The 57671-nt window shown below is 74.1% G+C and carries 44 protein-coding genes, 1 tRNA gene and 2 pseudogenes (1 of these 47 running past the window's edge); 19 read left to right on the top strand and 28 right to left on the bottom strand.

The features are described 5' to 3' along the window. From ACWCYO_RS25175 to ACWCYO_RS25165, 3 genes are all read left to right on the top strand, one after another. Window positions 1-696, top strand: partial view of a VC0807 family protein gene (locus ACWCYO_RS25175; RefSeq protein WP_270146085.1) — the 3' portion only. The gene continues 30 nt to the left of window position 1, outside the view; 696 of the gene's 726 nt are visible here — the last part of the coding sequence; its start codon lies off the left edge, out of view; its stop codon occupies window positions 694-696. Window positions 697-825: 129 nt separating this feature from the next. Beyond that, window positions 826-1563, top strand: a complete 738-nt coding sequence (locus ACWCYO_RS25170; protein WP_449785465.1) for a tyrosine-protein phosphatase — start codon at window positions 826-828, stop codon at window positions 1561-1563. A gap of 107 nt (window positions 1564-1670) precedes the next feature. Next, window positions 1671-2432, top strand: coding sequence for a Clp protease N-terminal domain-containing protein (locus tag ACWCYO_RS25165; protein WP_449785464.1), 762 nt, complete (start codon window positions 1671-1673; stop codon window positions 2430-2432). A 66-nt stretch (window positions 2433-2498) separates the two neighbouring features. Here ACWCYO_RS25165 and ACWCYO_RS25160 read toward each other — a convergent pair whose 3' ends face one another. The 5 genes from ACWCYO_RS25160 to ACWCYO_RS25140 all read right to left on the bottom strand — a co-directional run bounded on the left by ACWCYO_RS25160 (window position 2499) and on the right by ACWCYO_RS25140 (window position 5495). Beyond that, the gene (locus tag ACWCYO_RS25160) at window positions 2499-2990 is read right to left on the bottom strand and encodes an NUDIX domain-containing protein (protein ID WP_270146082.1); all 492 of its coding nucleotides are present in this window, start codon (window positions 2988-2990) and stop codon (window positions 2499-2501) included. Between the two features lie 102 nt (window positions 2991-3092). Then, the gene (locus tag ACWCYO_RS25155) at window positions 3093-4070 is read right to left on the bottom strand and encodes a sigma-70 family RNA polymerase sigma factor (RefSeq protein WP_449785463.1); all 978 of its coding nucleotides are present in this window, start codon (window positions 4068-4070) and stop codon (window positions 3093-3095) included. Window positions 4071-4290: 220 nt separating this feature from the next. Next, window positions 4291-4560, bottom strand: a complete 270-nt coding sequence (locus ACWCYO_RS25150; protein ID WP_270146080.1) for a hypothetical protein — start codon at window positions 4558-4560, stop codon at window positions 4291-4293. 135 nt (window positions 4561-4695) lie between these two features. Beyond that, the gene (locus ACWCYO_RS25145) at window positions 4696-4962 is read right to left on the bottom strand and encodes a UBP-type zinc finger domain-containing protein (RefSeq protein WP_270146079.1); all 267 of its coding nucleotides are present in this window, start codon (window positions 4960-4962) and stop codon (window positions 4696-4698) included. Then, entirely contained in the window at window positions 4959-5495 is a 537-nt protein-coding gene (locus ACWCYO_RS25140; protein WP_449785462.1) for an MmyB family transcriptional regulator, read from the bottom strand. The genes ACWCYO_RS25145 and ACWCYO_RS25140 overlap by 4 nt, the downstream gene beginning before the upstream one ends. Between ACWCYO_RS25140 and ACWCYO_RS25135 the strand changes: the two genes are divergently transcribed. Further along, window positions 5476-5775 (top strand): SDR family oxidoreductase, encoded by a 300-nt coding sequence (locus ACWCYO_RS25135; protein ID WP_449785461.1) that lies wholly within the window; start codon window positions 5476-5478, stop codon window positions 5773-5775. The two genes, ACWCYO_RS25140 and ACWCYO_RS25135, sit on opposite strands and share 20 nt — an antisense overlap. Before the next feature lie 66 nt (window positions 5776-5841). After that, window positions 5842-8778 carry a lysylphosphatidylglycerol synthase domain-containing protein gene (locus tag ACWCYO_RS25130; protein ID WP_449785460.1) on the top strand — a complete coding sequence of 979 codons (2937 nt, stop codon included), beginning with the start codon at window positions 5842-5844 and terminating at the stop codon, window positions 8776-8778. A 20-nt stretch (window positions 8779-8798) separates the two neighbouring features. Here the strand turns inward: ACWCYO_RS25130 and ACWCYO_RS25125 are convergent, their stop codons facing one another. After that, window positions 8799-8996, bottom strand: a complete 198-nt coding sequence (locus ACWCYO_RS25125; protein WP_270146076.1) for a hypothetical protein — start codon at window positions 8994-8996, stop codon at window positions 8799-8801. Between the two features lie 197 nt (window positions 8997-9193). Between ACWCYO_RS25125 and ACWCYO_RS25120 the strand changes: the two genes are divergently transcribed. The 8 genes and pseudogenes from ACWCYO_RS25120 (at window position 9194) to ACWCYO_RS25085 (ending at window position 16549) form a co-directional block, all read left to right on the top strand. Beyond that, entirely contained in the window at window positions 9194-9661 is a 468-nt protein-coding gene (locus ACWCYO_RS25120) for a carboxymuconolactone decarboxylase family protein (protein ID WP_270146075.1), read from the top strand. Between the two features lie 183 nt (window positions 9662-9844). Continuing rightward, window positions 9845-10489 (top strand): class I SAM-dependent methyltransferase, encoded by a 645-nt coding sequence (locus ACWCYO_RS25115; protein ID WP_449785459.1) that lies wholly within the window; start codon window positions 9845-9847, stop codon window positions 10487-10489. Continuing rightward, window positions 10486-11061: a TrmH family RNA methyltransferase gene (locus tag ACWCYO_RS25110; RefSeq protein WP_270146073.1), complete on the top strand. Its 576-nt coding sequence runs from the start codon at window positions 10486-10488 to the stop codon at window positions 11059-11061. Before ACWCYO_RS25115 ends, ACWCYO_RS25110 begins: the two co-directional genes overlap by 4 nt. Window positions 11062-11239: 178 nt before the next feature. Next, on the top strand, window positions 11240-12136 hold the full coding sequence (locus ACWCYO_RS25105) for an ABC transporter ATP-binding protein (RefSeq protein ID WP_449785458.1): 897 nt from the start codon (window positions 11240-11242) through the stop codon (window positions 12134-12136). After that, window positions 12130-13716, top strand: a complete 1587-nt coding sequence (locus ACWCYO_RS25100; RefSeq protein ID WP_449785457.1) for an ABC transporter permease — start codon at window positions 12130-12132, stop codon at window positions 13714-13716. The genes ACWCYO_RS25105 and ACWCYO_RS25100 overlap by 7 nt, the downstream gene beginning before the upstream one ends. Window positions 13717-13870: 154 nt before the next feature. Then, complete coding sequence (locus tag ACWCYO_RS25095) at window positions 13871-14419, top strand: hypothetical protein (RefSeq protein ID WP_270146070.1); 549 nt, start codon at window positions 13871-13873, stop codon at window positions 14417-14419. 31 nt (window positions 14420-14450) lie between these two features. Beyond that, a pseudogene (locus tag ACWCYO_RS25090) lies at window positions 14451-14591 on the top strand (beta-ketoacyl-ACP reductase); the annotation flags it as partial. Between the two features lie 236 nt (window positions 14592-14827). Then, window positions 14828-16549 carry a phytoene desaturase family protein gene (locus ACWCYO_RS25085; protein ID WP_449785456.1) on the top strand — a complete coding sequence of 574 codons (1722 nt, stop codon included), beginning with the start codon at window positions 14828-14830 and terminating at the stop codon, window positions 16547-16549. Between the two features lie 329 nt (window positions 16550-16878). Here ACWCYO_RS25085 and ACWCYO_RS25080 read toward each other — a convergent pair. Continuing rightward, window positions 16879-16952: transfer RNA gene (locus ACWCYO_RS25080), tRNA-Thr, on the bottom strand. A 183-nt stretch (window positions 16953-17135) separates the two neighbouring features. On the opposite strand from ACWCYO_RS25080, the gene leuE reads away from it, so the two are divergent. After that, window positions 17136-17789, top strand: a complete 654-nt coding sequence (gene leuE, locus ACWCYO_RS25075) for a leucine efflux protein LeuE (RefSeq protein ID WP_270146059.1) — start codon at window positions 17136-17138, stop codon at window positions 17787-17789. A 16-nt stretch (window positions 17790-17805) separates the two neighbouring features. Here the strand turns inward: leuE and ACWCYO_RS25070 are convergent, their stop codons facing one another. The 11 genes from ACWCYO_RS25070 to bldG form a co-directional block, all read right to left on the bottom strand. Next, window positions 17806-19476 (bottom strand): alpha/beta hydrolase, encoded by a 1671-nt coding sequence (locus tag ACWCYO_RS25070; protein WP_270146058.1) that lies wholly within the window; start codon window positions 19474-19476, stop codon window positions 17806-17808. Between the two features lie 126 nt (window positions 19477-19602). Continuing rightward, entirely contained in the window at window positions 19603-20781 is a 1179-nt protein-coding gene (locus ACWCYO_RS25065) for a hypothetical protein (RefSeq protein WP_270146057.1), read from the bottom strand. Window positions 20782-21103: 322 nt separating this feature from the next. Continuing rightward, window positions 21104-22315, bottom strand: a complete 1212-nt coding sequence (locus tag ACWCYO_RS25060) for a DNA polymerase III subunit delta' (RefSeq protein WP_449785468.1) — start codon at window positions 22313-22315, stop codon at window positions 21104-21106. 212 nt (window positions 22316-22527) lie between these two features. Beyond that, window positions 22528-26031 carry a dTMP kinase gene (gene tmk / locus ACWCYO_RS25055; RefSeq protein WP_449785455.1) on the bottom strand — a complete coding sequence of 1168 codons (3504 nt, stop codon included), beginning with the start codon at window positions 26029-26031 and terminating at the stop codon, window positions 22528-22530. A gap of 237 nt (window positions 26032-26268) precedes the next feature. Beyond that, window positions 26269-29145, bottom strand: a complete 2877-nt coding sequence (gene topA / locus ACWCYO_RS25050) for a type I DNA topoisomerase (protein ID WP_449785454.1) — start codon at window positions 29143-29145, stop codon at window positions 26269-26271. A gap of 443 nt (window positions 29146-29588) precedes the next feature. After that, window positions 29589-30068: a hypothetical protein gene (locus tag ACWCYO_RS25045; protein ID WP_449785453.1), complete on the bottom strand. Its 480-nt coding sequence runs from the start codon at window positions 30066-30068 to the stop codon at window positions 29589-29591. 171 nt (window positions 30069-30239) lie between these two features. Further along, entirely contained in the window at window positions 30240-31772 is a 1533-nt protein-coding gene (locus tag ACWCYO_RS25040; protein ID WP_270146053.1) for a DUF7059 domain-containing protein, read from the bottom strand. Window positions 31773-32123: 351 nt separating this feature from the next. Continuing rightward, window positions 32124-32900 carry a small secreted protein gene (locus tag ACWCYO_RS25035; protein ID WP_449785452.1) on the bottom strand — a complete coding sequence of 259 codons (777 nt, stop codon included), beginning with the start codon at window positions 32898-32900 and terminating at the stop codon, window positions 32124-32126. Window positions 32901-33067: 167 nt separating this feature from the next. Beyond that, window positions 33068-33436 carry a cyclophilin-like fold protein gene (locus ACWCYO_RS25030; protein ID WP_449785451.1) on the bottom strand — a complete coding sequence of 123 codons (369 nt, stop codon included), beginning with the start codon at window positions 33434-33436 and terminating at the stop codon, window positions 33068-33070. Between the two features lie 276 nt (window positions 33437-33712). After that, window positions 33713-34132, bottom strand: a complete 420-nt coding sequence (locus ACWCYO_RS25025) for an ATP-binding protein (RefSeq protein WP_270146051.1) — start codon at window positions 34130-34132, stop codon at window positions 33713-33715. 159 nt (window positions 34133-34291) lie between these two features. After that, window positions 34292-34633 (bottom strand): anti-sigma factor antagonist BldG, encoded by a 342-nt coding sequence (gene bldG, locus ACWCYO_RS25020; RefSeq protein WP_188305076.1) that lies wholly within the window; start codon window positions 34631-34633, stop codon window positions 34292-34294. A gap of 222 nt (window positions 34634-34855) precedes the next feature. Here bldG and ACWCYO_RS25015 point away from each other — a divergent pair, with 222 nt between their 5' ends. Beyond that, window positions 34856-37219, top strand: a complete 2364-nt coding sequence (locus ACWCYO_RS25015; RefSeq protein ID WP_449785450.1) for a DEAD/DEAH box helicase — start codon at window positions 34856-34858, stop codon at window positions 37217-37219. On the opposite strand, the gene ACWCYO_RS25010 is transcribed toward ACWCYO_RS25015, so the two are convergent. From ACWCYO_RS25010 to ssd, 8 genes are all read right to left on the bottom strand, one after another. Then, window positions 37214-37798: an Rv3654c family TadE-like protein gene (locus ACWCYO_RS25010; RefSeq protein WP_449785449.1), complete on the bottom strand. Its 585-nt coding sequence runs from the start codon at window positions 37796-37798 to the stop codon at window positions 37214-37216. The genes ACWCYO_RS25015 and ACWCYO_RS25010 overlap by 6 nt on opposite strands. Continuing rightward, window positions 37786-38172: a TadE family type IV pilus minor pilin gene (locus ACWCYO_RS25005; RefSeq protein WP_449785448.1), complete on the bottom strand. Its 387-nt coding sequence runs from the start codon at window positions 38170-38172 to the stop codon at window positions 37786-37788. Before ACWCYO_RS25005 ends, ACWCYO_RS25010 begins: the two co-directional genes overlap by 13 nt. A 130-nt stretch (window positions 38173-38302) precedes the next feature. Then, window positions 38303-38560, bottom strand: a complete 258-nt coding sequence (locus ACWCYO_RS25000) for a DUF4244 domain-containing protein (protein ID WP_449785467.1) — start codon at window positions 38558-38560, stop codon at window positions 38303-38305. Window positions 38561-38653: 93 nt separating this feature from the next. Next, a complete protein-coding gene (locus tag ACWCYO_RS24995; RefSeq protein WP_270146047.1) occupies window positions 38654-39223 on the bottom strand; it encodes a type II secretion system F family protein in 570 nt (189 codons plus the stop codon). A 224-nt stretch (window positions 39224-39447) separates the two neighbouring features. Beyond that, a complete protein-coding gene (locus tag ACWCYO_RS24990; protein ID WP_449785447.1) occupies window positions 39448-40470 on the bottom strand; it encodes a type II secretion system F family protein in 1023 nt (340 codons plus the stop codon). A 16-nt stretch (window positions 40471-40486) separates the two neighbouring features. After that, the gene (locus ACWCYO_RS24985; protein WP_449785446.1) at window positions 40487-40693 is read right to left on the bottom strand and encodes a hypothetical protein; all 207 of its coding nucleotides are present in this window, start codon (window positions 40691-40693) and stop codon (window positions 40487-40489) included. After that, on the bottom strand, window positions 40690-41943 hold the full coding sequence (locus ACWCYO_RS24980) for a TadA family conjugal transfer-associated ATPase (RefSeq protein WP_449785445.1): 1254 nt from the start codon (window positions 41941-41943) through the stop codon (window positions 40690-40692). Before ACWCYO_RS24980 ends, ACWCYO_RS24985 begins: the two co-directional genes overlap by 4 nt. 83 nt (window positions 41944-42026) lie before the next feature. Beyond that, window positions 42027-43151, bottom strand: a complete 1125-nt coding sequence (gene ssd / locus ACWCYO_RS24975) for a septum site-determining protein Ssd (protein WP_449785444.1) — start codon at window positions 43149-43151, stop codon at window positions 42027-42029. Between the two features lie 826 nt (window positions 43152-43977). Between ssd and ACWCYO_RS24970 the strand changes: the two genes are divergently transcribed. Beyond that, on the top strand, window positions 43978-44796 hold the full coding sequence (locus ACWCYO_RS24970) for an HAD family hydrolase (protein ID WP_270151143.1): 819 nt from the start codon (window positions 43978-43980) through the stop codon (window positions 44794-44796). 417 nt (window positions 44797-45213) lie between these two features. Here ACWCYO_RS24970 and ACWCYO_RS24965 read toward each other — a convergent pair whose 3' ends face one another. Beyond that, window positions 45214-46104 (bottom strand): oxidoreductase, encoded by an 891-nt coding sequence (locus ACWCYO_RS24965; RefSeq protein ID WP_449785443.1) that lies wholly within the window; start codon window positions 46102-46104, stop codon window positions 45214-45216. A gap of 219 nt (window positions 46105-46323) precedes the next feature. On the opposite strand from ACWCYO_RS24965, the gene ACWCYO_RS24960 reads away from it, so the two are divergent. From ACWCYO_RS24960 to acs, 3 genes are all read left to right on the top strand, one after another. Further along, window positions 46324-47343, top strand: a complete 1020-nt coding sequence (locus ACWCYO_RS24960; protein ID WP_449785442.1) for an ATP-binding protein — start codon at window positions 46324-46326, stop codon at window positions 47341-47343. 565 nt (window positions 47344-47908) lie between these two features. Then, window positions 47909-50335 carry a SulP family inorganic anion transporter gene (locus ACWCYO_RS24955; protein WP_449785441.1) on the top strand — a complete coding sequence of 809 codons (2427 nt, stop codon included), beginning with the start codon at window positions 47909-47911 and terminating at the stop codon, window positions 50333-50335. Between the two features lie 242 nt (window positions 50336-50577). Then, window positions 50578-52533 (top strand): acetate--CoA ligase, encoded by a 1956-nt coding sequence (gene acs, locus ACWCYO_RS24950; protein ID WP_449785440.1) that lies wholly within the window; start codon window positions 50578-50580, stop codon window positions 52531-52533. A gap of 55 nt (window positions 52534-52588) precedes the next feature. On the opposite strand, the pseudogene ACWCYO_RS24945 reads toward acs, so the two are convergent. Next, window positions 52589-56188, bottom strand: a pseudogene (locus tag ACWCYO_RS24945) (Pls/PosA family non-ribosomal peptide synthetase); the annotation flags it as partial. Window positions 56189-57671 lie beyond the last annotated feature (1483 nt).

The raw sequence follows: 57671 nt of genomic DNA, 5'->3' as shown, positions 1-57671 counted from the left end.
GCCGCTCCCGCCCAGGCCGCCGAAGCGCCGAACCCGCTGGTCTCCGGGCTGCGCCCGATCGTCCTCGACGTGGTCGCGCCACTGGCCGGCTACTACCTGCTGCACTCGGCCTGCGGCCTGAGCGAGTTCGCCGCGCTGGCCTGGAGCAGCGCCTTCTCGGCCGGCCGGACCGTCCTCGGCCTGCTGGGCGAGCGCAAGGTCAACCTGTGGGCCTCGCTGATGCTGGTGGTCAACCTGGCCGGCCTGGCGCTCACCTTCGTCACCGGCGACGCCCGGATGATGATCGCCAAGGACGGCTTGCTGAGCGGCACCGTTGCGCTGGCGATCCTGGTCTCGGCGCTGGTCGGCCGTCCGGTGATGACCCCGATGCTGATGCCCTTCGTCACCAAGGGCAACCGGGATCGCGCCGCCGCCTGGCAGCGGCTGGTCGAGGGCCGGGCGGCCGCCTCGCGGGCCTTCCACCGCCACGAGCGGGTGTTCGCCGGCATCTGGGGCACCGCGCTGCTGGCCGAGTGCGCGGCCCGGGTGGTCGGCGCCTTCACCCTGCCGGTGTCGACCATGGCCTGGCTGTCCACCGTGTTCCTGATCGGCGCGATCGTGGGCGGTTCGCTGCTCGGCCAGATCGCGGTCGAGCCGATCGAGAAGCTGGTCGAGGCCGAGGTCGAGGCCGAGGTCGAGGCCCCCGTCGCCGCCTGAGCCCCGCTCGGGCCACCGCCTGAACTGCGGGTTCCGACCGTTTGAACAGTCAGGAACCATCGGGATCTCCCGGGAGTCCTTATAACGAGGGGGTAACGGGCCCCCGACCGAGGAAACGGGGAGCCCACCATGCGGACCGACGCGCTGACCACCACCGAGGACCGCACCCTCGTCTGGGACGGCTGCCTGAACGTCCGCGACCTGGGCGGACTGCCCACCACCTCCGGCCGACCGACCGTCCGTGGCGCGATAGTCCGGGCGGACAACCTGGACCGCCTCACCCGCGAGGGCTGGGACGCCCTCCTCGACCACGGTGTCCGCACCGTGGTCGACCTGCGCGACGCCGAGGAGTACAAGCCGCTCCTCCCGCTCCCCGAGGACGTCGAACTGGTCCGCGTCCCGCTGGACGAGCTGGCCGGCCCCGCCTGGTGGGAGACCCACGGCCGACTGGACGGCACCCCACTGGCCTTCCGTCCGTACCTGGAGCACTGCCCGCACGCCGCCGCCGCGCTGGTCACCGCGATCGCCGACGCCCGCCCCGGCGGACTGGTGGTGCACTGCGGCGCCGGCCGTGACCGCACCGGCCTGGCCGCCCTGCTGCTGCTCGCCCTGGCCGGGGTCGACCGGGCCGCGATCGCCGAGGACTACCTGCTGAGCGCCCCCAACGTCCGTCCGCTGTACGCGATGCTCGGTCTGCCGGACCCGTACCGCCGGATCGACGCGGCGCTGGCCGAGGCCGGGACCACCGCCGAGGCCGCTCTGACGGCCGCCCTCGAGGGGCTCGATCCGGTGGGCTACCTGCTCGCGGCGGGGGTCACGCCCGCCCGGATCGCCGCCGTCCGGGAGCGGCTGCTGCCCGGCGCGTAGGGCGCGTAGCACGTCGGGGGCGTTCGACGGGACACGAAAACAAGCTACCCACAGGTAGCGTCAACTCATGGTTGACGATCCTCGGATCGACAACCTACGGTTGACGCATGGAGAATCCCGTTGTTCCCAACACCACTCCGCTGCGCCTCGACGACCTGATCGCCGCGATCAAGAAGGTCCACACCGACGCGCTCGACCAGCTCTCCGACGCGGTCATCGCCGCCGACCACCTCGGCGACCTCGCCGATCACCTGATCGGCCACTTCGTGGACCAGGCCCGCCGCTCCGGCGCCTCCTGGACCGACATCGGCCGCAGCATGGGCGTCAGCAAGCAGGCCGCCCAGAAGCGCTTCGTCCCCAAGGGCCCGGGCACCCCGGCCGACCTAGACCCCGAGCAGGGCTTCGCCCGGTTCACGCCCCGGGCCCGCAAGGTCATCGTGGCCTCGCAGGAGGAGGCCAGGAAGGCGAGCAACCCCGAGATCACCGCCGAGCACATCCTGCTCGGGCTGCTCGCCGAGCCCGAGGGCATCGGGCTCAAGGCGCTCGCCGCCCAGGGCGTCACCCCGGAGGCCGTCCGGGCGGCGGCCACCGCCGTCCTGCCGACCGCGGTCGAGCAGGCGATCCCCGCGCTGATCCCGTACGACGCGCAGGGCAAGAAGGTGATCGAGCTGACCTTCCGCGAGGCGCTCAAGCTCGGCCACAACTACGTCGGCACCGAGCACATCCTGCTCGCGCTGCTGGAGTTCGAGAACGGCGAGGGCGTGCTCGCCGGACTGAAGGTGGACAAGTCCGAGGCGGAGACCTTCATCGCCGAGGCCGTCGCCGCCATCATCGCCGCCCGGAACGCGGAGTCCGGACAGCAGCGGTGAGACCTCCGTCGGCCCGCCGTGCCCGGGTGGAACTCCCGCCCGGGGCACGGCACTTCCGCGTTCCGCTCAGAATCCCGAGACGTGGGTGGTGACGATCCGGACCCGGCCGTCGGCGGCCGCCGCCAACGCCGCCCGCAGCCGGGCCGAACGGGCCGGACCGAGCAGTTCCAGTGCCTCCTCGACCGGGGCCCAGCGGTGGGTGTCCAGCTCGCCGGCCGGCACGGTCACCGGGGTGCCGTCCGGGACGGTACCGAAGTCGAACAGGAAGTGCTGGGCGGGGTGGTCGAGTTCACCCGAGGGGTGGGTCCAGGAGATGGCCAGCAGATCGCCCGCCTCCTGGACGATGCCGGTCTCCTCAGCCAACTCCCGCTCGGCGCACTCGACCGGGCCCTCGCCGAGGTCGATCGTCCCGCCCGGGAACTGCCAGTGCTCGCGGTACCCGGCCTTCACGATCAGGATCCGGCCGGACTCGTCGCGCAGCAGGCAGCCCGCCGCCGCGTAGATCCGGGGCAGGGAGGCCAGCCACTCCTCGCGGGATCTCAAGGGCTCAGCCGTCACGGTGTTCCTCCTGGGGCAGGGCGGTTCGGTCGCCCCCCACTCTGCCACCGCCGCCCTGACCGGCCCGACCGTCCTGCTCGGCGGGGAGCCGGGCCGGGAGGCCTACTCGGCGGGTAGCCGGGCCGGGAGACCGAACAGCGGGAAGAGCACGTCGGTGTCCAGGAAGTTGGTGAGCCCGGTGATCCGGCCCTCCGACACCTCCGGCACGATCAGCGCCCACGGCTCGTGCCCGCCGGCCGGGCTCGGCCGGTACTGGGCGAGGGCCGGGCCGCCGTTGGCCGTCACCGGCAGCAGCCGGGAGCCCCGGCAGCCGTGCCCCGGGCCCAGCATCCAGGCCCGGATCTCCTCCGGCCCCCGCAGCCACATCGCGAACGGCGGCATGTTGAGCGTGACGTCCTCGTGCAGCAGCGCCGCCAGGCCGTCCATGTCGTACGCCTCGAAGGCGCGGACGTAGCGGTCCAGCAGCGCCCGCTGCGCCTCGTCCATCGCGGGGGCCGGGCGGGCGGCCGAGGAGTCGGCGGCGAGCACCGCGCGCGCCCGCTGCAACGCGCTGTTGACCGAGGCGACCGTGACGCCGAGCAGTTCGGCCACCTCGGCGGCCTTCCAGCCGAGCACCTCGCGCAGGATCAGCACCGCCCGCTGCCGGGGCGCGAGGCGCTGCAGCACGGCGACGAAGGCCAGCTTCACCGACTCGCGCTGGGCGGCCACGTCGGCCGGATCCCCCGTCCCGGCCAGGACCCGGTCGTCCGGCGCGGGGCCGATCCACGTCACCCCGGGCAGCCGGGCGTCGCTCGCGGTGGCCACCGTCACCGGACCGGCGAGATCCATCGGACGGGCGCGGCCCTTGCGGCCGTTCAGCGCGTCCAGGCAGACGTTGGTGGCTATTCGGTACACCCAGGAGCGCAGCGCGGCCCGCCCCTCGAAGCCCCGGTGCCCGCGCCAGGCGCGGACCATGGTCTCCTGCACCGCGTCCTCGGCCTCGAAGACCGAACCGAGCATCCGGTAGCAGTAGCCGGTGAGTTCGGTGCGGTACCGCTCCAACTGGAGCTCGACCGGCTCCTCCGTGATCACATCGGCCATGGCGCGCCCCCGTCCTATTGCCGCGTGCCGCTGAACGGGACGAACGTAGCGCACCGTACCGACAACCCGGCGGGGCGGAGCGGCAAGCGCCCTGAGCGTGCGTCAGGGGCGGACGCCGGACCGGTGGCGTCCGCCCCCGCGGGACCTTCGACCTCCGGCAGGGGGCCGTCGGCCGGCCGGGCCGGTCGTCAGCCGGGCCGTCGTTCTGTGGGGCCGTCGTTCAGTGGACGGAGTGCTTCTCCGCGCCGCGGTGCCGGTGCCCCTTGAGCTCCGCGTGCATCGCCGGGGCGGAGGGCACCACCGAGGACGCCGCGTCGCGCCCACCGTGGCGGAAGGCGTCTCCGGAGGGGTTCGCGGCGGCGGAGGACACCACGCCGGCCAGCGGCTTCGGTCCGAGCCGGCTGGGCGTGCTCACCATGCCCCGGCGTTCCAGTAGGTCCTGGGTGCCCTGGCGGAACTTGGCGGTGCTGCCCGCTGTGCGCTTGGTCATCGTCGGCCTCCCTTCGGCGGCCACGGCCGGACGGATGCCGACCGGAGGGGCCGCACGGGCGTTATGTCCGGATTTTATCCGGCCAGCGGGCCGGTGCCACCGGGGAGGCCGGGGTCCGGGCGGCCGGGGGCGTGCTCAGCCCATGACCTCGTGGACGAAGCACCACCGCCAGTCCTCCCCCGGCTCGTACGAGCGGATCACCGGGTGGGAGGAGTTGTGGAAGTGCGCGGTGGCGTGCCGCTGCGGCGAGTTGTCGCAGCAGCCGATGTGGCCGCAGTCCAGGCAGATCCGCAGGTGCACCCAGTCCCGACGGCCCTGGGCCAGGCAGTCGGCGCAGCCGTCGGTGGGCGGGAGGGGCTCGATGTCCCGGGGGGCCATGGCGAGGTCTTCGCAGGCGCTCATGGTCGAAGGCTATGACGGCCGGGGCCGGGCCGCCGCTTCAGGACGCCCCCGGGAGTGGGTGGCGTGCCGGGCTCCGCCGCCCCGGGTGCCGCCGTACCGGCCCCGGCCGGGCCCGGCGAGGTGGCGGGCGCGGCATCCGGGGCCGTCCAACTGGCCAGCAGGGCCGGCTTCTGGGCGGTGGGCGAGTCCGGTGGGGCGGTGTAGACGACCAGCATCTGGTCCGGCACGCCGTTGACGGTCAGGATCTCGTAGCCGAACTCGAGCCCGCCGACCAGCGGGTGCCGGAGCAGCTTCACGCCGCTGGTCTTCTCCCGCACCAGGTGGTCCGCCCAGAGCCGGCGGAACTCCTCGCTGCACAGCGACAGTTCGCCGACCAGGGCGGCCAGGGCCGGGTCGTCGGGGTGCGGTCCGGCGTCCCGGCGCAGCTGGGCGACGGGCTCCGCGACGACCGCCTCCCACTGGGGGTGGAAGTCGCGGGCGGCGGCGGGGTCGAGGAAGGCGTCCCGGGCCTGGTTGGGCGGCGAACCCGCCATGGCGGCGGCGGGTTCGGAGAAACCCCAGCTGTCCGCCGCCCTGCGCGCCGAACTCGGCCCGCGCGACGTCCGGGTCAGCGCGATCGCGCCCGGCCTGACCGACACCGAACTCGGCGGACACATCGACAACCCGGCGCTGCGGGAGCAACTCGGCGGCATGTTCGCCGCCATCCCGGCGCTCCACGCGGAGGACGTCGCCGACCTGATCGCCTACACCGTCAGCCGCCCCCGGCACGTCAACCCGCGCCACCAGGTGGTGCTGCCGACCCGGCAGACCTGACCATCGGGCCTGACGAGGGCCGGATCCCCGCTCCGGACCCACGGGTGGCATGGGAGCATGCCACCCGTGGCGATCGTGACGGGGAGAACGGACGGCGACACCGGCGGGGGCGGCAGTACGGCCCCGGCCGGGCGGCCGGACACCAGCGGGGGCATACCCGGGCAACCGGGCAACGGCGCAGGCGCGGGCACAGACGCGGGCGCGGGCGCGGGCGCAGCGGGACGGCCGGGCGCCGAGCAGCGGCGGGCCCGACCGCTGTCCGACGCCGGCCGGATCCGGCAGCCCGTCGCCCTGATCCGGCTGCTCACCGGCCTGCTCGCGATGGCGCTCACCCTGCTGCTCGCCGACTACGCCCGCGCCACCACCGTGGGCATCGCCTCCGACGTCGCCGAGGCCGCCGCACTGGTGCCGCAGACCCTGGCCGGCCTGGCCGGCGGGCTCACCACCGCCGCCGTCCTGCTGCTGCCGGTCGGACTCGCCGTCCGCCGCCTGCTCGGCCCGGACCGGCGGCGCGCCCTCCAACAGGTCTCCGACGGCCTGCTCGCCGCCGTCACCGCGTACGGCGCCACCCTCGCCCTGGACCTGTGGGCCGACGACCTCGCCCCGCCCTCACTGCTCACCGCACTCACCCAGCCGCTCCCCGGCAACCTGCTCGGGCACACCGAACCGGTCTACGGCTACCTCGCCCCCGTCCTCGCCTTCATGACCGCCTCCGGCAGTCGCGAACGGCGCCTGCCCTGGGCCGTCCTCGCGCTCTCCGGCCTCGCCGGACTGGCCGGCGGGTACGCCACCCCCACCGCGCTGCTGCTCGGCCTGTTGATCGGCTGGACCGGCGCCCACGGCACCCTGTACGCCGTCGGCACCCCGGACCCGCGGCCCAGGCCCGGGGAGGTCCTGCGCGCCCTGCGGGACAGCGGGCTGCGGCCCGTCGAGGCCCTCCCCGCCGGACCGGACCACTACCGGATCCGGCAGGCCGAGGAGCGGTCCGAACTCGACGTCCAACTCCTCGACCGGCAGGCCGTCACGGCTGCCGCCGTCCAGCGCGCCTGGCGTCGACTGCGGCTGCGCACCGCGCCCCACCCCCGCGCACTGCGCTCACCGCGCACCGGGCTGGAACACGAGGCCCTGGTCACCTACGCGGCCCTCGCCGCCGGAGTGCGCACCCGCCGGATCGCCGCCACCGCGGGCCTCGGCCACGACACCGCCCTGATCGCCTACGAGCACCTGGTCGGCCGCACCCTGGACCAGCTCGACGACTCGGAGATCACCGACGAGCTCCTCACCGACGCCTGGAGCCAGCTCGCCCTGCTCCAGCGCCGCGAGATCGCCCACCGCGCCCTCGTCCCCTCCTCCCTGCTGGTCGACGACACCGGCGCGGTCCACCTGGTCGACTTCGCCGACGGCGACATCGCGGCGAGCGAACTCGTCCTGCGCTGCGACATCGCCCAGCTCCTCACCACCCTCGCCCTCCGGGCCGGCGCCGCCCGCTCCGTCCGCGCCGCCACCACCGTCCTCGGACCCGACGCCCTGGGCGCCGCCCTCCCCCTCCTCCAGCCGATAGCCCTCGCCCGCACTACCCGCCAGTCGCTCAAGCGCCACCCGGACGGGAAGGAGGCGGCGGCCGCGGACCCGCAGGCGCTGGAGGGCTGCCCGGCGGAAGCGGCCGGCGGCGCGCGCCCGACCGGGCGGCACGCGGCCCCGCCCCTGCTCACCCGCGAGGTCGGCACGGCCGTGCCGGCAGGCGAGGCGCGGCCGGGGCACGGCGACAGCGGCGAGCCCGCGACGATCGGCATGGCCACCGATGGGGCCGGCGCCGCGGTCGCCGGGCCGACCACGGGAGGGGACGGCGGCTCGGGCAGCGCTGCCGCCCCCACCGGGTCGTACGCCGCAGCGCCGACCGGCCCGGTCCGCCCGGTCGGGGCAGACCGTCGCGGCGCCGACGAGCCCTCCGCCGAGCAGCAGGACTCCGGCGGCGGCGAGCCGGGCCCGACCGGCGGCCTGCTCGAGGAGATCCGGGCGGAGGTGCTGCGCGGTCGACCGGAGGTGGTGGGGCGGCCGGTGCGGCTGGAACGGCTGCGGCCGCGGACGCTGCTGGCGGTGGTGGGCGGGGTGGTGGCCGGGTGGCTGCTGATCCCGCAGTTCTTCGCGGCCGAGGACAACCCGATCGCGGCCCTCGCGGACGCCGATCCGTGGTGGCTGGCGCTGGCGGTGGTGGCGGCGGGGCTGAGCCACGTGGCGGCGGGGATGGGGTTCGTCGGGTTCGTTCCGGAGCGGCTGGACTTCCGCAACGTCGTGCTGGCGCAGCTGGCCGGGGCGTTCGTGAAGCTGGTGTCCCCCGGGGGCGTCGGCGGGATCGCGCTGAACACCCGGCTGCTGCAGCAGGCGAACATCCCGACCGCGCAGGCGCTGTCCAGCGTCGGGGTGGGGCAGTTGATCGGGCTGGTGCTGCACCTGCTGCAGCTGGGGGCCTTCGTCTACCTGGTGGACGCGCAGCCGGGCGGTTCGGAACTGGAGGCACTGCCCGCCGTGGTCGTCGGGCTGGTGGTGGCCGCGGTGCTGCTGGCGGTGGTGTGGTCGATCCCGCCGGCCCGGCGGTGGCTGGGGGCGCGGCTGCGGCCGTTGACGGCTCAGGTGCTGCCGCGCCTGCTGGACCTGCTGCGCAATCCGGGCCGGCTGGCGGTGGGGGTGTCCGGGCAGCTGCTGGTGTCGCTCTGCCTGATCTCCTGCCTGTACTGCTGCGCCCTGGCGATCGGCCGGGTGCCGTCCTTCGCCTCGGTGGCCGTGGTGTTCCTGGTCGGCAATGCGGCGGGCAACGCCGCGCCGACTCCGGGCGGGGCCGGCGCGGTGGACATGGCGCTGGTCATCGGGCTGCAACAGACCGCGTCGATGGAGGAGGGCGGTGCGCTGGCGGCGGTGGCGCTGTTCCGGCTGCTGACGCTGATCCTGCCGGTGCTGCCGGGCTGGGCGGCGATGACCTGGCTGCAGCGCCGCAAGGCGCTGTAGGGGTGGTGGGGCCGGACGGCCTACTCGCGGTAGTCGTCCTCGTCGAGCTGGACGATCCGGCTCTGCTCGGCGGCGTCGGCGACGTCGGTGGCCGGGTCCGCGCCGAGAGCCCGGCGCTCGGCGACCTCGTCGTACTCGTCGCCGGTGGGCTCCTCCTCGTCGGGTTCGACGGTTTCGGTGGTCTCGTCGATCAGGTAGTCCTCGTGGTCCTGCGGCATGGCGTCCGTCCTCACTGTCGGGAGACTCCCAGGGCCCGGATGGCGTACTGGCAGTATCCGCCGCCGGGCGCGCGGACGCGACGCGCCGGGGCCGCTCCGGCGTGTTGTCCGGTCGCGCCACCGGGCCGAATTGACCCATGGATTCCGCACCGGAATGACCCATGGCACGGGTGCATTCCGCTCCTAGGGTCGTAGCCATGACGACGAACGAGATCACCTCCGCCCCCGCCCGCCTCGACTACGCCCGCACCGTCCCCAAGGTGTTCCGCGCGATGATCGCCCTGGACGCGGCCGCCCGCGAGGGCCTCGACCCGGCGCTGGTCGAGCTGGTGCAGATGCGCACCTCGCAGCTGAACAACTGCGCGTACTGCCTGGACATGCACGCCAAGGACGCCCGCAAGGCCGGCGAGACCGACGAGCGGATCTACCTGCTGCCGGTCTGGCACGAGGCCCCGGCCGGGGTGTACAGCGAGCGCGAGCGGGCCGCGCTCGCGCTGGCCGAGGAGATCGTGCGGATCGGCGCCGGGGTCTCGGACGCGGTGTACGCCCGGGCCGCCGATCACTTCGCCGAGGCGGAGCTGGCACAGCTGATCTCGGTGTGCTTCACCATCAACGCCTGGAACCGGATCAACATCACCACCCGCAAGACCCCGGGCACGCTGTAACGCCGACGGCCGGCCCGCCCTCGCTCCGCCCCCGTCGGGGTCCCCGGCGGGCCTCCGGCGGGCCCGCACCGCGGGGCCGCGCGGAACGCGCCGCAGGCCACCGGGGGTACGATCGGTGCCGTACCCAGGGCTTACCCACACCCACCCGGTGGCCCCGAGGCCCATACGAACGACGGGGAAATCATGTCCGGCTCGCACTACTTCTCCAGTGCACCCGAGGTCGCCAGCGAGCGCCGGCCGATCACGGTCTCGCTGCCGGACCTGACCCTCGAACTGACCACCGACACCGGGGTGTTCTCGCACGGTCGGCTCGACCAGGGCACCCGGATCCTGCTGGAGCACGCCCCGCAGCCGCGGGTGCGCGGGCCGATCCTGGACATCGGCTGCGGCTACGGCCCGATCGCGCTGACCTGGGCGACCCGGCGCAAGCGGCTGCCGGTCTGGGCGGTGGACGTCAACGAGCGCGCGCTGGAGCTGGTCCGGCTGAACGCCGAGGCGCTGCGGCTGGGCAACGTCCAGGCCGCGCTGCCGGACGACGTCCCCGAGGACCTCCGGTTCGCCACCATCTACTCCAATCCGCCGATCCGGATCGGCAAGGCCGAGCTGCGCAGGCTGCTGACGCACTGGCTCGGCCGACTGACCCCGGACGGTTCGGCGTTCCTCGTGGTGCAGAAGCACCTGGGCTCGGACTCGCTGCAGAAGTGGCTCAACGACCAGGGCTACCCGACGTCCCGGGTCACGTCGGTCAACGGGTTCCGGATTCTGGAAGCACGGCCCCGCCCGGATGCGGGCGAGGGCTCGGAGAGTGGACGGGGAACGACGTCGTGAAGCAGCTGCGCGGGACCGAACTGAAGCGACTGCACCGCTCGTGGCGGCGCAGCAACGAGTTCCGGCTCGCGATGATCCTGGAGAACCTGCAGTCGCCGTTCAACGTCGGCTCGGTGGTCCGGACCGGGGCGGCGATGGGCGCCGAGAAGCTGTACCTGACCGGGGACACCCCGTCGGTGCGCTCGACCGGTGCGCAGAAGGCCGCGATGGGCACGGACAAGTACCTGAAGGTGGAGCACTTCCCGACCGTCGCCGAGGCGGTCGCGGCCGCGAAGGCGGACGGCTTCAAGGTGGTCGGGCTGGAGCTGGCGGACGAGGCGGTGCCGATGTTCGCCGCCGAGCTGACCCCGGCGGTGGCCTTCGTGCTCGGGCACGAGGACCGCGGGATCACGCCCGAGGCGCTGGCGCTCTGCGACCAGGTGGTGTTCGTGCCGCAGCTGGGCCGGGTCGGCTCGCTGAACGTCTCGGCGGCCGCCACGGTGGCCTGCTACGAGGCGCGCCGCCAGGGGTTCGCGCTCAGCGGCACCCCGGACGGGAGCGACGCCGGCGGCGACTTCGGCGACGAGGACTGACCAGGACTGACCAGGACCGGCGAGAACTGACCGCGACCAACCAGGCCTGACATCGGATCAGATGACCGGAGGGGTGTGCCGAAAGGCCCACCCCTCCGGCGTTCTCCGCGCCGGAAGCCCTCGGATATCTGCCGAAAGGCAGATGTGCGGAAGCGGCCCGGACGGAAGCATTTCGGGCGTGACCGAACTCCAGATCCTCGACCTCACCAAGGAGTACCGGGGCGGCAAACGCGCCGTCGACTCCTTCTCGCTGACGCTCCGGCCCGGCGTGCTCGGCCTGCTCGGTGCCAACGGCGCCGGCAAGTCGAGTCTGATGCGCATCCTGGCCACGGTCACCCGGCCCACCTCGGGGCGGGTGCTGTGGCAGGGGATGGACATCGCCCGCCACCCCGGGCCGCTGCGCCGCGCCGTCGGCTACCTGCCGCAGGACTTCGGCGTCTACCCGCAGCTCACCGCCCGCGAGTTCCTCGCCTACCTGGCCGCCGCCAAGGGGCTGCGGCGGCGCTCCGCCAAGGCCCGGATCGAGGAACTGCTCGAACTGGTCAACCTCTCGGGCGCGGCCGGGCAGCGCCTGGGGGCGATGTCCGGCGGAATGCGCCAGCGGGTCGGCATCGCCCAGGCACTGCTCAACGACCCGGCGCTGCTGATCGTGGACGAGCCGACGGTCGGGCTCGATCCCGAGGAGCGGCTGCGCTTCGGCAGTCTGCTGAGCGGGCTCGGCGCCGAACGGATCGTCGTGCTCTCCACCCACATCGTCCCGGACGTGGCGGCCACCGCCGACCGGATCGCGGTGATGGGCGGCGGTCGGCTGCTGCACCACGGCAGCGCGGAGGACCTGCTGCGCGGCGCCGAGGGCTCGGTCTGGGAGCTGACCGTCCCGGCCGACCAACTCCCGCCGCTGCGCTCGCGGTTCCTGCTCGGCGGCACCACCCGCACCCCGCAGGGCGTCCGGGCACGGGTGCTGTCCCGGCACGCGCCCACCCCCGAGGCGCGGCCGGTACCGCCCCGGCTGGAGGACGCGTACCTGCTGCTCACCGCCGACCGGGCCGCTGCGGAGCAGGTGGCGGCATGGTGACGCGGATCGGGGCACTGGCCCTGGCCGACTTCCGGGAGCGCCGACGGCGCCCTGGCTACCTGGTCGTGCTGCTCGGCACCCTCGCGCTCGGGCTGCTGGCCGCACCACTGGGCGACTCCCGCTGGGAGGTGTTCCAGGTGACCGACCTGCGCGGCCGCTACACCAGCGGCTACTTGGGGACGGTGACGGCGCTCGGCGGCGCCGTCTGGCTCTCGCTGGTGGGCTTCGCGATCGCCCGGGGCGCCATCGGGCGGGACGAGCAGAGCGGCGTCGGCCGGCTCCTCGCCGCCACCCCGCTGAGCCGGATCGGGTACCTGGCGGGCAAGTTCGTCAGCAACCTGCTGCTGTTCGGCTCGATGCTGCTCGCACTGGCCGGAACGGCGCTCGCGGTGCAACTGATCAAGGGCGACTCGGACCAGGTGGACGTGGTGCGGCTGCTGCTGCCGTACGTCCTGATCACGCTGCCGCTGCTGGCGGCGGTGGCCGGGTGCGCGGTGCTCTTCGACACCGTGCCCGGGCTGCGCGGCGGGCTGGGGGCGGCGGTCTGGCTCGCGGTCTGGCTGGTCTGCGTGGTGGGCGCCCAGGCCGGCGGCGGACCGGACCTACTGGGCATGCGGCGGATCACCACCTCGATCCGGGAGGTGCTCGCGGCCGGCGGGCGGCCGGTCGACGGGGTTGAGTTCGGCGTGGGCCTGACGGCGGACAACCGGGTGCTCGGCACCTTCGACTGGCCCGGTCTCGGGCCGGGCGAGGCGCTCGGGCCGGCGGCCACGGGGGTGCTGCTGGCCGGTGCGGCGGTGGGGACCGCGCTGCTCGGGGCGCTGTGGCTCCGGAGCTTCGACGGGCCGCACGTCCGCCCGGGCGCCGGGTCGGCCGGGCGGACCAGCGCGGGCGCTCCGGGCGCTCCGACCGGGGGCGCGGCGGCGTCCTCGGCCGGCCCGGCGGGCTTCGCCCTGGACCTGACCCGGCTGACCGTTCCCCGGCAGGGGCCCATCGGATTCGACGCGCTGCTCGGGGAGTTGCGGGTCCTGGTGCGGGGGCAGCGGCTGTGGTGGGCCGGCGTGGCCGTGCTCGCCATGGTCGCGGCGGCCGTCACCCCGGACGGACCGAGCCACCCGGCGCTGCCGTTCGCGATGCTCTGGCCGATGCTGCTCTGGTCCCGGATGGGCCACCGAGTCGACGGCGGCAGCATCGACCAGCTGCTCGCCTCCTGTCCGTCCCCGCTGCGCCGGGGGCTGGCCGGTCTGCTCGCCGGGATCGTCCCCGCGCTGGCGGTGGTGGCCGTACCCGCTCTGCGACTGGCCGGTGCCGGGCAGTCCAGGGCAGCGGCGGGCGCCATCGCGGGCGCCCTGCTGGTCCCCGCCCTGGCGCTGCTCTGCGGCAGCCTCACCCACGGGCCCCGGCTGTTCCAGACCGTCTACCCGATGCTCTGGTACGGGATGGTCACCCACGTCTCCGGGCTGGACTTCCTCGGCGTCTCCGGGGACCGGGCCCCGGCCCCGCCGGCGGTCGCGGGCCTGGCCGCCGCGCTGGCCGCGGCCGCGCTCGCCCTGGACGCGATACGCCACGCCGCCCGGTGACACGCCACTCGGTGAGCCGGGCGGAGGAGGGGCGGTTCCCCCACCGGGGGGAGCCGGTCCCTCCCTGCGGCGGAGGCCGCGGGGCGGAATGGACTGGGAGCTTGGAGGCAGTCGGAAAACGACCCGACTCCCTTCTCCTGATCGAGGATTGACCATGCGCAAGCTCACCACCGCCATCGCGCTGACCACCGCGGCCGTGGCTCTCGCCGCCGGAACCGCCGGCACCGCCACAGCCGCGCCCGCGTCCGCGTCCGCCGAACACCTGTCCCTGTACAGCTGGACCCTGCTCAACGAGCACGGCCCGGGCCCCAACCCGGGCGAGCGACTCACCGCGCAGGTCAGCGCCCGTACGGTGGGCGGCCACCCGCGGGGGCACGTCGTGGTGCAGCACGTGTTCGAGAAGTCCGGCACCACCCGGGCCGAGTTCGACGTCGACTGCCTGACCGTCGACGGGAACGGCGCCATCACCGTGACCGGGCCCATCTCGCAGACCGTGGTCACCCCGCTCGGGGGCGAGCCGTACCTCTATCAGGAGGGGCAGCACCCCGAGGCCGGCCTCACCTTCTACCCGACCGACGAGCAGCACCAGCGCCGGGTCGGCTGGAACCACACCAACCCCCAGATGCACACCGAAGTCGTCAAGTGCGGCCCGGTTCCGGCCGGCCTCTGGGTCATCGCCGGCGGGACCTTCCTCCGGCGGTGACGGCCGGGCCGCCCCCACCGGCCCCGAACGCATCAACAGACCGATCGTCAACCTGTCGTCAGCATCAGGGATTTACGGTAACGTCGCCCGCGCCAACTGCGCCGCCTCCGGGGCGGGGATCACCGGATTCACCGGCTCCCCGGCCAAGGAGTGCGGCCCGCGCGGCGTGCGAGCCAACGCGGTCGCCCCGGGCCCGATCGCCACCGACCTGGTCGGCGAGCTGTCCGAGGCCGCGCTGGAGCGGATGCGGGGAACGTCGCGCTCGGCCGGGTCGGCAAGCCCGAGGAGGTGGCTGATCCGGTCTCCTTCCCGCCGTGCGATCGGACGGCACACATCAGCGGGCCGGCCTTCGAGATCCACATCCATGACGGCGGCACGTGCCCATGGGCAGACGAGTGGGGGGCGGAAATGCGGGGAGTGCAGGGTCCGACGGCGGGGGGCGGCGAGGACCACTACGACGCGATCGTGGTCGGCAGCGGCCTGGGCGGACTGGTCAGCGCGGCCTATCTGGCTGCCGACGGGCGCAGGGTGCTCGTCGTCGAGCAGCACGACGTGGCCGGGGGCAACGCCCACGTCTTCCGGCGCCGCCGCAAGTACGAGTTCGACGTGGGCACCCACTACATCGGCGACTGCGGGCCGGACGGGATCCTCCCGGCCATCCTGTCCGGCCTCGGCGTCCGCGACCGGGTGACCTTCCGCCCGATGGACAACGAGCAGGGCTTCGACCGGATCATCACCCCCACCGCCACGGTGGACGTGCCGGCCGGCTGGGCGGCCTACCGCGACCGGCTCCGCGCGGCGCTGCCCGAGGAGACCGAGGGGATCGACCGCTTCGTCCACATCGCCGGGACGGTGTCCGGTGCCACCCGGGAGAGCCTGGTCGGCCGCCCCATGGTCGAGCTGTTCCGCCAGTTCCCCGACACCATGCGCTGGTCCCGCCGGACCCGGACCCTGGCCGAGGCCCTGGACCACTGCGAGCTCTCACCCAAGGGCCGCACCCTGATCGCCGCCCAGGCCGGCAACTACGGCACCATGCCGGACGGCATCACCTTCGCCGAGCACGCCGCCATGCTCGACCACTACATGCGCGGCGCCTACTACCCGGAGGGCGGCGGACAGGCCCTGGTGGCCGCCTTCGTCGAGGCCCTGGAGTCGTACGGCGGCGAGCTGCGCACCCGCTGCGAGGTGCGCCGCATCCTGATCGACCAGGGGCGCGCCACCGGCGTCGAACTCGCCGACGGCAGACGGATATCCGCCCCCCTGGTGATCTCCAACGCGGACTACCGGCGCACCGTGCTCGACCTGTGCGGCGGCGAGCAGGCGTTCTCCGCCGAGCTGGTCGGCCGGACCCGGGCGGCCACCATGCGCGGCGCCCTGGTCGCGGTGTACGTCGCGCTCGACACCGAACTGCCCGGCCTGCCCAACGCCAACATCTGGTGGCACGGCAGCGACGACATGGAGGCCGCGCACGCGGCGATGATCGAGAGCTGGGAACGCGACGGCACCGTGGACTCGATCCCGATGCTGATGTTCTCCTTCGCCTCCCACAAGGACCCGGGCGCGGCCGCGGTCTGCCCGCCCGGCCACAGCAACTTCCAGCTGCTGACCCTCTGCCCGCCCGGCTACGACTTCTGGGGCGTACGGGGCGGCCCGGCGGACGGCGAGCCCTACCGCCGGGACGCCGCCTACCAGGCCCGCAAGCAGCAGTTCACCGAGCTGATGGTGACCACCGCCGAGAAGGCGATCGGCCCCTTCCGGGACCGCATCACCCACCTGGAGGCGGCGACCCCGCTCAGCCACGAGCGCTACATCCGCAGCACCGGCGGCACCCCCTACGGCATGGCCCGCTGGGGCAACGTCAGCCAGCGGCCGGACGTGCGCACCGAGGTCGAGGGCCTCTACGTGGTCGGCCAGAACACCCGCTTCGGCAGCGGCCTGAGCGCGGTCGCCACCGGCGGGATCGCCGCCGCCGGACAGGTGCTCGGACGCCGCCTGCTGCCTGAGGTGGCGGCCGGCGCGGTGCTCGGCGACCCGGCCAAGCTGCCCGACCGCGGCCCGGACTGGGACCCGTTGCTGGTCTCCCGCGGCCGCGCCCGCCGGAACGCCAAGGGCCTCGCCCGAATCGGCTGACCCCCGCGCCCACCCTGCCCGACTCCGTACGCGCCGCCCACCCCCTCCCGGGGGGCGACGCGGCCGGTGGGCAGGAGGGTCTTCCGCATCACCTGCTCGAAGTAGTCGAGGATCTCGCTGGCCGAGGCCAGCCCCGCATCCCGGCGTTCCAGCCGTCCTCATCCACCATGGCCCCGGCCCCGACGATCAGGTAGTCGACCTCGAGAGCCGTCGGCTTCGACGACGGGCATTCGACCCCGGCTCGTCGACTTCGTGATCTTCTCGCCGACAACGCCCGACGCAACGCAAAAGGCCCGGCCAGAACATCTGACCGGGCCTTCCGAAACCTGAGCCGCCTGCGGGATTCGAACCCGCGACCTACGCATTACGAGTGCGTTGCTCTGGCCAACTGAGCTAAGGCGGCACCGCTGCCACGTGTGGTGGCAACGCGGGTCAGTCTACACAGGTTCGCAGGTGATCCGTAGCCGGGGTGGTCGGGGCGGGTGGGGGGTGCGGTGGGGGCGGATGGTTTTCGCTTCAATCGATCGCCGGTACGACGTTACGATGAGCGCCCCCTGTCACCCCTCCCCCACCCCCGGAGTGCACCGTGTTCGGTGTCAACCACCTGGCGACGTACGTCCTCGGCGCGCTCGTCATCATCCTGCTGCCCGGCCCCAACTCGCTGTACGTGCTGTCGGTCGCCGCCCGCAAGGGCATCCGGACCGGGTACCGGGCCGCGGCGGGCGTGTTCATGGGCGACCTCACGCTGATCAGCCTGACCTCGCTGGGGGCCGCCTCGCTGCTGAAGGCCAACCCGGCGGTGTTCGCGGTGGTCAAGCTCGGCGGCGCCGCCTACCTGCTGTGGATCGGGTTCGGGATGCTGCGGGCCGCCCGCCAGCTCTGGCGCGAGCGCCGGGCGGAGGCCGACCCGGCGGCGGCCGAGGCGGCGCCGGAGGCGGGCGAGCGGCCGTTCCGGCGGGCGCTGGTGATCAGCCTGCTCAACCCGAAGGCGATCCTGTTCCTGCTGTCGTTCTTCACCCAGTTCGTCGACCCGTCCTACGGACAGCCCGCGCTCTCCTTCGCCCTGCTCGGCGGCATCCTGCAGACCTTCAGCCTGCTCTACCTCTCCCTGGTGATCTTCGCCGGCACCACGCTCGCCACCGCGTTCCGCCGCCGCAAGCGCCTGTCCGCGACCCTGACCAGCGGCGTCGCCGTGCTGTTCGCGGGCTTCGCCGCGAAGCTGGCGGTCTCCTCCGCCTGACAACGCGAAAGCGCGGCTACCGGTCGCAGCGCTGGCCCTGCTCCGGGGCCTCCCCGGTGAGCAGGTACCGGTTGACCGCGTCGTCCACGCAGGTGCTGCGCCGCCCGTACGCGGTGTGGCCGTCCCCGTCGTAGGTGAGCAGTCGGCCGGACTCGAGCTGCCCGGCCAGCGAGCGGGCCCAGGCGTACGGGGTGGCCGGGTCGCGGGTGGTGCCGACGACGACGATCGGGGCGGCACCGGTGGCCCGGATGGTGTGGGCCGCGCCGGTGGCCCGGACCGGCCAGTAGGCGCAGGTCAGCGCCATCCAGGCCATGTCGCGGCCGAAGTGCGGCGAGGCCCGTTCGAAATCCGGCACCGCCCGCTGCACGTCCTCCGGCGAGCGGAACGGGGCGGGCAGGTCGAGGCAGTTCACCGCCGTGTTGGCGAACATCAGGTTGGGGTACGTGCCGTCCGCCTTGCGCCCGTAGTACGCGTCGGAGAGCTTCAGCAGGCCGGTGCCGTCGCCCGCCCTGGCGTCAGTGAGCGCGGTGCGCAGCTTGGGCCACAGGAATTCGGCGTACATGGCCTGGACCACGCCGGTGGTGGCCTGGGAGGCGGTGAGCCGGCGCCCGTTGTCGGTGCTCGGCAGCGGCTGGGCGTGGACGGCCGCGAGCAGGGCGTTGAGCTGGTCGCCGACCTGCTGCTCGGTGCGGCCGAGCGGGCAGTCCTCGCGTTTGGCGCAGTCCTTGGCGAAGGCCCCCCAGGCGGTCTCGAAGCCGCCGGCCTGGGTGCGGTTGCCGGTGACCGAGTCGAGCGCCGGGTCCATCGCGCCGTCCAGCACCAGCCGCCCGACCCGGCTCGGGAACAGCCCGGCGTAGGTGGCGCCGAGGAAGGTGCCGTACGACTTGCCGACGAAGTTCAGCCGCTCGTCGCCGAGCAGGGCACGCAGCACGTCCATGTCGCGGGCCGCCTCGACGGTGCTGAGGTGGCCGAGCGCGGGTCCGGCCTGCTTGCGGCAGCCCTCGGCGAACTCCTTGTCGGCGGCGACCAGCGCGTCGATCGCCCGCTGGTCGCCGGGGGCCAGATCGGCGGCGGTGAAGGCGTCCATCCGCTCGCCGCTCAGACAGCTGACGGGGTTGCTGCGGCCAACCCCGCGCGGGTCGAGGCCTACCAGGTCGTACCGGGTGCGCACGGTGCGGTCGAACGTCCCGGCGACGGTCTCCAGGTACTCGATCGCCGAGCCGCCGGGACCGCCCGGGTTGAGCAGCAGCGAACCCAACCGGGCCTCACCGCCTGCGCCGGCTGAGCCACTTGAGCCACTGGTACTGCCGGAGCCGCCCGGTACGACGGCGGCGCGGACGGCCGAGAGGGTGAGGTCGCCGTCGCCGGGTCGGTCGTAGTCCGTCGGCACCCGGAAGGTCGTGCACTCGAACCCGCCGTCGCACGGCTGCCAGGTCGGCCGCTGCGCGTAGTACGGCGCGAGCGCGGCCGGTACGACGGCGGGCAGCGGCTCCAGCGGGGTCACGGCGGCAGCCGAAGCCGCGCCGGACCCGGTGGAGGCGGTCGAGTCGGACGAGCCGGACGAGCCGGGCTCACCGGCCCCCGTGGCCGAGCCCGGGGAACCCCCGCTGCACCCGCCCGCCGAGACCGCCACCAGCCCGACCGCGAGCACCACGGCCGCCACCCGCACCCGCCCGAAGGCCCTCATCCGCTTCCTCTCCACCGCTCCGGGACATCCGAGAAAAGTACGAGAAAAGTACGAGAACGAAGAAACGACGCTGCCCGGTACCCGTCCCCCGGGTACCGGGCAGCGTAACGCCCGCTCGGCCGGCGCTCAGGACGCCTTGGCCAGCGCCTCGGCCAGGAACTGCGCCGCCTGCCGGAGCAGCCGCAGCCGCTCCCGGTCCGCGGAGTAGTCCTGCACGTTGTCCGAGATCCGCACATCGGCCTTGGCCGCCGGGCCCGGCCCCGCCTTGAGCGCGCTCTGGAGCTTGCGGGCCGCGTCCAGCCCGGCGGCGTCGCCCTTGGCGGCGGCCAGCAGCAGCTTGGCCGAGCTGCCCGCCGGGGCCTCGGCCCCGGTCTGGGTGAGCGCGGCGGCGTCGTAGCGGCCGGAGACCGCGGCGGCCACGCCGTAGAGGTCCGGCCGGGCCAGCCCGGCCGCGGCCGCGCACGGCGCGCCGCCCTCGACCCCGAGGGTGCCCCAGGAGGCCGGACCGGGCGGGAAGGTGCGGAAGGAGGCCGCGATGGTGGTGCGCAGCGTCGCGTCGTCGGCGACGGCGGCCGGGGCGGCGGCGACCAGCTCGCAGGGGTGCGCGGTGCCGCTCGGCGCCTCGGGCGCGACCAGGATGAACGGACGGACCCGGCCGGTCTGCAGGGCCGCACCGATGCCCTCGAAGACGTCCGGCACCTCGGCGTCGGCGGTCTTGCGCGGGGTGGCGGCGTGGATCACGACGACCGGGAAGCGCGCGTTCGACTCCTTGGCGTACTGCGGCGGCAGCCAGACCCGGACGTTGCGCGGTTTCCCGTCGGGTCCGAGCACGGCGGACTGCAGCAGCTCGCCGCCGCCCGGATGCCCGACGCTGTCGAAGCGGCTGGTCACGGCGGGTGTCCCGCCCGGCGTCGCACTCGCGGACGCAGCGGGCGCGGCGGACGCCACAGCGTCCGGCGGCGCCGCCTGCTGCCGGACCGCCGCCCCCGGCACCGACCCCGGCGCCGACCTCGGCCAGGCCCCCGCCGCGGCCGCGTCGATGGCGGACCCCGCTCGGTCGGCCCCCGCGCCGCCCCTGCTCAGCCCGCCGAACGCCCCGAGCGCGGTGAGCACCGTCAACGCGGTGACGCACACTCCGCAGACCATCGCCCCGCCCGCCCGCATCAGCATCGGCCACCGGTCGCCGGCCAGTTCGTAGGTCTCGGCGGCCCGCAGGTCGCGCCAGCGCTGGAGCGCACCGCGGGCCAGCCAGAGCCCGCCGACGGCGGCGGCCAGCAGGGGGATGACGAGGAGCGGACGAACCACGGAACGCACCACCTCGGGAGGAGGGCCGACGCCGGACCGGACCCGGTGCCGTACGGGAGGCGACCGCTCCGGCGGGCGGGCCCTCCCGACGGGGAGGCCCGGGCTACGGCCGGGGCACAGTCGGCCCCCAGCGTGCACAACGGGTGCGCCGTCACACGCGGGTGTGCCCGGCGAGTATCGCCCGTTCACTCGAAGGTGGGATGCCGGGCCGACTCCGGGAGGCCTACGAAACCGAACCGGGCCGACTCCGGGAGGCCTACGCAACCGAACCAGGACGATCCGGGCAGGACCGGGGAAAGGACCCCGTAGCTGCCGGACGGCCTCAGCCCGCCCGCAGCGCCACCGTCATCGCCTCGACCGCGAGCAGCGGGTCCACGTTGCGGTCCAGCGCCGTGCGACAGGCGAGCACCGCCTCGATCCGGCGCAGCGTGCCCTCGGCCGGCCCGGCCTGGGCGACCCGGTTCAACGCCTGCCGCTGGTCCTCGTTGGCGAGCGCGCCGGTGGAGCCGAGCTGGATCGCCAGCACGTCCCGGTAGAAGCCGAGCAGGTCGAGCAGCGCGACCCCGAGGGTCTCCCGGCGGGTGCGGGTGGCGCGGCTCTTCTGCCGCTTCTCCAGCTCCTTGACCGCCCCGGCCATGCCGCGCGGCGCCTTGCCGCCCTCGGCGGCGCCGTAGGCGGCCTTCAGGTCGTCCGTCTCCTTGGCGTCCTGGGTCTCGGCGAGCGCCTCGGCGTCGGCCTTGGCGGTGTCGACCAGGCGCTGGGCGGCCGTCAGGCAGCCACCGATGTCGGCGACCTCCAGCGGGATCCGCAGCACCTCGGCGCGGCGGGTGCGGGCCTGCTCGTCGACGGCGAGGCGGCGCGCCCGCTCGACGTCGCCCTGCCCGGCGAGCGCGGCCAGCCGGGCGGTCTCCGGGTCGACGCCGTCGCGGCGGACCAGCATGTCGGCGACCGCCTCGGCGGCGGGCGTGCGCAGCACCAACAGGCGGCAGCGCGAGCGGATGGTCGGCAGCACGTCCTGGACGGAGGGGGCGCAGAGCAGCCAGACGGTGCGCGGGGAGGGTTCCTCCACACCCTTGAGCAGTGCGTTCGCGGCGGCCTCGGTGAGCCGGTGGGCGGCGTCCACCAGGATCACCGACCAGCGGCCGCCGGTCGGGTAGCTGGAGGCGCGCAGCACCAGGTCGCGCATGTCGCCGACGCCGATGGACAGACCGTCCGTCCGCACGTACTTGACGTCGGCGTGGCTGCCGGCCAGCACGGTGTGGCAGCCGTCGCAGAACCCGCAGCCGGGCGTGCCGCCGAGCGCGAGGTCGGGGCTGGTGCACTGGAGGGCGGCGGCGAAGGCGCGCGCCGCGGTGACCTGCCCGGCACCGGGCGGGCCGGTGAACAGCCAGGCGTGCGTCATCAGGGAGGCGTTCCCGCCCCTGGCCGGAGCGGCACCGCGACCGGCCTCGACCGTCGCCCCGGCCGCCCGGGCCGCGGCGGTCAGCTGGTCGACCACCCGATCCTGGCCCACCAGGTCGTCCCAGACGGCCACTGCTGCTCCCAAGCTCCGTACGACAGCGCTCCCGGCGCCGATTCCCCGCCGTCGAGCATACGTCTCCGCTCCGACAGCCACTGCTCCGTCCAGGTCACGCGGTCACGCGGCCGGCCCCTGGTACGCACGGCCCCGTCCGCTCCGACGACGACGGGCGGCGCCCGCGGGGACCACTGCCCCGACGACGACGCCCGTCCGTCATCCGTACCGGCTCAGCCCCGGCGACCCCAGCGCCGGCCCTTGCCCTTGCCGCCGTCCTCGCCGCGGTCGCCTCCGCCGCGCCGGTCCCCGCCGTCACGCGGACCCGTCCGGCCCTGGTCGCCGCCGCCCTGCTCCCAGCGCGCCCACTCGTCACGCGAGCCGAGCAGGGTGTCGGTCAGGCTCGGCAGGTCGTCCATCGGCGTCTCCTCGGCCCACTCCGGCCGGGGCCGCTCGGCGGTCGGCTGCGGGTCGACCGCCGGCTGGGCGCCGAACGGCGGCACAGTGGCGGACCGACCGTCCACCACCGGCAGCTCACGAGTGCTGTCCCCCGACTCCCCGGAACGCCCCGGCTCCCCGGAACCCGGCTCGACCCGCGGCAGCACCGCGGTCTCGTCCACGGCGGGCACCTTCGGCAGCACGGCCGTCTCGTCGGCCGCCGGCACCTTGGGCAGCACCGCCGTCTCGTCCACGGTCGTCGGCACCCGGGGCAGCCGGGCGGTCGCGTCGGCGGTCCCCGCCGCCCGGACGGCCGCCTGCCGGTCGCGCAGCGTCAGCTCCCGCGTCGCCTCGTCGCCGAGGCCCTCCGGCGCGCCCTGCGGCGTGTCCCGGACCGCCCGCAGCTGCGTCGTGGCCGCGTCCCTGGCCGACGGACCCGCATCCGACCGAGCCGAACCCGCCTGATCCGAACCCGGCCGATCCGACCCGACCTGATCCGACCCGGACCCAGCCCGATCCGACCCAGCCCCGGTCCGGTCGGAATCCGACCCGGCCCGACCCGAAGCCGTCTCCGCCGCCGCTGCGGCCGCCGCGAGCGCCGCGGCCTGCGCCAGCCGGGCCTCCTCGGCCCGCTGCAGCGCCTCCTCCGCACGGCGCCGCTGCTCCTCGCGCGCCAGCTCCCGCTGCCGCTGGAGCTCCGCCTGGGCGGCCGCCTCGTCGGCGATCCGCTTGCGCTCGGCGGCCTCCGCGGCCAGCCGGGCCTCTTCCTCGGCCCGTCGGCGCGCCTCCTCCTCGGCTCGCCGGCGCGCTTCCTCCTCCGCCCGGCGGCGGGCCTCCTCCTCGGCCTTGCGTCGGGCCTCGGCGGCGATTCGCTCGGCCTCCTCCTTGGCCAGTCGCTCCTTCTCGGCCTGCTCGGCCCGCAGCTGCGCCAGCACCTCCTGCCGCTTGCGCTCGGCCGCCTCCTCCTCGGCCCGCCGACGGGCCTCCTCGGCGGCGCGCCGCTCGGCCTCCTCCTTGGCCAGCCGTTCCTGTTCGGCGCGGGCGGCCTTCTCCTGCTCGGAGAGCGGCAGCTCGCGGTCGAGCCGGTGCCGGATGGCGGTGGTGACGAAGCCGGGGGCCTGGCTGCCGTCCACGACCAGGTAGCGCGCCGGGTCGGCGGCCGCGAGGGCGAGGAAGCCGGCCCGGACCCGCTGGTGGAACTCGGTGGGCTCCGACTCCAGCCGGTCCAGCGCCTCGGTGAAGCGCTCCCGGGCCCTGGTCGGGTCGACGTCCAGCACCACGGTCAGGTCGGGCAGCAGCCCGCCGGTCGCCCAGCGGGAGATCCGGGCGACCTCGGTGGCGGCCAGGTCGCGCCCGGCGCCCTGGTAGGCGATGGAGGAGTCCATGTACCGGTCGGTGATCACCACGGCGCCGCGGGCGAGGGCCGGCCGGATGACGTTCTCGACGTGCTCGGCGCGGTCGGCGGCGTAGATCAGCGCCTCGGCGCGGTGCGACAGGCCGGTGTTGCCGACGTCCAGGACGAGCCCGCGCAGCCGCTGCCCGACGGGGCTGCCACCGGGCTCGCGGGTGAGCACGACCTCGTGCCCCTTGCCGCGGATCCACTCGGCGAGCGCCTGGGCCTGGGTGGACTTTCCGGCGCCGTCGCCGCCCTCCAGGGCGATGAAGAAGCCGGTGCCCGCGCCCCGGTGCGGCACCGGGCCGCCGCCACCGCGCACCGCGTCCATCAGGTCCCGGCCGAACGGCACGGTGCCGCGCCGGTCGTCGGTGCGCAGCAGCACGACGGCGGCGAGAACCAGGGTGAGCAGCCCCGAGGTGGCGACCGCGAGGGCGGCGCCGCCGTGGATGAAGGTGAAGGAGCCGGGCTCGACGGTGCCGTACTCGACGTCCCCGTAGGCCGCGGCGATCAGCGGGACGGCGACCAGCGCGGCGGCGACCACGGCCCGCAGCACCGCGTACAGGTGCTCGGTGACCCTGGCCAGCCGGGCCTCCTCGACCTCCTGGGCGAGCAGGGTGCGCCCGGTCGAGACGACGATCCCGGCGGCCAGCCCGGCCAGCACCGTGAGCAGCAGCACCAGCACGAAGTCCAGCACCAGCCCGGCCAGGATCAGCGCGACGCCCTCGGTGAGCAGCGCCAGCGCGAGCAGCCGGCGGCGGGAGAGCGAGGGCAGGGTGGACCGGGTGAGTCCGGCTCCCAGCGCGGGAGCGCCGGCCGCGGCGAGCACGACCAGGCCGTAGCCGATCGGCCCGGCCCGGTGCTCGGCGGCGGTGAGCAGCGCCAGCGCGGCGACGCCCGCCATCGAGGCGAAGCCGGCCGCGACGGCGAAGGTGAAGTACGGGGCGCTGCCGGTGCGGCCCTTGCTCAGGGCGGGACCGGGGGTCGCGTCGGTCGGGGCGCGCAGCCCGGTCAGCGGCGAGTGCGGGGCGACGGTCACCGGGCCGCCGGGCAGCTGCTGGAGGTAGCCGCGGACGGCCGCGGCGGCGAACAGGCCGGCCGCGCCGAGCGCCGCGAAGGTCAGCTGGTGGGCGCGCAGCCAGTCCGACCCGAGCGCCGCGCCGATGTTGTTGACCAGGGTGAGGACGACCAGGGCGACGGCGCCGAGCGGCACGGTGACCCAGCCGGTGAACCGGTCGATGCTCCGGACGGTGTCCAGGTTGGCGGCGGCCGGCCGCTGCTCGTCGGACGGGCGCATGGGCCCCTCCTGCCCGATGGCGGGCAAGGAGGGAGGGTTGGCCGGCGGCAGCAGCCCGGGGACGGCGGCGGCCTTGGCGATCCCCCACACCCGCTCGGCGGCCCCGGTGAGGAACACGGTGGCGAGCAGCACATAGGTGGCCGCGCCGGAGGGCTTCGGGCCGGAGCCCAGCCAGACCGTCCACCACGGCGCGATGCCGATCAGCAGGGCGCGCAGCACGTCCGCGCCGAACAGCGTCCAGCGCCGGTCGAGCTTCCCGGTGGCCAGCTGGTGCACCGGCTCCAGCAGCGCCACGCCGACCAGCCCGGTGGCCACCACCCGGACGGCCAGGACGGCGGCGGTGGCGAAGGCGAGGTTGCGCGGCAGGTCGCCGAGCTGACCGCCCTGGGCGGCGGCGATCACGGTGAGCGCGAGCAGCACCAGCAGCCCGAGCCGGTCGGCGGTGCCGCCGATCAGCTGGGTGGTCCACAGGCGCCGATAGGGCCGGGTCCGCAACAGTGCCCGGGCCCGGTCCGCGGGGGTTCCGGCGGGCGCGACCTCGGGCAGGTCGGGCCCGGTGGCTCTGGCGGCCGGGGCGGCGCTGGGGGTGGGCTGCTCCTCGCTCGTCATACGGTCAGCGTAGCGGGCTGGGCTTTGCCGGATTGAGACGAACGGCGTTCCGGTTCGCCCTCATCACCGGCCTGTGACGATCCCCGCACACACCCGGGTACCGCTCCGCACGGCCTCGGGGCCGTCGCCCCGCACGGATCCCGCGCCGCCCCCACACCGATCCCGCGCCGCCCCCGGACGGACCGCGGGCCCGCACCCCCCGACGGGGGCACGGGCCCGGGTACCGCTGCCGGAGGATCAGCCCTCGTCGGTGGCGGTGGGCTTGCCGGCCGCTGCCTTCTTCGCGGCCGTCTTCTTGGCCGCCGTCTTCGCGGTGGTGGTCTTGGTGGTCGTGGTCTTCTTCGCGGCCGTCTTCTTGGCGGTGGTCTTGGTCGCCGCCGTCTTCGTGGTGGTCGTCTTCTTGGCCGCCGCCTTCTTCGCCGGGGCCTTCTTCGCCGCCTTCTTCACCGGCCCGCGCGCCCGCTTCTCGGCGAGCAGCTCGTAGCCGCGCTCCGGCGTGATGGTCTCGACGTCGTCGTCCTTGCGCAGCGTGGCGTTGGTCTCGCCGTCGGTCACGTAGGGGCCGAACCGGCCGTCCTTGACCACCACCGGGCGCTCGCTGACCGGGTCCGTGCCCAGCTCCTTGAGCGGCGGAGCGGCGGCGGCCCGGCCGCGCTGCTTGGGCTGGGCGTAGATCGCCAGCGCCTCCTCGAGGGTGATCGTGAAGAGCTGGTCCTCGCTGCTGAGCGAGCGCGAGTCGGTGCCGCGCTTGAGGTACGGGCCGTAGCGGCCGTTCTGCGCGGTGATCTCCGCGCCCTCGGGGTCGGTGCCGACCACGCGCGGCAGCGAGAGCAGCCGCAGCGCGTCCTCCAGGGTGACGGTGTCCAGCGACATCGTCTTGAACAGCGAGGCGGTGCGCGGCTTGACCGCGTTCTTGCCGGTCTTCGGCGTGCCCTCGGGCAGGATCTCGGTCACGTACGGGCCGTAGCGGCCGTCCTTGGCGACCAGCATGTTGCCGCTGACCGGGTCCGGGCCGAGCTCGAAGTCGCCGCTGGGCTTGGCCAGCAGCTCCTCGGCCAGCTCGACGGTCAGCTCGTCCGGCGGCAGCTCGTCCGGGATGTCTGCGCGCTGGCCGGGCTCGCCCTCGACGGCGGAGGCCCGCTCGACGTACGGGCCGTAGCGGCCGACCCGCAGGGTGATGTCGTCGCTGATCCGGAACGAGCTGATCTCCCGGGCGTCGATCGCGCCCAGGTCGGTGACCAGCTCCTTCAGGCCGCCCAGGTGGTCGCCGTCGCCGTTGCCGGCCTCGGCGGCACCGCCGGCCGCGCCCTCGCCCTCGCCGAAGTAGAAGCGCTTCAGCCACGGCACGGACTGCGCCTCACCGGCGGCGATCCGGTCGAGGTCGTCCTCCATCTTGGCGGTGAAGTCGTAGTCGACCAGCCGGCCGAAGTGCTTCTCCAGCAGGTTGACCACGGCGAAGGAGAGGAAGGACGGGACGAGCGCCGTGCCCTTCTTGAACACGTACCGGCGTTGGATGATCGTGTCGATGATCGACGCGTAGGTGGAGGGGCGGCCGATCTCCCGGTCCTCGAGCTCCTTGACCAGCGAGGCCTCGGTGTAGCGGGCCGGCGGCTTGGTGGCGTGGCCCTCGGGGGTGATCCGGTCGGCGGCCAGCGGGTCGCCCTGGGCGACCTGCGGCAGCCGGCGCTCGCGGTCGTCGAGCTCGGCGTTCGGGTCGTCGGCGCCCTCGACGTAGGCCTTGAGGAAGCCGTGGAAGGTGATGATCTTGCCGGAGGCGGAGAACTCGACGTCCCGGCCGTCGGCGGAGGCGCCGCCGACCCGGACGGTGACCGACTGGCCGACCGCGTCCTTCATCTGGGAGGCGACGGTGCGCATCCAGATCAGCTCGTACAGCTTGAAGTCGTCACCGCTCAGACCGGTCTCGGCGGGGGTGCGGAAGCGGTCGCCGGAGGGGCGGACGGCCTCGTGCGCCTCCTGCGCGTTCTTGACCTTGCTGGCGTAGGTGCGCGGGGCGTCCGGCAGGTAGTCGGCGCCGTACAGCTGGGTGACCTGCGCGCGGGCGGCGGAGATCGCGGTGTCCGACAGCGTGGTCGAGTCGGTGCGCATGTAGGTGATGAAGCCGTTCTCGTACAGCTTCTGGGCCACCTGCATGGTCCGCTTGGCGCCGAAGCCCAGCTTGCGGCTGGCCTCCTGCTGGAGCGTGGTGGTGCGGAACGGCGCGTACGGCGAGCGGCGGTACGGCTTGGACTCGACGCTGCGGACGCTGAACGCGGTCTGCGCGAGGGCGGCGGCCAGCCGGCGGGCGGCCTGCTCGTCCAGGTGCAGGGTGTTGGTGCTGCCGGCCTTGAGCCGCCCGTCCGAACCGAAGTCGCGGCCGCTGGCGATCCGCTTGCCGTCGACCGAGGCCAGCCGGGCGCCGAAGGTCTCCGGGTTGGCGGCGTCCGCCGGGGTCCGGCCGGTGCCGAAGGTGCCGACCAGGTCCCAGTACGAGGCGGTGCGGAAGGCCATCCGCTCGCGCTCCCGCTCGACCACCAGACGGGTTGCCACGGACTGCACCCGGCCCGCCGACAGCTTCGGCATGACCTTCTTCCACAGCACCGGCGAGACCTCGAAGCCGTAGAGGCGGTCGAGGATGCGGCGGGTCTCCTGGGCGTCGACCAGGCGCTGGTTCAGCTCGCGCGGGTTGGCCACCGCCTCCTGGATCGCCGACTTGGTGATCTCGTGGAACACCATCCGGTGCACCGGCACCTTGGGCTTGAGCACCTGCTGGAGGTGCCACGCGATGGCTTCGCCCTCGCGGTCCTCGTCGGTGGCGAGGAAGAGCTCGTCGGACTCCGCGAGCAGCGACTTCAACTTGCTGACCTGGGACTTCTTGTCCGCGTTGACCACGTAGATGGGCGCGAAGTCGTGGTCGACGTCCACCCCGAGGCGGCGCACCTCGCCGGTGTACTTGTCCGGCACCTCGGCCGCGGTGCTGGGCAGGTCGCGGATGTGCCCGACGCTCGCCTCGACGATGTAGCCGGGGCCCAGGTAGCCCTTGATCGTCTTCGCCTTGGCCGGCGACTCGACAATGACGAGTCGCTGTCCGTGCGCGGTCTCGCTGCTCGGGGACACCTTCGCTCTTCTCTCCCGGTCCTTATGTGGCTGGTCGGCGCTGGCAGCACGGGCTGCGCTCCGCCCGACCCCTCCACCGTCCCGGGGCCGCCGCTGCACGACACCCCACCAGCGGAGTGTGACCGTACCCCGGCCACCCTTGTCAAACGGACGGATCCCGCTTTTTCGCTTGCCGCGCTCACCGACGCCACTCGAACGGTAACCCGATGACGGAGGTTCGCGCCCCGTGGAGGGGGGCTTCGGCAGGTTCCGGAGGATGGAATGACGGATTTCAAGATCTGTCAACGGATAAATCGGCGCGCTTGCGGTATCGCGCTCTCCGGATCGCGCCGGGGTGGCCGAGCGGTAGCGGCGGGTCGGCCGTGGCCTCGGCGGCCTCAGCGACTCGGCGGCCTCGGCGGCCTCAGAGACTCGGCGGCTCAGCGCCTCAGCGCCTCAGCGCCTCAGCGACCGACAGCTGCCAGCAGCCCGGCGCCCGCCACCAGACAGGCCGCGCCCAAGGCGCTCCACAGCAGGTCGACGACCGCGGCCCGGCCGACCTCCCCCGCCGCCAGCACCGCCCGGCGGGGGCGGTCCGGGTCGTAGCAGATCCGGACCGAGGCACCGGGCGTGAAACGCTCCGGACGGCGCAGCGGGGTGTGACCGCGCGGCCGGGTGAGCACGAGCTCCGCGATCCGGCCGGCGCCGGACCCCTTGTCGCCGCCGATCGTCGGCAGCACCGTCGGCAGTACGGAGAAGGAGAGCAGCGGCGCACTGTCGAGCTGGCCGTGCCCGTCGCTCTCGGCGACCACCGTGGCCACCGCCGACACCCCCAGTCGGCGCACCCGGTGGCGAAGGCGCACTTCGGCGGCGCACCAGAGCAGCAGCACGCCACCGAAGAGGGCGAGCACCAGCCCGCTCACGGTCGCCGTCGTCGTCTCCACCCCTGGCCCCCGGGTCCCCAGCTCTGTCCACAGCCTGTGGACAGAGCCTCACAGCGTCCGACCAACAGGGGGCAGCCGGACGGGGACCGCCGGACGAACCGGGGGGTACGGGCGGATGAACCAGGGGGTGCCCGCGCCGTGTTCTACCGAACGGGGCTCACCGAACCGGGCTCACCGAACCGGGTTGATGAACCCCTGCTCGGTCAGCAGCCGGAGCGACTCCGGCACCCGGTCCCGCAGCACCACCCGGTCCTCGCCCAACAGCTGGGCGATGGCGTCCACGATCTCGCCCGCCGACAGCGTCCCGTCGCAGACCCCGACGAACCCGGCGCCCACGGTGTCCACCTTGGTGGCCCGCCGCATGCCCCGGTTGTGCCGCAGCACCACGTGCTCCGGGTCCTCCGCCCCCGGCGCGCCGACCTGCTCCTGGACCACCTCGTCGGCCAGCACGTAGCGGGCCGCGAGCAGGCCCGCGTCGTCGTGGGAGCGCAGGAAGTCCTGCCGGTCGAACCACTCGTCGATGTGCGGGCCGAGCGGCTGCTCCACCGGGTGCGGCCACTCCTCCACCCGGACGGTCGGACGCTCGGCGCCGCTCGCCCGCAGGGTGATCCAGCCCATCCCGATGCCCTCGACCCGGCCCGCCTCGAAGGCGTCCAGCCACTCGCCGTACCGGGCCTGGTAGTCGCCGCCCGGACCGCGGTGGTCACCGCCGTCGCGCAGCCACAACTCGGCGTACTGGGCCACGTCCTGGACCTCGCGCTGGACGATCCAGGCGTCCAGCCCGGTGCCCGCCACCCAGCCGGCCAGCCGCTCGTGCCAATCCTCACCCTTGACGTGCTGCCAGTTGGCGAGCAACTGGCAGTAGCCGCCCGGCTCCAGGTGCTCGGCGGCGGAGCGCACCAGGCTGCGGCACAGGTCGTCCCCGGCCATGCCGCCGTCGCGGTAGGTGAACCGGCCGGCCGGCGAGATGACGAACGGCGGGTTGGAGACGATCAGGTCGAACTTCCGCTCCCCGACCGGCTCGAAGAGGCTCCCGGCGAGCGCCTCGGTGTTGTCGAACCCGGACAGCGCCAGGGTCAGTTCGGTGAACCGCAGCGCGCGCGGGTTGAGGTCGGTGGCGGTGACGCTGCGGGCGTGCCGGGCCGCGTGCAGCGCCTGCACGCCGGAGCCCGAACCGAGGTCCAGCGCCGCCCCGACGGGCCGGCGCACGGTGATGTTGGCCAGCGTGGTGGACGCCCCGCCGACCCCCAGCACCAGGTCCTTGCGGGCCACCCCGTGCGCGGTCTCGCCGGATCCGATCCCGCCCGCACCGCCCACCGCGCAACCCAGGTCGGAGACCACCCAGGCATCCGAACTGGGAAGCCCGGCAACCTCGTTGGCATACGGCCGGACGTCCACCGTGGCACGCACCAGGTCCCCGTCCGGGCGCAGCCAGCCGTCCGCCAGGCAGTCCTCCACCGGCAACGCGGCGGCCGCCGCCTTGTACGGCACCGGCTGCTGCAGCAGGAACAGCCGCACCAGCGTCTCCAGCGGGCTGCCGCCACGCGTCGCGCGCAGCGCCGGAACCGCCTCGCTGCGGGCCAAGGCCGCGTAGCCGGTGGGCCCCAGCAGGTCCAGGCACCCATCGGCGGTGAACGAGGCCTCCAGCAGCGCCTCGCGCAGCTTGGCCAGACGGGTCGGGTCGAGAACGGGGCTACTGATCACCCCGCCATTGTCCCCCGCCCAGCCCCCGGCCCGGCCCTCCGGCCCGCACGGAACGGGCAGTGGCTCGGACCGGGTCTGGGACGTGAAGCACCGAAGAGGCCCGACTGGGGCCGTCACCGGGTGCGCACCCTCCTCCGCGCGCCCCCTGCCACTGCCGAAGCGCCCCGCCACCGGACCAGAACACCGGCTCCGGCAGCCCGTCCCCCACCCCGGATCCACGCCCCCACCGCAGCGGCTCAGGCTCACCGCTTGGCCGCCGCTCGCGATGCGGCAGGGGCCGGGGCCGCTCCTTCGAGCGACCCCGGCTCCTGCCGCTTCCCGAACCCTTCCGCGCCCGCTTCCCGTCCTCGATCAGCTCGCGCTGGGTGCCGGAGTGGCCGGGGTCGTGGCCGGGGCCGCCGGGGTGGTGGCAGCGCCCGCCGACGGGGTGGCCGCCGGGCTCGCGGTGTCCGTCGCGCCCGGCGCGGGGGTGCCGCTGGGGGCGCCTACCGAGGCGGAGGCTCCGGCGCTCGGGGTCGCGCTCGCGCCCCCGGTGGCCGGGGAGCCGCCTGCGCTACCGCTCGCACCGGCGCTCGGGGTGGCCTGGGTGGGCTTGCAGCCCTCCTGCTTGGCCATCGCGGCGCCGAGGTCGCCGCGCTGCAGCTTGGCCTGCGCCTGGGTGGACAGCGAGGACAACTGCTGCAGCTGGTCGGCGACGCTGTGCAGCCCGTCCGCGAACTTCGCCTGGTCGTTGTTGGGCAGTGCGTCCAGCTTCTTCTGGACGTCCAGGTAGCCGTCGGCCGCCTTCTTCAGCTCGTCGACGGTGTCCTTCTGCAGCGTCGCGCCGTTGTCCACCTTGGGCGCACCGGCCGCGTCGATGGCGGCCGCGATGTCCTGGTTGGTCTTGGCCAGTCGCCCGATGTCCGTCGAGAGCCGCTTCTGCAGGTCCGCGGGGGCCTCACCGGTCTTCACCTGGCCGGTGTCGGCGAGCGCGTTCTGCGACTGGGCGATCGGGTCCTTGGCCGCGCCGCAGACGTTCGACGCCCAGGACTCCAGCTGCTTGCTGTTGTCGTCGCCGCCGCCGCAGCCGACGGCACCGAACGCGAGCAGCACGCCGAGGGCGGGTACGGCCAGCAGTCGCTTGTTCACCGGGAGAAGCCTTTCGGTTTCGGTCGTCTTCGGTCGTCGAACCTACACGGCCGTCACCGAGCGTCCGGTTCCCGGCTACTCGACTCCCGGCTACTCGGCGCCCTGCCGGCTCCTTGCCAACGAACTTCCGCCCCCGGCCGGACTCGGACCACCGTCCCCGCCCCCGCTCAGGCCCGCTCGACCCGGATCGGGTCACCTGGCCGGACGGTGCTCAGCACCCGGGCGTCCCCGTCCAGCGCACCGAGGACGTTGCAGGGGCTGGCCAGTCGGCACTCGCCGTCGCGCGAGACCGGAGTCGGACCGTACGGCAGCGCGAGGCTGTCGCCGTCCGTCCAGAACGCGACCGTGCCCGGCTCGACGACCTGCTGGGCGCCGTCCTCGCGCGGCACGCTGACGGGCGTGCCGAAGTAGACCTCCTCGCCCCAGGTGTTGGCCGTCGAACTGATCGGCAGCTCGGCCCAGAGCGCCTCGGTGGTGGGGGTGGTCGCCAGCGTGGCGGTGGCCTGCCCGGCCGGCCACAGGATGCGAATCCGCATGTGCTTCCTCTTCCGCGACAGGTCCGATCGACGATCGGACCCGGTCGTGCCGGAAGCAGCGAACCGCCATAGTCAACAATTTGTCAACGGCCACCCGGGGGACGGAATCCCGGCTATGGCTGGGAAGCGCTCCCCCGGACCGCGCCGAAGCCCCGCCGGACCGCACCAGACCGTGCCAGGGCTCGTCAGGGCCGGTCTCAGGCCAGGTCAGGGCCGGTCTCAGGCCGCGTCAGGCCAGGCCCGATGCCGTCGGGGCTCGGGGCTCGTTCGGCGACGTCAGACCCCGACGGAGGCGACCGAGACCGGCCAGCTCATCCGGATCACGCCACCGTCGGCGCCGTTGGCGACCTCCAGGTCCTCGACCAGGCCGGTGATCACGGCGAGACCCAGGGTGTCCTCGTCCGCGTCGCCGCCCTCGGCGGCACCGGGGGCCGGAGCCGCGGCGGGGCCGGCCTCGTCCTCGACCTCGATGAGGAAACGCTTCTCCTGATCGGTCAGCGCGACTCGCACGGTGCCGCCGATGCCACCGCGCTGGTGCAGACCGACCGCACGGGAACATGCCTCACCGACCGCGAGCCGCACCTCGTCGAGCACCGACTCGTCGACCCCGGCCCGTCTGGCGACGGCCGCGGCGACCAACCGGGCCGTCCGCACGTGCTCGGGAAGCGCGCTGAATCGAAGTTCGACGGTTGCCATCTCTCCCCCTCGGGGTGCTCCGACCGGAGCCGACCGTGCGGCCCCGCGGGCCGGCGCTCGACCGGCCCCGTGGCGCCCGGGGAGCACGGGGCCTCGCGGGCCCCTGCACCCCGGACGCGTGGAACGAGCGGGCCGGCCGCGTGGACCGGCCCGGACGCGTCAGTCGGTCGCGGCGACCGCGTCGTCCACCGAGGTGTGGATCGGGAAGACCTTGGTCAGACCGGTGATCCGGAAGATCTTGAGAATGCGCTCCTGGTTGCACACCAGGCGCAGCGAGCCTTCGTGGGCACGCACCCGCTTCAGGCCACCGACCAGCACGCCGAGGCCGGTCGAGTCGAGGAAGTCAACGCCCTCCATGTCGACGACGAGGTGGTACTTGCCGTCGTTGACGAGCTCGACCAGCTGCTCCCGCAGCTTCGGGGCGGTGTACACATCGATCTCGCCGCCAACCTCGACGACCGTACGATCGCCGACTGCGCGGGTCGACAGGGACAGGTCCACGGAACCTCCAGCACCTTGCCTTGCTACGTCATGTGCGATCCTCGGCCGGACGGCCGCCACCGCATGGTCGCGAGCCCGGGCGCGCCAAGCCAACGCGTGGCAAGCCTCAGCGCTGCGACCCACGGCCATACGGCCGTCACGGCCACATTCAACCACCTGCGACCATGCCCGCACGATGGCTTACGACGATTCTCCGTCACGCCGGTGACACACTGGGTCCTCATGCCGCCCCGACACAGCTTGCCCGAGGCACTGCTCACGACCCTGTCCACCAGTCGGGGGCGGGCCGACCGGCTCACCCATACGGAGCACCTTCCCGCCCGACCTGCGCGTTATTCGCCATGGCCCGACTCGATTCGACCGGAGATCGTCGCCTCGGCGCTGGACGTCGGGGTGGAACAGCCCTGGGCACACCAGGCAGAAGCGATGAACCTGGCCAAAAGCGGCCAGACTGTGGTCATCGCCACAGGCACCGCCTCGGGCAAGTCACTGGGCTACCTGGCGCCGGTGCTCAGCGACCTGCTGGAGGGCACCGAGGCCCGAAACGGCCGCGGCGCCACCGCGCTCTACCTGGCCCCGACCAAGGCGCTGGCCGCCGACCAGCGCCGCCGCGCCGCCGAGCTAGCCCCGCCGAGGGTCCGGGCGGCCCTGTACGACGGCGACACCCCGCCCGAGGAACGCGAGTGGGTCCGCCAGTACGCCTCCTACGTGCTCACCAATCCGGACATGCTGCACCGGGGCGTCCTGCCCGCGCACGCCCGTTGGTCCTCCTTCCTCAAGGTGCTGCGCTACGTGGTCGTCGACGAGTGCCACAGCTACCGGGGCGTCTTCGGCTCGCACGTCGCCCAGGTGCTGCGGCGGCTGCGCCGCATCTGCGCCCGTTACGGTTCGTCACCGACCTTCCTGCTCGCCTCCGCCACCACCGCCGACCCGGCCGTCACCGCCCGGCGGCTGACCGGTCTGCCCGCCGTGGCCGTCACCGAGGACGCCTCGCCGCGCGGACCGATGGTCTTCGGCCTCTGGGAGCCGCCGCTGACCGAGAACGTCGGCGAGCACGGCGCCCCGGTGCGCCGCACCGCCACCGCCGAGGCCGCTCACCTGCTGACCGACCTGGTCGAACGGCAGACCCGGACCGTCGTGTTCGTCCGCTCCCGCCGTGCCGCCGAACTCGTCGCCCTGCAGGCCCAGGACCAGCTGGGCCGACCGCTCGCCGACCGGGTGGCCGCCTACCGCGGCGGCTACCTCGCCGACGAACGCCGGGCCCTGGAGCGCGATCTGCAGTCCGGCCGACTGCTCGGACTCGCCTCCACCTCCGCTCTCGAACTCGGCGTCGACATCTCCGGACTCGACGCCGTCCTGATGGCGGGCTACCCCGGCACCCGGGCCTCGCTATGGCAGCAGGCGGGCCGGGCGGGCCGTGAGGCCCAGGGCGCGCTGGCCATCCTGATCGCCCGGGACGACCCGCTGGACACCTATCTGGTGCACCACCCGGAGGCGCTGTTCGCGACCCCCGTCGAGGCCACCGTGCTCGACCCCGACAACCCGCACGTGCTCGCCCCGCACCTGTGCGCGGCGGCGGCCGAACTTCCGCTCACCGATGCCGACCTGGAGCTGTTCGGCCCTTCCACCGCACCGCTGCTGCCGGTGCTGGAACGGCGCGGCCTGCTGCGCCGGCGCGCCGACGGCTCCTGGTACTGGACCCGCCGGGAGCGTGCCGCCGACGCCGTCGACCTGCGCGGCAGCGGCGGCAGCCCGGTGCAGATCGTCGAGGCCGACACCGGTCGACTGCTCGGCACGGTGGACGCCGCGGCCGCCCACACCACCGTCCACACCGGGGCCGTCCACCTCCACCAGGGCCGCACCTACCTGGTCCGGGAACTCGACCTGGAGGACTCGGTCGCCCTGGTCGAGCCGGCCGACCCGCCGTACACCACGGCCGCCCGGGACATCACCTCCATCTCCGTCCTCGACACCGACACCACTGTCCACTGGGGCGAGGGCCGGCTCAGCTTCGGCTCGGTGGAGGTGGTCAACCAGGTGGTCGGCTACCTCCGCAAGCGGATCTCCACCGGGGAGATCATGGGCGAGAGCAAGCTCGACCTCCCGCCCCGCACCCTGCGCACCCGCGCGGTGTGGTGGTCCGTCACCGAGGACCAGCTGCTCGACGCGGACCTCCCGCTCGACCAACTGCCCGGCGCCGCCCACGCCGCCGAGCACGCCTCGATCGGCCTGCTGCCGCTGTTCGCCACCTGCGACCGATGGGACATCGGCGGCGTCTCCGTCCCGCTGCACCCCGACACCGGGCTGCCCACGGTGTTCGTCTACGACGGTCACCCGGGCGGGGCCGGTTTCGCCGAACGCGGGTTCCAGCGGGCCGTCCCCTGGCTGACCGCCACCCGCGCGGCGATCGCCTCCTGCGAGTGCGAGCGCGGCTGCCCGTCCTGCGTCCAGTCGCCCAAGTGCGGCAACGGCAACGACCCGCTGAACAAGGCCGCAGCCGTCCGGCTGCTGGACGTCCTGCTGGCGGGGGCGCCGGAGACCGGCTCCGCGGCGGGCCCGGAGGGTGGAGCACCGGCCGCTTCATGAGGCCGCCGCACCGCTCGCGTCACCGACACCGCTCGGAAGGCCGTCGGCATCGACCCCGACACCGATCCCGACACCGATCCCGGCACCGGCACCGGCACCGGCACCGGCAGCACCGTCCTCGGGCGCGGCGACCGGGGCCCGGACCGGTCCGGCCCGGGCCCGCGCCCGCGCCGGACCGACCGGCAACCGCAGCGGGAGACCGCCGACCGGCACCTCGGCCACCACCTCGACGGCGTCCGCCGACCGGTCCACCTCGCAGGACGCCAGACCGGCACCCTGCGCCGCAGCGATCCCGGCGGCCCGGCCGCAGCCGCCGTCCGGATCCAGCAACAGCCGGTCCGCGGCCGCGAGGGCCGCCAGGTCCGCAGCCGACTCGGCCCGGTGCCGGGCGGTCACCACCGCACCGACGGCGATCGTCCCGGCGAAGACCACCGTGCCCAGCATGGCCAGCGCGAGCAGCCAGACCGTCGCCGAGCCCGCGTCCGCCCCGTACCCGTGCCGACCGGACGCAGCGGCCCGAGCGGTACGGACACGGGCCAATCGCTCCGCCGCCCACCAGGGGTTGGTCAAGCGGGCCACGGGCCTCCACCTCCCTCCGTGGTGCCCCCCAGTACGTCCTCCCGCGCGGCCACGGCCATCGCGCCGACCCGCACCGCGAGCAGGCCGCCCAGCCTGCCCGGCGCCGCGCACGGGGCGTCCACGTCGACCCGCACCGTGTCCGCCGCGAGCGCCAGTCGGACCCGCGCTCCCCGCGGGGCCGCCGCGCGGGCGAGTTCGACGGCGTCCGCCTCCCCGCGCGCGGCCGCCCTGGCACCGATCCGGGCCGCATCCACGCAGGTGATCTGCGCCGCCGCCGCGAGCACGCCCCAGATCAGCATCGCCGCGAGCAGGACCAGCGCGGGCAGCACCACCGCCGTCTCCGCCGTGACGAAGCCCCGGTCCCCACGCCGCACCGATCGCACCGGCCGGCCGCGCCCGGCCATCGAACTCCCGCCGGTCGTCCGGAGAGCCGGCGCGGCGGTGCTGGAGCGCGGGCGGGGCGCGGTGGCCGCCGCCGGCACGGCGGGAGTTCCCGGACTGCCCCTACGTCGCATGGAGCGCCCGTTCCAGCATCTCGGTCAGCGCGCCGGTGATGGCCGTGCTGGTCACCACCTTGTAGAGCCCGGCGGCGAGGGCGCACGCCCCCAAGGTTCCGACGGCGTATTCGGCGGTTGTCATCCCCGCGTCCGACCGGCCCCGGCACCGGGCCACCTTGCGCACCCGGCCCCCGGCCCCGTGGCTCCTCCGTCGCCACACCCCGAGCACGTGCCGGAGCGGGCGCCCGGCCCCAGCCTTGATCATCAACACTGCAGCCATGGTTCTCTCCTGTCTGGATCTTCTTCCGGTCTGTTCAGGTCTTTCCTGCGGCCCTGCCGCCTCGGAAACCGACGGCCCTCACATGACTTGGGCGAAACGGCTGGTGAGGCCGATCACCACCGGCACCACCCCGATCAGCACGAAGGCCGGGAGGAAGCAGAGCCCGAGCGGCGCGGTGGCGAGCACGGCGGCCCGGCGGACCCGGGTGTGGGCCGTGCGGGCGGCGGCCATCCGCTGCGCCCGGGCCAGCGCGATCAGCGGGTCGGCCACGGGAGCCCCGCCGCGGCTCGTCCGGACCAGGCAGCGCGCCAGCGGCGCCAGCGAGGGGTGCTGTTCGCCCAATCTGGTCCAGCACAGCTCCGGCGGTGCACCGAGGGCCAGCTCGGCCCCGATCGCCACCAGCCTCGGTCCCAGCGGCGCGCCCACACTCCGGCCCACCGCCGACACCGCCGCCGAGGGCAGCGCCGCCGATCCGAGGCAGGCTGCCAACAGCTCGGTCGTCAACGGGAGTTGCCTGGCCAGCAACTCTTCCTCCGCTGCCGCCCGGCGATCAGCCGGCGACCTGGCCCGGGCCGACCAGCGATGGACACCCGCCGCCGCCAGCACTCCGATCACCACCCCGACGCCACCCCCGATCAGCACCGCCACCGCCAGCCCCGCAGCGACCGCCGACGCCACTCGCCGTCGGCGCCCAACACCTCGATCCCTCGGGCCCGTTCGTCGTCGCGCTCGCTCGCACCCCCTCGCCCCGGCGAACACCCGTCGCCCACCCCTACGCCGCGCCGACCCCACCGCCATGACCGCCGCCATCACCGCTGCCGCAACCGCCGCCACGACCAGAGGCCCGGCCGGCACCCACCCGGCGCCCCGCATCACCCCACCCCCGCTTCGGCGCCGAGCGTCCGCGCCCACAGGAGCCCTCGCCGCCCACCGCCGCCTCCAGCCGGGCCTTCGGCCCCCGCGCGGGGACGGCCTCCGGCGACGCCCTGCGGAGCCTCCACCCCGCCCCGGGCCGCCACTCGGACGATGCGAGCCGTCCAGAGCACTCCCAGCCCCTCCAGGACCGCCCCCGCCCCGAGGCAGCCCAGTCCGGCCGACGTGTGCAGCAGGACCTCCAGCGGACGGGCCCCGAGCCCACTGCCCAGGAGCAGCCCCGCGCCCGGCAGGGCGGCCAGGACCGCGATCGTCGTACGCGGCCCGGCCAGCTCCCCGGTGATCTCCTCCGCCAGCGCCCGCTCACCGCGCAGCGCCTCCGCGACCCGGTCCAGCGCGGCGGCGAGTCCCGACCCGCCGTCGGAGGCGACCCGCCAGCAGGCCGCGATCGCCGCCGCTCCGCTGCCACCGGGCAGTTCGGCCAGCAACTGGAGCGCGGCCGGGACGTCCCCGCCGTAACGGCCCGCCGCCAACCGGGCCACCGGCTCGGCTCCGAGCCGGCGCAACCCGTCCGGATCCTCGGCGAGCCGCGCGGCGACCAGGTGCAGCGCCTGCTCGGGCGTCGCGCCGCTGCGCAACTCCCCCGCCAGCGCGGCGCAGAGCTCCACCACGGCCGCGGCCCGCTGCCCGGCCTCCACCGTCAGGCGCCGCCGCAGCCGCCACCGTCGCAGCGGCAGGAGGGCCAGCGCGGCCGCGAGCACCGGCACCGGCGACGCGGTGACCCGTCCGAGGGCCAACCCCACGGGCAGAACCAGCAGTTCGGGCGCCAGCCACCCCCGGATCCGAGCCCACCCCCGCCGCACCGCCTGCGGGCCCTGGCCGCTCATCGGAGGCCCGCTGCCCGCCAGCACCAGCCTGGAGCGTCGCCCACCCGGCAGTTGTTCCTGAACGGCCCGCCACCCGGCGACGGCCAGCAGGCACAGCACCGTCGCCCAGCAGAAAGCGAACTGACTTCGCGTCATGGCATCCACCTCCACGTCATCGCTCCTTCCGTCCCCACGACCCGAGCAGCACCACTGCGCCGGCCGCGCACGCGACCAGGAGCAGCACGAAGCCGATCTCCACCAGCCGCAACTCCCGCGCGGCCTGGCCCGCCGAAGCCATCGACACCAGCGCCATCGGCGCTGAGGCCATCGACACCGACGTCGCCTTCACCGCCGCGACCACCACCGCTCCCTCGCTCATGGCGCTCCCGCCCCGAGCGCCACCCCGCGCGCCGCCAGCAGCCCGAGCAGCCGCTCCCAGCCCGCTCCGGGCACCAGCCCGCCCGCCGCGGGGAACTCCACCGCCGAAGTGGTCACGGCCAGCCCGTCGCGGTCCCCGGTCAGCGTGTGGATCTCCGCCACCCGGCGCAGCCCCGAGCCCGGATCCCGGACCAGGTGCACCACCACGTCGAGCGCCGCCCGCAGTTGGCTGTGCAGGGCCGGTCGGTCGAGCCCGGCGAGCGAGCCCAGTGCCTCCAGCCGGACCGGCACGTCCGCCGCCGTGTTGGCGTGGACGGTCCCGCAGCCGCCCTCGTGTCCGGTGTTGAGCGCGGCCAGCAGGTCCGACACCTCGGCCCCGCGCACCTCGCCGATCACCAGCCGGTCCGGCCGCATCCGCAGCGCCTGCCGGACGAGGTCCCGCAAGGTGAACTCGCCCAGCCCCTCCTGGTTCGGCGGTCGGCTCTGCAGCCGGACCACGTGCGGGTGGGCCGGTCGCAGCTCGGCGGAGTCCTCGGCGATCACGATCCGCTCGTCCGGCCCGACCAGGCCGAGCAACGCGGCGAGCAGGGTCGTCTTGCCCGAGCCCGTCCCACCGGAGACCAGCAGCGACAGCCGCGCCCGCACGATGCCGGCCAGCAGCTCGGCGCCCTCCGGCGGCAGCGCCCCGCCCGCCACCAACTCGTCGAGCGTGAACGGCCGGGGCCGGCACACCCGCAGCGAGATGTGCGTGCAGCCGGCGGCGATCGACGGCAGCACCGCGTGCAGCCTGGTGCCGTCCGGCAGCCGGGCGTCCACCCAGGGCCGGGCGTCGTCCAGGCGCCGCCCAGCCGCGGTGGCCAGCCGGTGGGCGAGCCGTCGCACCGCCTCGGCGTCGGCGAACCGGACTCCGGTGGCTCGGTGCAGGCCGCCGCCACGGTCGACCCACACCTCCTCCGGACCGTTCACCAGCACGTCCGTGACGTCGGGCGCCGCCAGCAGCCGCTCCAGCGGGCCCGCACCCACCAGTTCGGCGCGCAGCGAGCGCACGGTGTCCAGCACTTCGTCCCCGCCGAGCGGCGGCCGGGTGGCCCGCAGCACCGCCGCGACCGAGCCCGCCGTCGGGGCGGCCCCCGACTCGGCCAGCCGCAGCCGTACCGCGTCCACCAACTCCGCCGTCCGCTGCTCGCGGGCCGTCCGGCCGTACGGGCAGGGCCCGTGTTCGGCCTGCGGCAGCCCGCCGGGTGGCGGCACGCTCCTGAGCGGCCGGTGCTCCCGCGCACCGTCGCCCGGGCCCGGGGCACCGCCCCGGAGACCTGTCCTACGCAGACGGACCATCAGTACACACCTCCTCCGACCGCCGAGACCGGCGGCAGCACTTCGTTCAGGAAGGTCGCGCAGAAGCGCGCGAGCGGGCCGCCGTCCCGCATGCCGGGCGGGACGCCCCGCTCGACGTCCCCGGCCAGTCCCGGCTCCGGGTCCAGCTCCCCGGCCAGCTCCAGCCGCAGCCCGCGGGCGATCCGGTGTGCCGGGAGCCCGCCGACCCGGACCGGCCGGACCACGGCCCGGACGTCCCCGAGCCGCATCCGGGCCGCCGCCGCGACCCGGTCGGCGGCCGCCACCGCGCGCAGCTCGGCCGGGATCACCAGCAGCGCGAGGTCGGACTGTTCCAGCGCCTGCCCGGCGGCCGCGTCGAGATGGCGCGGCACGTCGACCACCACCAGCCCACCGCGCCGCCGGGAGGCGGCCAGCACGCTGCGCATGGCCTCGGGCGGCACCGTCAGGGTGTCGCCGCGGTCCCAGGACAGGCAGGACAACGCGGAGAGCCGTTTGAGAGCCGGCAGCGCCCGGGCCAGCTCGGCCCCGCTGACCCGCCCGCGCGAACCGGCCAGGTCCGGCCAGCGCAGCCCGCGGGCCGTCTCGCCGCCGAGCAGGATGTCCAGTCCCCCACCCAGCGGATCCCCGTCGAGGAGCATCGTCCGCCGCCCCGCCCGTGCGGCCGTGACGGCGAGGGCGCAGGCCAGCGTCGAGGCCCCGGCCCCGCCCCGGCCACCGAGCACCGCGACGGTGACCGCCGGCGAGCCGACACCCTCCGCCGCGTCCGCGATCCGGTCCAGCAGCCAGGCCTCGGCATCGGGCAGGAACAGCACGTGCTCGGCGCCGAGTTGGACGGCTCTGACCCACACTCCGGGGTCGTCGAGGTCCAGCCCGAGCAGCAACACCCCGCTGCGCCTGCCCAGCCCGGCGCAGCGCTCCGCCTGGTCGTCCCCGACCAGGACCAGTGGGGCGGCCCCCCACTGCTCGCGCGGCGGCGGCGCGCCCCGGATCAGCCTCGGCTCGGTGCCCGCCGCGGCACAGAGCCGCAGCAGGTGCTCGGCCAGGCCCTCGTCCTCGGTGACGACGAGCGGTCCGGCGGCCGCGGGGCCTTCGGCGGTGACGTGGTCGGCGATCGGCGCGGACATGGTGTTCTCCCCTCTGCGCCGCCTGCCACCGGGGGTGGCTGCGGCGCGCGTCGGACGGTTCCGACGGACGGCCGCCAGGCAGACCTCTCGGAAGAGGAAGGGATGAGGCCCCGCCCGGCGACCGCCGCCGACCATCACGGTGGGGGGAGATCCGGATTCCGTCATCCACGTTCCGATTGCCTGTGGATAACTCGGGGGCTGTGGATGAAAACGTTCACCCGGACGGGTGTCAATTCGGCGAAGAATTGACGAAAGGGGCTCACGGAGATGAACCGGCGATCCACCGACCTCTGTCGACCGCCTTCCCGACACCCTCGCGCCGGCTCTCCCGCACCCCGCCGGAGCGGCCCGCGGCGCCGATCGGAACCAGCCGCGCACGCCGTGCGCGCCATGAGCAAATGGCAACGCAGAGTGACGAAAGGTGATGGACGGGCGGAGCTGTCGACACCCCCTGCACGCGGCCGCGAGGCCAGCGCGGAAGCTGCGGCAATGGCCTTCAAGCCCTGAAAATGGCCCCGGACGTGCGACGACCCCCGCCGGGGGGGAGAGCGGGGGTCGTCTATCCACAGCCCGACTCGGGGGGGAGGAGCCGGACCGGGTTAGCACGGTCGCGAACGATCCGTGACTTCCATGGTGTACCCGAGCGGCCAGAAACACAAACCCGCACGCCCACGAGTACGCCGAATGGCGGGGTGTTTTGTGGCTCCCTCTATCCTCGGTTCCCGTGGACACCACCGAGAACGCCGACGACCACGCCGACGAGTCCCAGGGCGACCCCACCGGGCCCGAGGCGCCGAGCGCATCCGTCCGCCCCCGGCCGAACGGACTGCGCACGGCCGCCTTCTTCGACCTCGACAAGACCATCATCGCCAAGTCGAGCGCGCTGGCCTTCAGCCGCCCGTTCTACCAGGGCGGTCTGATCAACCGTCGGGCCGTACTGCGCAGTGCGTACGCCCAGTTCGTCTTCCTGGTCGGCGGCGCGGACCACGACCAGATGGAGAAGATGCGCGAGTACCTCTCCGCGCTCACCCGGGGCTGGAACGTCCAGCAGGTCCGCGAGATCGTCGCCGAGACGCTGCACAACCTGATCGACCCGATCATCTATGACGAGGCCGCCTCGCTGATCGAACAGCACCACGCGGCCGGCCGGGACGTGGTGATCGTCAGCAGCTCGGGCTCCGAGGTGGTCGAGCCGATCGGCGCGCTGCTCGGCGCGGACCACGTGATCGCCACCCGGCTCAAGGTCGAGGACGGCTGCTACACCGGCGAGATCGAGTACTACGCCTACGCCGAGAACAAGGCCGCGGCCATCCGGGAGTTGGCCGGTACGGAAGGCTACGACCTGGCCGAGTCCTACGCCTACAGCGACTCCTCGACCGACCTGCCGCTGCTGGAGGCGGTCGGCCACCCCTCGGCCGTCAACCCGGACCGCGCGCTGCGCAAGGAGGCGCAGGCCCGGGAGTGGCCGGTGCTGGTCTTCGACCGGCCGGTGCAACTGCGACGGCGGCTGCCCGAGTTCTCCGCGCCGAGCGGCTCGGTGCTGACCGCCGTGGCGATCGGGACGGCCGCCGTGACCGCCGGGGTCATCTGGTACCTGGCGCGCCGACGCCGTCCCACCGCCGGAGGCTCCCGGCGGAAGCCGTGATCTAGCACGAAAGCCACCAAAACGGGCAATCGACACAGACTTCTCGTTTCGGGTTCCCCTTTCGGCCGAAACGCGATACAAATGAAGCACGGCCCGCGAGACCCGGTCAGGACCGAAGAGGTCAAACCGACAACGCAGTTCAGGCCCACGGACCGCGTGTACAGATTTCCGAGCACCCACATGCAGCCGACCCGCTGTCGGGCCGCCGGACCAGACGAACGGGCAGGATCCCCGTCTGATCGGCACTTCCGGTGCATGCTTGGTCACCCGGTACCTGTACCAGCGGCGGCACCCAGCAGGATCAGGTGCCGCCGCATCTCTGTGCGCGCGAGACCCGCAACGCCCCCCCCGGCCCGGCAACGCCCACGGGGCCCGGCAGCGTCCACGGGGCTCGGCAACGCCCGCGGGCCGGTCCGATCAGACCATGCCGCGCTGCATCGCCTCGCAGACCGCGGTGCTCTCCCGCACGCCGAGCCCCAGGGCCCGCCCGCAGTGCGCGATCCAGGCCGCCATCCCTTCGGGCGTGCCCGCCAGGTAGCCCGCCAGGGCGCGGCGGTAGGCGTCGGTGCCCAGCTCGGCCAGGCCGACCTCGGCGGGGCAGATCGACTTCGGGTCGAGGCCCTCGGCGATCAGGACGATCCGCTGGGCGGCCCGCGCGATCAGCCCGTTGTGGGTGCCGAACGGCCGCAGGGCGAGCAGTTCGCCGTGCACCACCGCAGCCACCACCAGGGCCGGTGTGCCCACGCCGTGACCCTCCGCACGGGCCACCAGCAGCCGGGAGAGCTGGTCCAGCCGGGCCGCGACCTCCTCCGCGCCCGGGGCGGGCGGCAGGGCCGGCAGCGGCCCGACCCCGGCGTCGACCTTGACGCTCTCCACCGGCGCGAGCTCCAACGGGAACAGCTCCTCGGCGCGCTCCCCCGCCCGGCGCGGCCGACCGGCGGCCGGGTCGCTGTCGCCGACCGCGAGCAGGTGCAGCCGGGCCAGTACCTGGAGCGGCGAGTGCCGCCAGACGCTGAGCAGCTGCCCCGCCTCGGCGGCGATCCGCAGGGCCGCGCCGACCGTACGGGCCTCGGCGTCCGCGCTGAAGTCGGTGCGGCGCCGGACCTCCTCCAGCGGCCAGTCGGCTCCCGCCATGGCCGCCGACGCGCGGGCGCCGCGCAGCGCGGACTCGGAGGTGACCTCGGCCGCGCGGCGCCGCATCACCCGGTGGCCGTAGAGCCGGTCGACGGCCTTGCGCACCTCGGCCACGGCGTCGGGCACCCCGGGGAGCTGGGCCAGCGGGGCGAGGGGATCTGTTCCAGTGCTCACCTACCCGAGAGTAATGAACAGCCCGCCCCTCCCGGAACAGCAACCCCGCATCACCCGTTAGAGGCAATCCTCACTTCCCTCCCCCAGCGGAACCCAAACCCCGGCTAGCATGGCCACTATCGGAGACGATAACGATTTCCAGTTAGGGGCGCCCCCCACGAGCGCACCCGTGAGCACGCGGCCCGCCCCCAGGGCCCAGAGCGAGAGCCGGAGACCCAGATGAAGATCGCCTTCGTCGGCAAGGGCGGCAGCGGGAAGACCACGCTGTCCGCACTGTTCATCCGCCACCTGGCCGCCATCGGCCGGCCGGTCATCGCCGTCGACGCCGACATCAACCAGCACCTGGGCCCCGCCCTCGGCCTGACGGATGCCCAGGCCGCCGAACTGCCCTCGCTCGGCGCGCACCTGCAGGAGATCAAGGAGTACCTGCGCGGCAGCAATCCGCTGATCCGCTCGGCCGACGAGATGATCAAAACCACGCCGCCCGGCCGCGGTTCACGCCTGCTGCGGATCGTCGAGGAGAACCCGGTCTACGCCTCCTGCGCCCGCCCGATCGCCCTGGACGAGGGCTCGGTCCGGCTGCTGGCGACCGGCGCGTTCACCGAGGAGGACCTCGGGGTGGCCTGCTACCACTCCAAGGTCGGCGCGGTGGAGCTGCTGCTCAACCACCTGCTGGACGGCCCGGACGAGTACCTGGTCACCGACATGACGGCCGGTTCGGACTCCTTCGCCTCCGGCCTGTTCACCCGCTTCGACCTGACCTTCCTGGTGGCCGAACCGACCCGCAAGGGCATCTCGGTCTACCGCCAGTACAAGGACTACGCGCGGGACTTCGGCGTGCAGCTGCGGGTGATCGGCAACAAGGTGCAGGGCCCGGACGACCTGGTGTTCCTGCGCCGCGAGGTCGGCGACGACCTGCTCACCACCTTCGGACAGTCGGACTGGGTGCGCCGACTGGAGCAGGGCGCCGAGCCGCCGCTGAAGTCGCTGGAGCCGGCCAACCGGGCCGTGCTGGAGGAACTGCGGGCCGAGGCCGAGGCGGCGTACGGACTGCGCGACGCGCGCCGCTACACCGAGCAGGCCGTGCTCTTCCACCGGCGCAACGCGGAGAGTTGGGCCAACGCCAAGGTCGGTATCGACCTCGCGACCCAGGTGGACGAGGACTTCGTGCTGGGCGGGTTCCCGGGCGAGTTCGCGACCGACGGCGCACCGGCCGCCCCGGCGGGAGCCACCGCCTGACACCACCGCGAACGGCACCGCCACGAACCGGACGGGCCGTGGCCTCCCCTTCCACCCCGGGGAAGGCCGCGGCCCGTTCGCCGTGTCGGCCAGAGCCGTCCGCCATCCCGGTCCGCTCGCCATCCCGGTCCGCTCGCCACCCCGGTCCGCTCGTCACCCCGGTCCCCTCGCCACCCCGGTCCCCTCGCCACCCTGGTCCGCTCGCCATCCCGTCCGTGCGCCAGCCCATCAGCAGATTCCCGTCGGTTCGAACACCACCCAATAGGGTGAACCCGGGATTTTTCGCTTCCCTCCGGGAACGACGCTGTGCAAAGCTTTCATTACCCTCGGTTTACCGAGTCTTGATGGCCCGTCCCGACGGCCCTCGGCGAGACCTCCCGCATCTCGCCCTGGCCCTTGGCGAGCCAGATGGTCGACGCCGGCCGGTGACACCCGTACTCCCCGCCGCGCCCACGCCATCCCGCCACACCGTCGCGACCCACGACAGCCGATCCGCCCCGGAGCCCCGCTCCGGACTCACCACCGGACCTGACTGCGTTCGTTCCCCCGGACAGACGGGAAGACCATGACCCTCGACATCTCCAGCGCACCCATCGCCTCCGACACCACCGACCACGCGCCGCCGGGCCCCGGCGGCCGGGCCCGCTGGGCCCACGACCTCTCCGCCTCTGCGGTGGTCTTCCTGATCGCCGTGCCGTTCTCCCTCGGCATCGCGCTCGCCACCGGCGCCCCGCTCACCGCAGGACTGGCCGCCGCCGCCGTGGGCGGCATCGTGGTCGGGTTGTCCGGCGGCACCCCGCTCATGGTCAGCGGCCCCTCCGCCGCGCTGACCGTGATCACCGCCGGGCTGATCGCCCAGTACGGCTGGCGGGCCACCTGCGCCGTCACCGTCGTCGCCGGGCTGCTCCAACTCCTGCTCGGCGCACGCCGAGTGGCCCGCACGGCACTCGCCGTCTCGCCGGCGATCGTGCACGGCATGCTGGCCGGGGTCGGGCTCACCATCGCCATCGCGCAGCTGCACGTCGTCCTCGGTGGGTCACCGCAGAGCTCGGCGATCGCCAACCTCCTCGCGCTGCCCGGGCAGTTGGCCGGTCCGCACCCACCCGCGCTACTGGCCGGCGCGGTGACCGTGGCCGTGCTGCTGGGCTGGCCCCGACTCGACCGACTCCCAGGCCGCGCGGGCGAGTTGGGCGCACGCCTGGCCAAGGTGCCCGGCCCGCTGGCCGCCGTGGCCGTCGCCACCGCGCTCGCCGTCACCCTGGACCTGCGGCTCGCCCACATCGAACTGCCCGCCTGGCAGCCGCACTCGCTCGTGCCCGCGCTGCCGCACGGTTCGCTCGCCGGGGTGCTCACCGCCGTCCTCACCGTCACCGCCGTCGCGAGCGTGGAGTCGCTGCTGTCCGCCGTGGCGGTGGACAGGATGTCCCAGCGCACCGGCGACCTCGACCGCGAGCTGCGCGGACAGGGGCTCGCCAACCTGGTCAGCGGGCTGGTCGGCGGGCTGCCGATCGCCGGCGGCGCCGTCCGCAGCACCGCCAACGTCCGGACCGGCGCGCAGACCAGGTGGGCCTCGGTCCTGCACGGCGTCTGGGTGCTCGCAGCCGCGCTGGCGCTGACCGGCGGGCTGCGCCGGATTCCGCTGGCCGCCCTGGCCGCGCTGGTGCTGGTGGTCGGGCTGCAGATGGTGAGCTTCGCGCACATCCTCAACGTGCACCGGCACCGCGAGTTCCCGGTCTACCTGACCACCATGCTCGCCGTGGTCGCCTTCGGCGTGCTGTGGGGCGTCGGCCTCGGCGCCAGCACCGCCGTCCTGCTCGCGCTCCACCGGCTGACCCGCGCTCATGTGGACGTCGAGACCGGCCCCGACGGTTCGGTCACCGTCCAGACCCACGGTCCGCTCACCTTCACCGCCGTCCCCCGGCTGAGCCGGGCGCTGGCCGGGATCCCTGCGTCCGCCGAGGTCGCCGTCGTGCACGACGGCTCCTTCCTGGACCACGCCGCGTACGTGACGTTGCACGACTGGCGGACGGGGCACCAGGCCGCGGGCGGGCGGGTCTCGCTGGTGACGCGCCGCCAGGACGACGAGGTGCTCGATCCCGACGGCACGGTCCGCAGCGGGAGTTCGGCGGGCCCGCACCGCTGCCGGGCCTGGACGCCCTGGGTCGGTCATCACTGCATCGAGCAGCAGGAGGACCCGCACGGCCGGCTGCTGGACGGAGTCCGGGTCTTCCAGCAGCACACCGCCCCGCTGATCAGACCCGAACTCGCCCGGCTGGCACGGGAAGGCCAGACGCCCTCCCAGCTCTTCCTGACCTGCGCGGACTCCCGGATGGTGACCAGCATGATCACCAACAGCGGGCCGGGCGACCTGTTCACCGTCCGGAACGTGGGCAACCTGGTGCCGGCCCCGTTCGAACCCGGCGCGGCCGACGACTCGGTGGCCGCCGCGGTGCAGTACGCGGTCGAGGCGCTGGAGGTGCGCTCGATCACGGTCTGCGGCCACTCCGGCTGCGGCGCGATGAAGGCGCTGCTGGACGGTGTGCACGAGCACTCCGGTCCACCCACCCCGCTGACCCGCTGGCTGCGCAACGGCCGCGGCTCGCTGGACCGGCTGCGACGGGCACCGGCCGAGTTCGCCGACCGGCCGGTGGTGGACCTCGCGGAACAGCTCTGCATCACCAACGTGGTGCAGCAGTTGGACCAGCTGATGGCGAACCCCGCGGTGGAGCGCCGGGTCGAGGAGGGCAGCCTGCGGCTGGTCGGGATGTACTTCGACTTCGCCACCGCCCAGGCCTACGTCCTCGATCGCGCCGCCGGAACGTTCAGCCCCGTCAAAGCGCGCACCGAGGCACGTAACACCACTGTCGGGACCGGGGACCGGCCAGACACCCGGCCCGACGCCCGGCCCGAGGGTGAATCGGCCGAACGGGTGAGAAAGGACGGCCGGGTTCCGGCCGACGGCAGCGGGGAGGGCTCCCAACTGGCCGCCTGAGAACCGGGCCCGTGTCCCCTCCGAGCGAGCCGGGACACGGGCCCACCGGCCGCCGTGCGGTCTGCCGCGCCGCGCGGCGGTCCGCACGGCTGGCCGTTCGATCTTCAGTCAAAGGTCTAAACCAATTCCCGGGCGCCTCTTGTCAACTGACCCGTTCGCCTGGTGAGCTTGTGCGCTGGGACACACGGGACGATCCCCACGCACGGGATCGCCCGAGATCATGACTCGATGAGGAGTGCGCGTTGAGCAACGAGAGCCTGGCCAACCTGCTCAAGGAGGAGCGGCGTTTCGCCCCGCCGACAGAGCTCGCCGCAGCCGCCAACGTCACCGAGACGGCCTACACGCAGGCCTCCGAGGACCGCCTGGGCTTCTGGGCCGAGCAGGCCCGCCGCCTCAGCTGGGCCGTCGAGCCGACCGAGACGCTCGACTGGTCCAACCCGCCCTTCGCCAAGTGGTTCGCCGACGGCAAGCTCAACGTGGCCTACAACTGCGTCGACCGCCACGTCGAGAACGGCCTCGGCGACCGGGTCGCCATCCATTTCGAGGGCGAGCCCGGCGACAGCCGCTCGATCACCTACGCCCAGCTCAAGGACGAGGTCTCGCAGGCCGCCAACGCGCTGCTGGAGCTCGGCGTCCGCAAGGGCGACCGGGTGGCGCTCTACCTGCCGATGATCGCCGAGGCGGTCGTCGCGATGCTCGCCTGCGCCCGGATCGGCGCCACCCACTCGGTGGTCTTCGGCGGTTTCTCCGCCGACGCCGTCGCCTCCCGAATCCAGGACGCCCAGGCCAAGCTCGTCATCACCGCCGACGGCGGCTACCGCCGCGGCAAGCCCTCCGCGCTCAAGCCGGCCATCGACGAGGCGCTCACCAAGGTCGACGGCGTCGAGCACGTCCTGGTGATCCGCCGCACCGAGCAGGAGATCCCCTGGACCGAGGGCCGCGACGTCTGGTGGCACGAGATCACCGCGCGCCAGTCCACCGAGCACGCCCCCGAGGCCCACGAGGCCGAGCACCCGCTGTTCATCCTCTACACCTCTGGCACCACCGGTAAGCCCAAGGGCATCCTGCACACCTCGGGCGGCTACCTCACCCAGGCCAGCTACACCCACCACGCGGTCTTCGACCTCAAGCCGGAGACCGACGTCTACTGGTGCACCGCCGACATCGGCTGGGTCACCGGCCACTCGTACATCGTCTACGGCCCGCTCTCCAACGGCGCCACCCAGGTCATCTACGAGGGCACCCCGGACACCCCGCACCAGGGCCGGTTCTGGGAGATCGTCCAGAAGTACGGCGTGACGATCCTCTACACCGCGCCGACCGCGATCCGGACCTTCATGAAGTGGGGCGACGACATCCCCGCGAAGTTCGACCTGTCCTCGCTGCGGGTGCTGGGCAGCGTCGGCGAGCCGATCAACCCCGAGGCGTGGGTCTGGTACCGCGAGCACATCGGCGGCGGCAAGTGCCCGATCGTGGACACCTGGTGGCAGACCGAGACCGGCGCCATCATGATCAGCCCGCTGCCGGGCGTCACCGAGACCAAGCCGGGCTCGGCCCAGCGCGCCCTGCCGGGCATCGCGGCCACCGTGGTGGACGACGAGGCCAACGAGGTCCCGAACGGCTCCGGCGGCTACCTGGTGCTCACCGAGCCGTGGCCTTCCATGCTCCGCACCATCTGGGGCGACGACCAGCGCTACGTCGACACCTACTGGTCGCGCTTCCAGGGCCGCTACTTCGCCGGTGACGGTGCCAAGAAGGACGAGGACGGCGACATCTGGCTGCTCGGCCGGGTGGACGACGTCATGCTGGTCTCGGGCCACAACATCTCCACCACCGAGGTCGAGTCGGCCCTGGTCGGCCACCCGTCGGTGGCCGAGTCCGCCGTGGTCGGCGCCGCCGACGCCACCACCGGCCAGGCGATCGTCGCCTTCGTGATCCTGCGCGGCGGTGCCACCGACAGCCCCGAGCTGGTCGAGGAGCTGCGGGCGCACGTCGGCCGCACGCTCGGCCCGATCGCCAAGCCGAAGCAGATCAAGGTGGTCGGCGAACTGCCGAAGACCCGCTCCGGCAAGATCATGCGCCGTCTGCTGCGCGACATCGCCGAGGGCCGCGAGGTCGGTGACACCACCACCCTGGCCGACAGCACGGTGATGAGCCAGATCCAGGCCCAGCTGCCGCCGAACGGCAGCAACGGCTGAGAACGGCGCTGACGGCCGGGCGCACAGAAGGCTCGGCACGCTGAAGCAGTGACGGGCTCTCGGGCAGCCAGTGGGTCTCGCACCACACGCCGCGTCCGATCCTGGCGCCGAGGCTGCGCAGCCACAGGTTCAGGTAGGGGGTGCCGGTCATGGCGCCGCCGCCGAAGGGCATGGCGAGTTCCTCGACGAAGGTGTCGTAGAGCTCGTTGCGCCAGACGAAGGAGGACCACAGCGGGTGTTCGCCGACCCGGAAGCGTCCGACCAGCAGCCATTTGGCGAGGGTGGCGGTGGTGCAGGCGGCGATGGCGGCGCCGGCCAGTACCGGGCCGGCGCCGCCCAGGGCGGCGCCGAGACCGTAGTGGTCGCGGATCGCCTGCAGGGCGGCGAAGACCAGGTCGGCGAGCAGGGCGGCCATGACGACCGGCACGAGCCGGCAGACCTCGACGCCGGCGCGTGCCCACATCAGGCGCTTGGGCGGGTCGTAGGTGCGGGCCTCGCCGGCGCCTTCGGCCACCCGGGGCAGGGCGAAGGCGGGCCGGCCCAGCCAGGAGGAGCCTTCGGGGGCGTGGGCGGGGGCGTCGGAGAGCACGCCGACCAGGCAGTTGTCGGGCAGTTGGCGGCCGGGGCCGACGATGCCGGAGTTGCCGACGAAGGAGCGGCGTCCGACGTGGGCGCGGCCCAGGTGCAGCCAGCCGCCGCGCAGCTCGTAGGGGGCGAGGAGGGTGTCGTCGGCGAGGAAGGCGCCGTCGTCGACCCGCATCAGGGTGGGCAGGGCGAGCACGGTGGAGGCCTCCACGCGGCGGCCGATCCTCGCGCCGAGCAGGCGCAGCCACAGTGGGGTGAAGAGGCTGGCGTAGAGGGGGAACAGGGTGCGGCGGGCGGTGTCGCTCAGGCCGGCCACGGCCCAGGCGCAGAACGCGACGCCTCCGGTGGCGGGGTGGAAGCCGGGGCGCAGTGGCAGGGAGAACAGGCGGATCAGCAGGGCTATCAGTGCGGCGTGGCACAGGAGGGTCAGGGCGGCCAGTGGCACGGTCAGTGGCAGCAGTTGGAGCACGGCGGCGCCGAGGGTGCGGTCGCTGTCGACCAGGGGGTAGAGGATGGACAGGGCGGGCAGGGCGCTGATGAGGGGGACGAGGCCGAAGAGGACGAAGGCGGCGCCGTAGGCGGCGTTCCAGATCCGCGAGGGGCGGGGTGCTCGGGTGGGCCACAGGGTGCGGGTGTCGGGACCGGGGCGGGCCGGGGAGCCGTGCCAGTGTTCGCCGGGTGGGACGGTGCCGGTGACGCAGGAACCGGGGGCGATCTGGGCGCCGGCGCCGATGCGGGCGCCGGGCATCAGGGTGGCGCGGTGGCCGATGCTGGCGCCTTCGCCGACGTCGATGCGCCCGAGTTGGAGGGTGTCGCCGTCGAGCCACCAGCCGGCGATGTCGGCCTCGGGTTCGAGGCTGGCGCCGGCGCCGATGCGGGCCAGTCCGGTGACCGGGGGCGCGGTGTGCAGCTGGACGCCCTTGCCGACGCGGCAGCCGAGCATCCGGGCGTAGCGCGGGGCCCAGGGGGTGCCGGACAGGGAGGCGGTGGCGAACATGGCGGTGTAGCGTTCGGCGGCCCACAGTCGCAGGTGGACGTGGCCGCCGCGGGGGTGGCTGCCGGGGCGGATGCCGGCGGTGAGCAGGCGGGCGCCGGCGGCGGCGAGCAGGGTGCGGCCGGGGACGCTGTAGAAGGCGAGCGCGCCGGCGGCGACGGGCCACCAGGAGGTGTGCGGGGCCCAGGGCAGGTGGGTGCCGAGCAGGTTGTCGACGGCGATCAGGACGATCACCCAGCGCGCTCCGGCGAGGGTGAACAGGGCGAGCAGCATGAGGGTCTGCCACAGGGCGGCGCTTGGCGGGGTGGGGCGTACCGGCCGTCGGGGGTGGGCGGTCGCGGTGGCCTGTGGCCCTGGCGCGGCCGCGCCCTGGGGGGTGGTGGGGGTGAGGGAGTCGAGGTAGTCGGCGAGGTCGCCGAGTACGGGGTGGGCGTACAGGTCGGCGACGGAGACGCCGTTGTGGCGGGTGCGCAGTTCGGAGACCAGGCGGGCGGCGGTGAGGCTGGAGCCGCCGAGGGCGAAGAAGTCATCGCCCCTGCCGCAGGGGGTGCCGAGCAGGCGTTCCCACTGGCCGGCGAGCCAGGCGGCGGTGCCGTTCAGGTTCTCGGCCGGGGCCTGGGCGGTGGCGGTGGTGGCCAGTGGCCAGGGCAGGGCGTGCCGGTCGACCTTGCCGGAGGTTTTGGTGGGCAGGGAGTCGACCAGGGCGAGGACGGGCACCAGGGGGGCGGGCAGGCGTTGCAGCAGGTGCTGGCGCGCGGTGGCGAGGTCGGGGGTGGTGCCGGGCTGGGGGACCAGGTAGCCGACCAGCAGGTCGGCGCCGGCGGGGGTCTTGCGCACCGCGGCGGCCGCCGCCCGGACGTGCGGCAGGGCCTGGAGGGCGGCGTCGATCTCGCCGAGTTCGATACGGCGCCCGCCGAGTTTGACCTGGTCGTCGGCGCGGCCCAGGAAGATCAGGCCCTCGGGGTCGTTGCGGACCAGGTCACCGCTGCGGTAGACGCGTTCGGAGGCGATCGCGGGGTGGGGGCTGTACTTCTCGGCGTCCTTGGCGGGGTCGAGGTAGCGGGCGCATCCGATGCCGGCGATCAGTAGTTCACCGGCCTCGTACCAGGGCACGGGGTTGCCGGCCTGGTCGACCACGGCGATCTCCCAGCCGTCCAGGGGGGCGCCGATGCGCACCGGCTGGCCGGGCAGCATCCGGGCGGCGGTGGCCACCACGGTGGTCTCGGTGGGGCCGTAGGTGTTCCAGAACTCGCGGCCGGGCACGGCCAGGCGCTCGACCAGTTCGGCCGGGCAGGCCTCACCGCCGACGATGATCAGGCGCACCTGGTCCAGGCACTCCTGCGGCCACAGGGCGAGCAGGGTCGGGACGGTGGAGATCGCGGTGATACGGCGCTCCACCAGCCAGGGGCCCAGGTCGGTGCCGGCCTTGACCAGGGAGCGGGGGGCCGGGACCAGGCAGGCGCCGTGGCGCCAGGCCAGCCACATCTCCTCACAGGAGGCGTCGAAGGCCACCGACAGACCGGCCAGCACACGGTCACCGGGGCCCAGCGGACGCGTGCGCAGGAACAGGCGGGCCTCGGCGTCCACGAACGCGGCGGCGCTGCGGTGAGTGACGGCCACGCCCTTGGGACGCCCGGTGGTGCCGGAGGTGAAAATGACCCACGCGTCGTCGTCCGGGCCCGGCCAGGCGGGACGGCCCGAAGGCCGGGCAAGGGGGCCGGCGAAAAGCCGCCGCTCGGCGCCGACGACGGCGCACACCAGCGCGTCCTGCCAGATCATCTCGGCGCGTTCGTCCGGGTCGTCCGCGTCCACCGGCACGTAGGCGGCACCGCAACGCAGCACCGCGAGGATGGCCACGTACAGGTCCGCGGTACCGGAGGGGATCCGCACACCCACCCGGTCACCACACCCGATGCCGTGACCGGCCAGCACGCCGGCGAAGGCCTCGACCTCCCGCATCAGCGTGCGGTAGTCCCAGACGGTGTCACCGGTGTCGAGCGCAGGCGCGTGAGGGTAGGCGCCGGCGGTAGCGGCGATCACGTCGAGCAGACTGCGCGGGTGAGCGGGCTGGGCCACCGGCCAACCCGCGGCCTGCCCGGGATGAGGGCGGTGCAGCGTGCCTGGGCCGGCCGTGTCGTGGCGTGCGTCCATAGGGGTTAAGTTCCTCGGCTCCGTTTTCCTGGGCGGCGCGTGTCACCTGCTACGTGCGGTGACACCGTTGTCACCTGGTGGGACACGCCCACCCACCATGACTCCGCCGGCAGTCGGCTGGATGCAGCGAAGCTGCGGTCAAAGAGAATTCTCATCATCGATGCCGTTTCATCCGACACCGATACGATTCGAATGTCATTTCGGGGATTCTCGCGTGTTTTCGCTGGTGAAGGGTAATCGGCACCACCTGAAGACATGACAGCGGGTAGAGAGACGATGGACACCACGGCCTCCGGAACGGTACCGGCAGTAAGGAACCGACTACCGAACCGGGGCATCCCGGTCAGATCATCGACCCACACACACCGACCACACACACGTACGGAACCCAGCCGCCGCCATCCGCGATCCGTGATCCGTGATCCGTACGGACGTCTCCCATGACCCCGACACGGACCGGGCCACCCGGCCCCGGCCACGACAACGAACAACCACCCCGCGATCCACCCGGCCACCCGGCCACCCGGCCAGCCACCCGGCCACCCGGCACCCGGAACCCCCGGACAGTCACTCCCGCCGTACGCGGCGTACGGATCCAACCTGCACGCCCCACGCTTCGCCTGCTACCCGTACAGCGGCCGTCCGGACGGCACCACCCACACCCACCCCGGCCACCACCAACACCACCCACCCCCACACCACACCGCACCCACCCCCCACCCCCCACCCCCAGCCGCCCACCCACCCCAGGCGGCGGGACCACCCTCCACACCCCCACCTCACCCGAACGGGCACCCCCACCACCTCCAGCCCATACCCCGACACCACCACCCAACAGACACACCACCCACCCCCGCCCCAGCCACCACAAAACACCGCCACACGCAGCCGCCACACGGAACACCCCCACCCACCCCCACCCCGCACCAACCCGGCCACCGGCCACCGGCCACCGGCGGGAGACAGCGATAGCGACACAGCCCGACCGAACAAGTGACACAAACCCGCCCAGACATATAGATACCGGGACGACGACGCTGCTCAACCGAACGAGTGACAGGGGCCGACCCACGCAGTGGATACCGGGGCGACGACACAGCTCGACCGAACGAGTGACAAGGGCCGACCCACACAGTGGATACCAGGGCGACGACACAGCTCGACCGAACGAGTGACACGAGCCCGCCCAGGCAATAGGTACGGGGCGACGGAGGTGCGGCGGCGACGGAGGGGCGGCGGCGGTGAGGGCGCCGGGGGTGCGGGGGCGACGGAGGGGCGGGGCGACGGAGGGGCGGGGCGACGGAGGGGCGGGGCGACGGAGGTGCGGCGGCGACGGAGGGGCGGCGGCGGTGAGGGCGCCGGGGCTGCGGGGACGACGGAGGGGCGGCGGCGGTGAGGGCGCCGGGGC

The organism is Kitasatospora sp. NPDC001683, from assembly GCF_053596495.1.
Note: the sequence above shows the minus strand (reverse complement) of the source record. Positions and strands in the feature narration are given on the sequence as shown.

Bases quoted from the DNA above. Each gene is read 5' to 3' on its own strand.
- ACWCYO_RS25085 (WP_449785456.1), top strand. From the start codon at position 14,828: ATGCGGGGAGTGCAGGGTCCGACGGCGGGGGGCGGCGAGGACCACTAC.
- ACWCYO_RS25170 (WP_449785465.1), top strand. From the start codon at position 826: ATGCGGACCGACGCGCTGACCACCACCGAGGACCGCACCCTCGTCTGG.
- ACWCYO_RS25120 (WP_270146075.1), top strand. From the start codon at position 9,194: ATGACGACGAACGAGATCACCTCCGCCCCCGCCCGCCTCGACTACGCC.
- ACWCYO_RS25145 (WP_270146079.1), bottom strand. From the start codon at position 4,962: ATGAGCGCCTGCGAAGACCTCGCCATGGCCCCCCGGGACATCGAGCCC.
- ACWCYO_RS25000 (WP_449785467.1), bottom strand. From the start codon at position 38,560: ATGATCAAGGCTGGGGCCGGGCGCCCGCTCCGGCACGTGCTCGGGGTG.
- ACWCYO_RS25125 (WP_270146076.1), bottom strand. From the start codon at position 8,996: ATGCCGCAGGACCACGAGGACTACCTGATCGACGAGACCACCGAAACC.
- ACWCYO_RS25095 (WP_270146070.1), top strand. From the start codon at position 13,871: ATGCGCAAGCTCACCACCGCCATCGCGCTGACCACCGCGGCCGTGGCT.
- ACWCYO_RS24985 (WP_449785446.1), bottom strand. From the start codon at position 40,693: ATGAGCGAGGGAGCGGTGGTGGTCGCGGCGGTGAAGGCGACGTCGGTG.
- ACWCYO_RS25100 (WP_449785457.1), top strand. From the start codon at position 12,130: ATGGTGACGCGGATCGGGGCACTGGCCCTGGCCGACTTCCGGGAGCGC.
- ACWCYO_RS25015 (WP_449785450.1), top strand. From the start codon at position 34,856: ATGCCGCCCCGACACAGCTTGCCCGAGGCACTGCTCACGACCCTGTCC.
- ACWCYO_RS25025 (WP_270146051.1), bottom strand. From the start codon at position 34,132: ATGGCAACCGTCGAACTTCGATTCAGCGCGCTTCCCGAGCACGTGCGG.
- ACWCYO_RS24990 (WP_449785447.1), bottom strand. From the start codon at position 40,470: ATGACGCGAAGTCAGTTCGCTTTCTGCTGGGCGACGGTGCTGTGCCTG.
- ACWCYO_RS25070 (WP_270146058.1), bottom strand. From the start codon at position 19,476: ATGAGGGCCTTCGGGCGGGTGCGGGTGGCGGCCGTGGTGCTCGCGGTC.
- ACWCYO_RS25150 (WP_270146080.1), bottom strand. From the start codon at position 4,560: ATGACCAAGCGCACAGCGGGCAGCACCGCCAAGTTCCGCCAGGGCACC.
- ACWCYO_RS25115 (WP_449785459.1), top strand. From the start codon at position 9,845: ATGTCCGGCTCGCACTACTTCTCCAGTGCACCCGAGGTCGCCAGCGAG.
- ssd (WP_449785444.1), bottom strand. From the start codon at position 43,151: ATGTCCGCGCCGATCGCCGACCACGTCACCGCCGAAGGCCCCGCGGCC.
- ACWCYO_RS25155 (WP_449785463.1), bottom strand. From the start codon at position 4,070: ATGGCCGATGTGATCACGGAGGAGCCGGTCGAGCTCCAGTTGGAGCGG.
- ACWCYO_RS24955 (WP_449785441.1), top strand. From the start codon at position 47,909: ATGACCCTCGACATCTCCAGCGCACCCATCGCCTCCGACACCACCGAC.
- ACWCYO_RS25030 (WP_449785451.1), bottom strand. From the start codon at position 33,436: ATGCGGATTCGCATCCTGTGGCCGGCCGGGCAGGCCACCGCCACGCTG.
- ACWCYO_RS25140 (WP_449785462.1), bottom strand. From the start codon at position 5,495: ATGGCGGGTTCGCCGCCCAACCAGGCCCGGGACGCCTTCCTCGACCCC.
- tmk (WP_449785455.1), bottom strand. From the start codon at position 26,031: ATGACGAGCGAGGAGCAGCCCACCCCCAGCGCCGCCCCGGCCGCCAGA.
- ACWCYO_RS24960 (WP_449785442.1), top strand. From the start codon at position 46,324: ATGAAGATCGCCTTCGTCGGCAAGGGCGGCAGCGGGAAGACCACGCTG.
- ACWCYO_RS25165 (WP_449785464.1), top strand. From the start codon at position 1,671: ATGGAGAATCCCGTTGTTCCCAACACCACTCCGCTGCGCCTCGACGAC.